The organism is Kitasatospora sp. NPDC003701 (assembly GCF_053587085.1).
Map to the genome: position 1 here is coordinate 1 of NZ_JBSFNM010000061.1, position 55,502 is coordinate 55,502.

Below are 55,502 nucleotides of genomic sequence, written 5' to 3' on the forward strand. Positions count from 1 at the left end.
CGTGTACGAGGGCCCCTGGCTGGTGGTCGGGCTGGGCAATCCGGGGGAGCAGTACGCCCGGAACCGGCACAACATCGGTTTCACCGCCGGACCGGCGGCCACGACGGCGAGAGGCCGGGCTCCCCGAAGGGAACCCGGCCTCTCGGCGTTCAAGGGGTTGCTCAGGCGCCCTTGGCGGCTTCCTTGAGCTTGGAGCCCGCGCTCACCTTGGCGCTGTAGCCGGCCGCGATCTGGATCGGCTCACCGGTCTGCGGGTTGCGGGCGGTGCGGGCAGCGCGGTGGGTGCGCTCGAAGGTCAGGAAACCGGGGATGGTGACCTTCTCGTCGCCCTTGGCGACGACCTCGCCGACGATCTCGGCGAAGGCGGCCAGAACGGCGTCGGCGTCCTTGCGGGTCACCTCGGCGCGCTCGGACAGCGCGGCCACCAGCTCACTGCGGTTCATGTGTACTCCTGTGGTCTGTTCGCTTGCGGTGTACGGGGGCCCATCGGTGCTCCCTCCGGGGGCACCCGGATAGGCCGCAGGTCCGCACACAGTGCTCATTCAGGCAATGCGTGGTCGCGGGCCGGGTCCGCACCCTGTGCCGCGGTCGGTGCCCTCGAAGGCCCGCCTGCCTGCCTGGATACGAATCCTGCCCCGACCGGCCCCGAGAAAGCCAATCGGGTCCCGGCCGTGCCACCCGAACAACGCCCGCCCGCCGGAGGTGTGACGCTCCGTCGGCTCCGGCGGACCGGGCGCGGGCGGCGGTCGGGACGACGCGCCGGAAGACCAGGGGGACGTTCCGTACTTGTCGGACACGCCTGCCCCGTGCAGGGCTACCGTACGCCCTAGGCACGACAAGCCCAAACACGCCCCTCGCCCTTGTGTCGCAAGGGTTCGGGGCGGACTTGGGTGGGTAGGGACGCTAATCGGTCATTTGACCGATCCGCGACACCTGTCGCACACCTCCGTCAGAGCTTGACGACGGGGAAGGACGAGGTGTCGAGCGTGCCCACGATGCCGGGGGTCGGCCGCGACGGCACCGGGTCCTCCTGGGCGCCGGCCAGCGCGGCGTCCCGGACGGCGGCGGCCACCGTCTTGGCGACGTCCTTGTGGAAGACGCTCGGGATGATGTAGTTCGCGTTCAGCTCGTCGTCCGCGACGGTGGTGGCCAGCGCCCGGGCCGCGGCGATCATCATCTCGGTGTTGACCGTCCGGCTCTGGGCGTCCAGCAGGCCGCGGAAGACACCCGGGAAGACCAGCACGTTGTTGATCTGGTTCGGGAAGTCGCTGCGGCCGGTGGCGACCACCGCGGCGGTCTGGCGGGCGATCGCCGGGTCGACCTCCGGGTCCGGGTTGGCCAGCGCGAAGACGATCGCGTCCTCGGCCATGGTGGCCAGGTCGTCGCCGTCCAGCACGTTCGGGGCCGAGACGCCGATGAAGACGTCGGCGCCCGCCACGGCCTCCTTGAGGCTGCCGGTGCGGCCCGAGCGGTTGGTGTGCTCGGCGATCCAGCGCAGCGAGTCGTTGAGGTCCTCACGGCCCTGGTGGACCACGCCGCGGACGTCGGCGACGGTGGCGTGCTCGACGCCGGCCGCCAGCAGCAGCTTGAGGATCGCGGTACCGGCGGCGCCGGCGCCCGACATCACCACCCGGATGTCGGCGATGTCCTTGCCGACCACCTTGAGCGCGTTGGTGAGCGCCGCCAGCACCACGATCGCGGTACCGTGCTGGTCGTCGTGGAAGACCGGGATGTCCAGGGCCTCGCGCAGCCGGGCCTCGATCTCGAAGCAGCGCGGCGCGGAGATGTCCTCCAGGTTGATGCCGGCGAAGCCGGGGGCGATCGCCTTGACGATGGCCACGATCTCGTCGGTGTCCTGGGTGTCCAGGCAGATCGGCCAGGCGTCGATGCCGGCGAAGCGCTTGAACAGGGCCGCCTTGCCCTCCATCACCGGCAGCGCGGCCGCCGGGCCGATGTTGCCCAGGCCCAGCACCGCCGAGCCGTCGGTGACCACGGCGACGCTGTTGCGCTTGATGGTGAGGCGGCGGGCGTCCTCGGGGTTCTCGGCGATCGCCAGGCAGACCCGGGCGACACCGGGGGTGTAGATCATGCTCAGGTCGTCACGGTTGCGGATCGGGAGCTTCGAGGACATCTCGATCTTGCCGCCGAGGTGCATCAGGAAGGTGCGGTCCGAGACCTTGCCGATCGACACGCCGTCGATGGCGCGGAGCTTCTCGACGATCTCCTCGCCGTGCGCGACCGAGGACGCGGCCACCGTCACGTCGATCCGCAGTGCCTCCAGGCCGGAGGCGGTGACGTCGAGGCCGGTGACCGAGCCGCCGGAGGACTCGACCGCCGTGGTGATCGCACTGACGGCGTTGCCCCTGGCCGGGACCTCCAGCCGCACCGTGATCGAGTTGGAGACACTGGGCACCGTCGCCATCGACGTTTCCTTCTTCCGTCCGGTCAGCTGCTTCAACAGAATGTTGAAGCCCTTCGCCTGCGCATGCTAGACCTCGATCGTCGCACCTACCAGGGCGAAGCCAGAAATAACGTTCATTGAGTGTGTGGACTCGACAACTTCTTGCCTCACCGGGCAGATGCGTTACATTGGACGGGACACCGGCTCGATCCAAGCCCCCGGGCCCAACCTTCGTCCCTTCGAGGGACCACTTGCCGCGAGGCGAGCATGGCGGGTCGGTGTCATCAACGTCTGAAGGCCCCTCACCGGTGGTGAGGGGCCTTCTTCGTGCGCCGGCGCGGTGACGGACGGTCAGCCGTGCAGCAGCGCGGGCACGCCGGCCGCGTCCGGCAGGTCGTCCGGACCGGAGAGCACCGTCAGCCGCTGGGTCGCCCGGGTGAGCGCCACGTAGAGCACCCGCAGACCGGCCTCCGACTCGCCGGCGATCCCGGTCGGGTCGGCCACCACGGTCGCGTCGTACTCCAGGCCCTTGGCCTCCAGGCTGCCCAGCGCCACGGCGCGGTCGCCCAGGCCCTCGATCCACCCGGCCGCCTCGGCCCGGCGGTCCATCGGCACGACGACCGCCACGGTGCCGTCCACCTCCGCCAGCAGCCGCTCCAGCTCGGCCCGGGCCGCGGCACCGAAGGCCCGGGGCGACGGGTCGGTGACGGCCGCGAAGCGCGGCTCCACGCCGACGTGGCGCACCGCGCTCGGCGAGGGCGTGCCCGGGGCGGCCAGCGCCAGCACCTTGGCCGCCACCTCGGCGATCTCGGCCGGGTTCCGGTAGTTCACGGTCAGCGTGTAGCGGCGGCGCGGCTTGCCGGCCAGCACCTCGTCCAGCGCGGCCTGCGCCTCCTGCGGGAACGGCCAGGAGGACTGGGCCGGGTCGCCGACGATCGTCCAGGTGGCCATCCGGGCGCGGCGGCCGATCATCCGCCACTGCATCGGGGTGAGGTCCTGCGCCTCGTCCACGATGATGTGCGCGTACTCGGTGCGCTCCACCGGCACCCGCTCCCGCTGTCTGGAGCTGCGGTCGGCGAAGGTGGTGACCTCGTCCAGCCCGCTCAGCAGGTCCACCGCGTCCACCTCGCGGACCTTCGGGCGGGCCGCCTCGCCGAGCAGCACCTGGAGCTCGTCCACCAGCGCCACGTCGTGCGCCGACAGCTCGCCCTCGCCGCGCTCGGACAGGTGCCGCCAGGAGCCGGCCAGCACCCTGGCCTCCTCCGGGGTGACGGCGCGGCGGGCGATCCGGTTGGTGTGCCGGCTCTGCTTCAGCGTGCCGAGCACCCGGCGCGGGCTCAGCGCGGGCCACCAGGCGTCCAGGAAGTCCAGGAACGGCGCCTCGTCCGAGACGTAGTCGTCGAACGACTCCTTCTCCTCCTGGCGCTGCTCCCGGGCGTAGTGGTCGGCCGGCCTGGGCAGGTGCCGGGTGGCCTCCTGCCAGAGCGCGTCCAGCAGCAGCCTGCGGGCGCGCGGGCGCAGCAGGTTCAGCGGGGTGCCGCCCGAGCCGATCACATGGCCCCGGACGGCCTTCAGCCGGCCGGCGTCCAGCCGCAGCACCTCGCCGCGGGCGACCACCTTGAGCTCCTGCGGGGCGCCCAGCTCCAGCGCGGCCCGGGCGGCCCGGCGCAGCAGCTGCGTCATCCGGGCCGAGCCCTTGATCCGGGCCGCCTCCGGGGTGTCGTAGGTGCCGGCCTCGATGCCGTCCACCAGCGAGCCGACCGCGCGGACGGCGACCTGCCCCTCCTCACCGAGCGAGGGCAGCACGCCCTCGGTGTAGGAGACCAGCAGCGGGGTCGGGGAGACCACCAGGATGCCCCCGGCGTAGCGGCGGCGGTCCTGGTAGAGCAGGAAGGCGGCGCGGTGCAGCGCGACGGCGGTCTTGCCGGTGCCGGGGCCGCCGGTGACCAGGGTGGCCCCGGCCGCGGCGGCGCGGATCACCTCGTCCTGCTCCTTCTGGATGGACGAGACGATGTCGCGCATCGAGTGGCTGCGGGCCCGGCCGAGCGAGGCCATCAGCGCGCCGTCGCCGACCACCGCCAGCTCGCGGCCGTCCAGGGTGGGGGTGAGGTCGGGGCGGAGCAGGTCGTCCTCGACCCCGATCACCTTGCGGCCCTTGGAGCGGATCACCCGACGGCGGACGACCCGGCCCGGCTCCAGCGGCGTGGCCCGGTAGAACGGCGCCGCGGCCGGCGCCCGCCAGTCGATCACCAGCGGGCCGTACTCGGCGTCCAGCACCCCGAGCCGGCCGATGTGCAGGGTCTCGGCGACGGCCGGGTCGGCCGGGTCGAGCGGGGTGTCGGAGGGAATGCCGTGCTCCTCCGGAGCATCGGCCTGCTGGAGGTCGATCCGGCCGAAGAGGAAGTCCTCGAACTCGTTGTTGAGCCGCTGGAGGTGCGCGCCGGCCCGGTACACCTGGGCGTCGCGCTCGGCGAGCGCGCCGGGGGTGCCGACCTGCACGCGCTTGACGGCGTCCTCCAGGATGTACTCGGCCTCGGCGAGCTTCTCCTCCAGGCGGTGGTAGACGGTGTCGAGGTGACGCTGCTCCCCGGCGATCTCGCGCTCGCGGACGGTCTCGGAATCGGTGACGGCGGTGGTGTCCGTGTTGCTCTGCATGGCCTCGGTGGTTGCGGCGGAGTACTGGGTGGAGCCGTGCTCGCCCAAGAAGCCCCCTGACGTACGTCCTGCGGTGGATGGGGTCCGGCTCGGGGAAACGAGCGGACGGAAAATCCTACGCCCCCACCCCTCCTCCGCGCCGCACCAGGGCCGGATTCGTGGTGCGGAGGAGGATCCCGGGACGCGACCCGCGGGGGCCGGGACGCACGAAGGCCGCCCCCCGCTGAGCGGGGGGCGGCCTTCGATCGTCAAACATGGGGTGGTGGAGATGCCGGGAATCGAACCCGGGTCCAGTGGAGTGGATTCAGGACTTCTCCGAGCGCAGTCCGCTGTGAGTTTCTCGGCCCTGGCAGTCACGCGGACAAGCCGCCAACAGGCCCAGCTGCTGTTTGATTTCCCCTCCACCCCCGCAGCCCGGGTGGACGGTTGAGTTCCCTAGATTATGCCAGGGTCCGGGTCGGGAACTCCCCGGTCTGACACCCAAGCACTCTTAGCTGTTATTAGGCAGCGAGAGCGAACTGCTGGGAATCGCGCTTAGAGTTGGCGATTATTTGTTTGCGACAGATGGTTAACGAGATCATTGCCGCGTTCCTCGGCTCGCTTCTCCTGTTTCGACTTCCCCTGTCGAAACCGATCATCCCCATGTTTTGTTGAGAAACAACTCGGACGGTGGCCGTCCGTGGTGCTGGCGCCATAGTACGCGAGGCGGCCTGCGAGGGTCCAGCGGATTAACTCCGGCGTGGCCGGAGGTCAGCTCTGCCGCCGCCGCGCCGCCGCCACCGCGCGTGCCGTCTCGCGGGTGTCCTGCTTCTCGCGCAGCGTCTGGCGCTTGTCGTAGAGCTTCTTGCCGACGGCGAGCGCCAGTTCGAGCTTCACCCGGCCGTCCTTGAAGTACAGCGAGAGCGGGATCAGGGTGTGGCCCGCGTCCCGGACCTTCGCCTCGATCTTGTGGATCTCCAGCCGGTGCAGCAACAGCTTGCGCTTGCGCCGCGCGGCGTGGTTGGTCCACGTCCCCTGGGTGTACTCGGGGATGAAGACGTTGTCGATCCAGGCCTCGTGGTTCTGGATGTAGGCATAGCCGTCGACCAGGTTGGCCCGCCCCTCGCGCAGTGACTTGACCTCGGTGCCGGTGAGCACGAGACCGCACTCGTAGGTGTCGAGGATGGTGTACTCGTGTCGCGCCTTCTTGTTCTGCGCGATCAGCTTGTGTCCGGTTTCCTTTGCCATAGCGCCGCCATTCTCGCACCTCGACACGGTGACGAGCAGCCCCTTTACCCGCCGCGCCTCAGGTCCGGGTGCCGAGGCCCGCGAGCACCCGCAGGGCCAGCGCACCGGCGTCCTCGGCGCCGGGGGCGGGCACGTCGGGCAGCAGGCCGACCCCCTCGGGGGAACGGCCCGCGGGGGTGAAGTAGCGCCCGACGGTCAGCTCCAGCACCGCGCCGTCGGCCAGCCGGCTGGGCTGCTGGACGGTGCCCTTGCCGAAGGTCCGGCCGCCCACCACGACGGCCCGGCTGCGGTCCTGCAGGGCGCCGGTGAGCAGTTCGGCGGCGCTCATGGTGCCGCCGTCCACCAGCACCACCAGCGGGGTGCGCTGGTCGCCGCCGGGCCGGGCGGTCAGCTCGCGGGTCCCGCCGCGCTCCTGGTAGGAGCCGACCGGGCCGCCGTCCAGGAAGACCGCGGCGGTGCCGGCGGCCTCCTCGACCAGCCCGCCGGAGTTCCCCCGCAGGTCGAGCACCACCCCGTGGGCGCCGTGCACGGCGGCGCGCACCTGCTCGGCGACCCCGCTGGTGAAGGCCCGCACGGTGATCCGCACGACCCCCTTGTCCAGGCGCTCGACCGCGACCTGCTGGCTGTCCAGCAGGGCCCGCCGCAGCCGGACCTCGCGGACCTCGCCCGCGCCGCGCCGGACGGCCAGGGTGACCTCGGAGCCGACCGTGCGCTCGCCCTCGCGCCCGCGCAGCCGGGCCACCACCTCGGTGACCGGCAGGTGGTCGGCCTGGTCCGCACCGATCTCCAGCAGCCGGTCGCCGACGGCGATCCCGGCGGCGGCGGCCGGGCCGGCCGGCTGGACCTGGGACACGGTGGTGACGCCGTCCTGACCGCGGCCGACCGACAGGCCGACCCCGAGGTAGCGGCCGTCCAGGCCCTGGCTGAACTCGGCGTACTCCTGCGCGCTGTAGTAGGCGCCCCAGCGGTCGCCGTTGGCGCCGATCAGGTGCTCGGCCTGCTGCTCGGAGAGGGCGGCGCCGGCCGGGTCCTGGCCGGCCGAGAGCGTGGCGACGGCGGCCGGGGCCGCGTCGGCGGAGGGGTGCGGGCGCGGCGCGGCCGGGTCGCCCCAGGCTCCGGTCGCGGCCCCGGCCAGCAGCACGGCGCCGAACACCAGGCTGAGGGTGGCCGCCTGACGTGCTCTGCGCGGAGTTTCTGGCATGGCATCGGAGTGTAGGCGCAGCGCGGAGCACGGCGGGCCGGATCGGCCGACGGCGGAACGCCGACGGCCCCGGACGGCGCAGTGCCGTCCGGGGCCGTCAAGGGCCGGGGTCAGACCTTGAGGTACTTGCGCAGCGTGAAGAACGCCGCGATGCCGGCCATGCCCATACCGACCACCACCAGCAGCGGTATCACCGCCAGCACCGAGCCGAGCCCGATGAAGTGGATGAACTGCACCCGGTCGGCCAGCCAGTTCTGGACGAAGAAGTGCCCGCCGAGCAGCAGTCCGGAGGCCATCACCGCGCCGAGCAGCGCGGCGAACGCGGCCTCGGCGATGAACGGCATCTGGACGTAGAAGTTCGAGGCACCGACCAGGCGCATGATGCCGGTTTCGCGCCGCCTGCTGAACGCCGACACCCGGACGGTGTTGACGATCAGCAGCAGGGCGACGAAGAGCATCAGCACCATGATCACGAAGGCCGCCGTCTGGAGGCCGTTCAGCAGGCCGAAGAGGTTCTCCAGGATCTTGCGCTGGTCCTCGACCGACTTCACGCCGGGCTTGCCGGCGAAGGCGCTCTGGATGACGTCGTACTTGGTCGGGTCCTTCAGCTTCACCCGCCAGGACTGCGGGATGGCCTCCGGGCCGAGGACGGAGATGAGCGGGTTGTCCGGGTTCATCTCCTTCCAGTGCTTGTACGCCTCGGCGGAGTCCTCGAAGGTGGAGGTCTGGACGACCGAGTCCATCTTGTCGAGCTGGGTCTTGATGTCGGCGATCTGCTGGTCGGTGGCCGCACCGTTCTGGCACTGCGGCGAGTTGCGGGCGTCCGACTTGGTACAGAAGTAGATGCTCACCTCGACCTTGTCGTACCAGTACCCCTTCATGGAGTTGACCTGGTCACGGACCAGCAGGGAGGCACCGGCGAGGGCGAGGGAGAGCGCGACGCTGACGACGACCGCGATGGTCATCGTCAGGTTGCGGCGGAGACCCACACCGATCTCCGACAGGACGAACTGGGCGCGCATGCGTGTAACAACTCCAGGGTCGGTTGCTGGTCGGGCGAGACGGGCCGGCGGCCTACGGGATCAGTGCTGGTACCCGTAGACGCCGCGGGCCTGGTCGCGGACCAGCAGCCCCTTGTCGAGCTCGATGACGCGCTTGCGCATCTGGTCGACGATGGCCTGGTCGTGCGTGGCCATCAGGACCGTGGTGCCGGTGCGGTTGATCCGGTCCAGCAGCTTCATGATGCCGACCGAGTTCTGCGGGTCGAGGTTGCCGGTGGGCTCGTCCGCGATCAGCAGCATCGGGCGGTTCACGAACGCACGGGCGATCGCGACGCGCTGCTGCTCACCGCCGGAGAGCTCGCCCGGCATGCGGTCCTCCTTGCCGCCGAGGCCGACCAGGTCCAGCACCTCGGGCACCACCTTGTTGATGGCGCCCTTGGGCTTGCCGATCACCTCCAGGGCGAACGCCACGTTCTGCGCGACCGTCTTGTTCGGCAGCAGGCGGAAGTCCTGGAAGACGGTGCCCAGCTGGCGGCGCATGTGCGGCACCTTCCAGTTGGACAGCTTGCCGAGGTCCTTGCCCAGCACGTGCACCTCGCCGGTGCTGGGGCGCTCCTCGCGCAGGCACAGGCGCAGGAAGGTGGACTTGCCCGAGCCGGACGAACCGACCAGGAAGACGAACTCACCCTTCTCGATCTCCAGCGAGACGTTGTCCAGGGCGGGACGGTTCTGCTTGGGATAGGTCTTGGAGACGTTCTCGAATCTGATCACGGCTGCATCACGGAGGCCATCCTAGGCGGCGCCAGTCCTCGGTCGATCCACCCCGGGCGCCCGGCCCAGGGGCGGGCGGCGGGAGCGGAAAGGGCCGCTCCCGGCTTGGGACCATACGCGACCCGGCGACCGGCCCGCAGGGGCAGTCCGGGACAGAAGTCGATCCTTGGGAGACAATGTCCGGTTATGCCCCGAAAATTGGGAGGCATCTCACAGCCCGGGGGCCGGAACGGCCGGAACCTGGCAGAGTGGAGGTGGTGGCCGGGGTTGGCCGCTCCCCCGCACAGGGCAAGAACAGGAACCAAAGCCCCGTCCGGTGCGTTGGCTGTAGCAGCGAGGAGGAGATCGCATGACCTGCGACCATCTGGTGTGCGCCAACTGCAACGGCCGCGTGAGCGATGGCCGCTGCCCCGTGTGCCGCGCCAACCGTGCCCGGCTGCAGGAGCAGCAGGGCCCCTTCGCCGCGCTCTCCCCCGTCCTGCTGCTTGCCCTGCTGGCCGGTCTGATCGCGGTGGCCCTGATCGCCCGGCAGGCGCTGGCCTGAGCCACGACCGACAGCCGGAAGGCCCCCGACGGATCTCCGTCGGGGGCCTTCCCGTGTTCACTGCCGCCGCGGGTCAGTTCGCGGCGGTCTCGCGCTGCTTGCGCCACCGGATGCCGGCCTCGATGAAGCCGTCGATGTCGCCGTCCAGCACGCCCTGCGGGTTGCCGACCTCGTACTCGGTGCGGACGTCCTTCACCATCTGGTACGGGTGCAGCACGTAGGAGCGCATCTGGTTGCCCCAGGAGCTGCCGCTGTCCTTGAGCGCGTCCATGGCCGCCCGCTCCTCCTGGCGGCGCCGCTCCAGCAGCTTGGCCTGGAGGACGTTCATCGCGGAGGCCTTGTTCTGGATCTGCGAGCGCTCGTTCTGGCAGGAGACCACGACGCCGGTCGGGATGTGCGTGATGCGCACCGCCGAGTCGGTGGTGTTGACGCCCTGGCCGCCGGGGCCGGAGGCGCGGTAGACGTCGATCCGCAGCTCGGACTCGTCGATGTCGACGTGGTCGGACTGCTCGACGACCGGGAGCACCTCGACACCGGCGAACGAGGTCTGCCGGCGGCCCTGGTTGTCGAAGGGCGAGATGCGGACCAGCCGGTGGGTGCCCTGCTCGACCGAGAGGGTGCCGTAGGCGTAGGGGGCCTTCACGGTGAAGGTCGCGGACTTGATGCCGGCCTCCTCCGCGTACGAGGTGTCGTACACCTCGGTGGGGTACCCGTGCCGCTCGGCCCAGCGCAGGTACATGCGCATCAGCTGCTCGGCGAAGTCGGCGGCGTCCACGCCACCGGCCTCGGCGCGGATGTTGATCAGTGCCTCGCGGGCGTCGTACTCGCCGGACAGGAGGGTGCGGACCTCCAGCTCCTCGACCGCCTTCATGACGGCGCCCAGCTCGTTCTCGGCCTCGACGCGGGTGTCCGCGTCGTCCTCGGCCTCGGCGAGCTCGAACAGGACGCCGAGGTCGTCGATGCGGCTGCGCAGGCCCTCGACCCGGCGCAGTTCGCCCTGGAGGAAGGAGAGCCGGCTGGTCACCTTCTGCGCGTTCGCAAGGTCGTCCCACAGGTCGGGGGCGGCTGCCTCCTCCTCCAGACGCGCGATGTCGGCCCGGATCTTGTCCAGGTCGAGGACTGCCTCGATCGACCCCATGGTCGTGTCGAGGTTCTTGAGCTCTTCGGAAGGATCGACGGCTGCCACGCACCCAGGGTAATGGTTCCGGGGGGGCGGTGGACGACACCGGGGTCGTCCGGCCGCCTACGGAGCCCGCGGCGGCGCGGAGTGGACGACCGGACGGGGGGCCTGGCCGGTCCCCGGAGCGGTGGCCGCGAAGGCGGTCCAGGCGGCGGCCGCGCCGGCCAGCAGCAGGACGGTGGCCAGCAGGACGGCCAGCAGCCGGCGGCGGCGCAGCAGGGCCTGGCGGTCCCGGCGGTGACCGGCGCCCGGGGCGGTGCGCTGGGCGCGGGACTCGGCCGCGTAGGAGGCCAGCTCCTGCGCGGAGGGGCGGCGCAGGCTGGTGTGGGTGTCCCGGGTGGAGTCGGGGGCGACCCCGGGCACCAGCGGGACGGCCGGGCCGCGGCGGCGCTTGTGCGTGCCGGGGCCGGCGTCCACCTCGGCGTACACCGCCTCGCCGGGGGTCAGCTGCTCCTCGGCCGGGGCCCGGCCCTGCTGCGGGACGGCCAGCACCGGCAGACCGGCCAGCGCGGGCAGCTGCTCGCGCAGGCGCGCGGCCAGCTCGGCGGCGCGCAGCCGGGAGGCCGGGGCCTTGGCCAGGCACTCGGCGATGATCCGCCAGAGGCCGTCGGGCAGGCCGGGGACGGGCGGCACCTGCTCGGTGACGTGACGGCGCAGCACCGCGCCGGTGTGGCCGCCGCCGAACGGGGTGAAGCCGGCCAGCAGCTCGTACAGCACGGTGGCGAGGGCGTAGATGTCGACGGCGGCGCGCGGCTCCAGGCCCTCGATGATCTCGGGGGCGAGGTAGTCCGGGGTGCCGATGATCCGGGTGGCGCGGGTCCGGCGCGGGGCGTCGACCAGGCGGGCCACCCCGAAGTCGGTCAGCTTGGCGCGCGGGGCCCCGCCCGGCCCGGGGGCGGCGGCGAGGTCGAGCAGGACGTTCTCCGGCTTGACGTCGCGGTGGACGATGCCGGCGGCGTGCGCGGCGGCCAGGCCGTCGGCGACGTCGGCGATGACCGAGACGGCGGTCTGCGGGGCGAGCGCGCCGTCGCGCTCCAGCCGGGACCGCAGGTCGGTGCCCTGGACCAGCTCCATCACCAGGGCGAGGTCACTGCCGTCGACCACCATGTCGCGCACGCCGACCACCCGGGGGTGGTCGAGGCTGGTCAGCGCGGCGCGTTCCTGGACGAAGCGGCCGACCAGGACCTGGTCGGCGGCGAGGTCCTCGCGCAGCAGCTTGACCGCGACCGGGCCGTCCGGGCCCTCACCGAGCCAGACCGTCCCGGCGGAACCCCGGCCGATCACCTGGTGGACGGTGTAGCGGCTGCCGATCTTGCGTGCCAATGCTGCTCCGTGGGCGGCGGGAGCGCACGGGGGAGGGTCCGGTGCGCTCGGTGGGGCGGGACAACAGCGACCAACCTACGCGCCCGGACACCCTTCGCGGGCCGCCTGAGGGCGCTCGGCGGGCACTGGAGGGCGAGAAATCTCGTGGATTGTCGACAAAGCGTCAATGTTGCCACCGGGCCCGGCCCCTGGCGCGGTGCCGGGCCCCCGCGGTCAGTTCTTGGAGCTGCCGACGATATTGCTCACCCAGTCGCTCGCGCTGCTGAACCAGTCCTGGACGTCGGCCCAGTACTGCGGCAGCGGCGTGAAGTTCCACAGCGCCACCGCGGCCACGGCCAGCACCAGCAGCACCATCAGGCAGCCCTTGAGGCAGCCGAGGCCCGGGATGTACATCCGGTTGCGGCTGCGCGGGCGCGGCTCGCGGGCGGGCGCGGCCTCCCGGCGGGCGGGCTGCGGCGGCGCCTCCCGGCGCTGCGGGGGCTCCCGGTGCTGCGGGGCGGGCGGCTCCGCCCGGCGCGGCACGGCGGGCTGCGCCGGCGGGGCCTGGTAGCCGCCGGGCGGGCCGGCCTGGGGTCGCTGCTGCTGCCCGTAGGGCTGCGGGGGCTGGTGGCCCTGCGGCGGGCGGCCGTGCTGCGGGGGCTGGTTGTAGCCGCCCGGCGGCTGCGGGCGGCCGCCGGCCGGGGCCTGGCCGCCCTGCCCCGCCCGGTAGGGCGGCGGGGCCACCGGCGGGCGCTGGGCGTAGCCGGGCGGCGGCGGGGCCTGCTGGTAGCCGCGCGGCGGCTGCTGGGGGTAGCCCTGCGGCCCCTGCGGGCGGGCCGGACCGCCGGGCCGGCCGCCCTGCCCGGCCTGGCCCCCCGGTCCGGCCTGGTAGGGCGGCGGGGCGACCGGCGGGGCCTCGAAGTCCTCCGGGTCGAAGTAGCCGATCTCGGTCTGCTGGTTGCGGTCGCGGGCGGCGCGCAGCTGGGTCTGCCAGGGGTGCGGCGCCTCCGGCTGCGGCGGTCCCGGCGGGGTCGGCGGCATCACCTGGGTGCGGTCCGCGGCGCCGTACGGGGCGGCGGGCGGCGGCTGGGTGCCCATCACCCGGGTCGCGGCCGCCGGGTCGTACTGCTGCGGGTCGTACGGCCGGGAGTCGTACTGGCCGCCCGGCTGGCCGGCCGGCAGCACCTGGGTGCGGTCCTCCGTGCCCGGCAGGCCCGCCGCGGCGGGCCCGGCCAGGCCGCCCGGCGCACTGCTCGGCACGGCGGCCGGCTGCGGGTCCGGCAGCAGCAGCGCGCCCACCGCGAGCGCCGCGTCCACCGCCGCCGGGGAGGCGTGCACGCCGACCCCGGCCGCGACCACCCGCAGCGCGTGGGCCAGCGTGACGGCGCTCGGGCGCTGGGCCGGGTCCTTGCGCAGGCAGCGTTCGATCACCGTCCAGAGCGGGTCGGGCATGGTGGAGGGGCGCTGCGGCTCCTGGGCGAGGTGCGCCTGGAGGATCTGCAGCGGGCCGTCGCCCTGGAACGGCTGGCGGCCGGTGACCAGCTCGTACAGCATGATCCCGGCGCCGTAGACGTCCACCGCGGAGGTCTGCGGGCGGCCCTCGGCGGACTCCGGCGCGACGTAGGCCGGGGTGCCGACGAACTCGTGGGTGCGGGTGATGCCCGGGGAGTCGGCGAGCCGGGCGATGCCGAAGTCGGTCAGCATCGGGTGCATCTGCTCGGTGCCGTCCACCAGGGTGGAGGCGAGCAGCACGTTGGCCGGCTTGAGGTCGCGGTGGACGATGCCGTCGGCGTGGCTGGCCGCCAGCGCGTCGGCGACCTGGGCCATCAGCAGGGCGCCGGCGATCGGGCTGAACGGGCCGTTGCCGCGCAGGTAGCGGGCCAGGTCGGGGCCCTCGATCAGGTCCATCACCAGGGCCAGCAGCTCGCCCTCGACGACCAGGTCGCGGACCTTGACGATGTTGGGGTGGGTCAGCCGCAGCAGCAGCGAGCGCTCGCGCAGGAAGCGCATCACCACGTCGGGGTCGGCCGCCAGCTCCTCGCGCAACACCTTGATCGCCACCGGCTGACCGGGCTCGCTGCCGGGCACCGCGACATCCGCGCGCACCCGTCCGCGCCAGACGGTGCCGGTGGCCCCCCGTCCGAGGGTCTCCTCAAGCAGATACTTGCTGCCGACTGGCCGCACCTGTCGCACTCCTCGCCGTGCCGCCCGCGCGGGGCGCTCCTCCGCAGGTGCGGTGAGCCTGCCGGGCCCGTGTTCCGGCCACTCTAACCGTGTCCGTTCCCGTTTTTGAGGCGACCGGCGAGGGGTTCCGGACGGGTCCGGGGGACATCCCCCCAGGGCTCCCCGGGGTCGGCGGGCCGGGCGTCCGGAGCGACGGTTGACCTGACCCTCCGTCGCCTCCACCATGGCGATGATCGCAAGATCGTCAAATCCGGTACCGTGCGCGGACTGTCGGTGACGGATGGCAGGATGACACTCGCCACTCTTGTGGCCCAGTGTCGCCGCAGCCGCCCGCACGGGCGTCGACCGCCGGCGGCCCGGGGCGGCAAGCGTCAGCACCAGGCGTCAGCACCAGCAGAAGGGACCGCGGGCGAGATGCAGATCCGGCTGACCGTCCTCCGACCGCGCAGCGGCCCGGCAGCCGCCGGCTCCGCCATCCCCTATGTGGACGTGCTGGTCACCGCACCCGTCGGCACCGCGCTCGGCTCCCTCGCGGGCGCCCTCGCGGGCGCCGTGGGCGTGCGCGGCCCACGGGCCGCCACCCATGTACACCTGTACGCCGGGGCGCATCGGGTGGACGAACACACCCTGCTCGGCCACCCCCCGCTGCTCGACGGCGCCGTCCTCAGCCTCAACGAGCCCGACCCGACCGCCGACGACCCCGACGACGGCCCGGCCACCGCCGAGCTGCGGGTGGTCGGCGGCCCCGACGCCGGCGGCGTGCACCGCCTGCACGGCCGGGAGATCCGGGTCGGCCGCTCCGGCGAGGCCGACGTCCCGCTCGACGACCCGGACGTCTCCCGCCTCCACCTCGCGCTGCACCTCGGCGAGGACGGCCGGGTCACCGTCCGCGACCTCGGCTCCACCAACGGCACCACCCTGGACGGCCGGATCGTCCCGCCCGGACCGCCCGAGGAGGCCGTCCCGCTGGAGGGCGGCCTGCTGCGGATCGGCGAGTCCACCCTGCGGGTCACCCCACCGGATCCCGGGGGCGGCTCGGGGGTGCCCGCCCGCGCGGCGCTGCCCGACGGCCACGGCCACCTCCAGCTCGCCGCGCCCGCCCCCGCCCGGCCCGCGCCGCCGGTGACCGAACCGCCCGCCGTACCCGAGCCCGCCGCCGGCCGCGCCCGGGGCCTGCTCTCGCTCCGGCTCGGCCGCGCCACCGCCGAGCCGCCCGGCCAGGAGAGCGCCGAGCGCCACCACGCCGCCGTCCGCACCCGGCAGGCCGCCGCCCAGCGCGAGCGCTGGCCCGACCTCGCCACCCTGCTGCTCAACGCCCTCGGCCCGGGCCCCCGGCTCTGGGAGCGCGCCCCCGGCCACCCCGACGCGCTCACCCTGCGCCTCGGCACCGCCGACCGGCCCGGCGGCCCCGGCACCTCCCCCGGCACCCTGCTGCCCGCCGTCCCCGTCACCCTCGACCTGCAGACCGCCGGCAGCCTCGGCCTCAGCGGCCCGCGCGAGCGGCTCGACGCCCTCACCCGCGCGGTCGTCGCCCAGCTCGCCGCCCTGCACCCGCCCACCGGCCTCAGCCTGGTGGTGGTCGACGCCGACCCGGCGCGGCCCGCGCAGGACCGCGCCGACACCTGGGCCTGGGCCCTCTGGCTGCCGCACCTGCGCCCGGCCGACGGCCAGGACTGCCGGCTGCTGATCGGCCTCGACGACGACCAGGCCACCGCCCGGCTCACCGAGCTCACCGCCCGGCTCAGCGGCCCGACCGGCCTCGGCGGCCACCCCGCCACGGTGGTCGTGGTCGACGGCCGCCCGGCCGGCGAGAGCGCCCGGCAGGCGCTCGACCTGCTGCTGCGCCAGGGCCCGGCCGTCGGCATCTTCCCGATCTGCCTCGCCGAGCAGCCCGAGCTGCTGCCGCGCGGCCTCGGCGCCACCGCCCTGATCACCGGCGAGGTCGGCACCCAGCTCTCGCTCGACCGGCCGGTCGCCCGGGGCCGCGAGACCCTGCACGAGGTCTCGCTGGACGCCGTCTCGGACGCCTGGGCCGAGCGGCTGGCCCGCGTCCTCGCGCCGCTGCGCGAGGCCGTCCCGGCCGCCCGCGGCCCGCTGCCCGACGCGCTGCGCCTGCTCGACCTGCTGCAGCTCGACACCGTCACCCCCGCCAAGCTCTCCGCCCGCTGGGCGGCGCACGCCGGTGGCATCGGCGCCGCCACCGCCCTGCTCGGCACCACCCGCGACGAGCTCTGCACCCTCGACCTCGCCGACCCCGAGCTCACCCTGCCCTCCCCCGACCCGGGCGGCCCGCACCTGCTCATCGGCGGGGCACGCGGCTCCGGCAAGACCGAGCTGCTGCGCACCCTGGTCGCCTCGCTGGCCGTGTCGGAGCGGCCCGAGCGGCTGGCCGTCACCCTCGTCGAGGGCCGCGCGACGGAGGACGGCCTGGACGGCTGCACCGAGCTGCCGCACGTCACCGGCCTGGTGAACGCCGCCACCGACCCGCGCGCCGCGCTGCTCGCCGCGGAGGCGCTGGAGGACGAGCTCGCCCTGCGCGAGCGGCTCTTCGACGGCCTGGACTTCGCCTCCTGGCACGCGGCCCGCATCCTGGACGGCGAGCGGGGCCTGGATGCCGAGCGCGGTCTGGACGGCGAGCGCGGCCAGGAGGGCGAGCGGGCCTCGGCCGCGGACCGGCCGGCCGTCCCGGTGCCCGCCGCGGTCGGGGCCGCCGGCACCACGACGCCGGTGGCCACGGCCAAGATCATCCACCCCCGCAGCGGCGACTCCCCCCGGCCCGCCCCCTCCCCAGCGGTACCCGCCCGGCTGGTCGTCGTGGTGGACGACTACGACGCCCTGCTCGCCCCGACCTCCCCGGCCGGTCGGCCGCTGGCCCGCGCCCTCGCGGCCGTCGCCCGCCGCGGCGGGCCGCTCGGCGTGCACCTCGCCGTCACCACCGGCCGCCCCGAGGAGAGCGCGGGCACCGAGGTCGACGAGGCCGCACTGCTGCGGATCGCCCTGCGCACCGACGACCCGGCCGACTCGGACCTGCTCATCCACCTCGGCGACGCCGCCGCGCTGGGCGAGGACACCCCCGGCCGCGGCTACCTGCGGCTGCCCGACGGCGGCGTCACCGCGTTCCAGAGCGCCCGGATCAGCGGCCGCATCCCCCGGACGGCGACCCTGCGGCCGACGGTGGTCGCCATAGACCCGCTCCAGCTCGGCGCCCCACCGGCCCGCCGGCCGGTGCGCGAGCTCGGCAACGGCCCGACCGACCTCGCCCTGCTGGCGAGCGCGCTCCAGCGGGCGGCCACGCACTGACGCGGCGGGGGCGGCCGGGCCGGTCGAGGGGCCGCCCCGGCCGCCCCGGCCGCGCCGCCGTCGCCGCGGGCGGCGGGGTGCTCAGGAGCAGTACATGCCGCGGTTCGCCAGGGCCAGGCCGCTGACCTTGTCGCCGTCCAGGGTGAACTCGTACTTCCAGCCCTGCCCGGCCCGGCTCCCCTCGACCGGCATCTCGTACGTGCCGTTCTTCGCCCGCTCCAGCCCCTTGTCGCCGTAGGCCCGCTTGAGCTCCTCGACCGTCGAGCCGACCCCGATGCCCTCCGCGGTCCGGGTGCCCGCCGGGGCCACCAGCTCGCGCAGACCGTCCGGGCCGAACCCGACCCGGCCGGTGGCGAGGAACGCGGCGTCGCGGGTCGCCCGCGCGGCCTTCAGCTCGTCCGTGGCCTTGGCCAGCTGGTCGTACGTCCCCTGATGGGCCTTCATCCGCTCGGCCTCGGCCAGCAGGAGCTCCGAGTGCAGCTTGAGGTCGGTCAGCGAGGGGTGGGGCGGCAGGGTCGGCACCGCGCCGGGCCTGCTCCGCCCGGCCTGCGCCTTGGCGTCCAGTTCGTCGACCTTGGCCTGGACGGCCGCCTCGGCCGCCATCCTGGCCGCGTCCGGGGCCGGACCGCCCTTGTAGGCGTAGTCGGTGCAGCCGTTGAGCAGCGACACCGGGGCCGTCTCCAGGACGCCGAGGGCCAGCGCCGCGTCCTTCGCCATCCCGGGCTTCAGCCCCCGGTAGCCGCCGGCGCCGAACGGCTCCGGGGCCGGGCCCGCGGTCGTCGCGGCCGGGGCGGCCGCGGTCGTCCCGGCGGAGTCGCAGGCCGCCGCCCCCGTGACGACCAGCGCCACGGTCAGGGCGGTTCCCGCCATGCGCCTGATGCGCGTCCCAGTCATGATGATCTTCCCCCTCGTCGCAGGACACCGTACCGAAGCGCGAGCGGTGCTCGGCATCGGGTTCCGGGAGCGGGGTCGGGGGGCGGTGGGGCCGGCCGGGAGCGCGGTGGGCCCGCGTCCGAGGACACGGGCCCACCGTCGCCGGCCCGGCCTCGCCGGCGCCCCGGTACGACGCGGGGCGGCACGGGCGCCCGGGGTGGGGCGGCCGATCAGGCGGACGGCGGGGCGGCGGGCCCGCGGCTGTAGTGGGCCGCGGCGAGGACGGAGGCCATCAGCTCGGCGTCCAGGAGGGCGGTGTCGCCCAGCCGGGTCGCCGCCGCATGGGAGTTGAGCAGGGTCTTGGTGACCCGCAGGCCGGCCTCGGGGCGGCGCGCGACCGGCTTGACCCACTCGGCCACGGCCCGGTCCAGGTCCTGTTCGGGGACGACCCGCTGCAGGATCGAGAGCTGGTACGCCTCCGCCGCGCCGACCGGGCGGCCGGTGAGGATGATCTCGCGGGCACGGGCCGCGCCGACCTCGTTGAGGAGGCGGGGCAGCAGGCCGCCCCAGGCGACGGGCAGGCCGAGGGCGAGTTCGGGCAGCCGGAAGGCGGCGGTGTCGGCACCGACCCGCAGGTCACAGGCGAGGGCCAGGGCGAAGCCGGCGCCTATCGCCCGGCCCTGGACCCTGGCGATGGTGACGGCGGGGCTGTTGGTGAGGGTCTCGCAGACCCGGCGGGCCAGGGTGCCGGAGCTGCGGATGCCGCCGCCGGTCGGGTCCGTGCCGAGCGAGTCGGCGAACTCGTCACGGTCGCCGCCGAGGCAGAAGTCCGGACCGGCGGCGGAGAGCACGACGACGCGCACGGCCGGGTCCGGTGCGGAGAGGACGGCGAAGAGTTCCTCCAGCATGGCCGCGGTGACGGCGTTCCCGGTCCCGGGGCTGTCCAACTCGACGTACAGCACCGGCCCCCGGCGCTCGGCGCGGACGCTGCGGGGCGCCGTCGGACCGTGGGCGGCGGCGGGCTCCTGGTACCTGGCCCCGTGGGCCCGGTCGTGGGCGGGCTCGGCCGCCCCGCCGGACTCGGGCGGCGCCGGAGGCTGCGAGGGGTACGGGGGGTGCTGCGCGTACGGGGGGTGCGGGACCACCTCGGAGGAAACGTTCATGCCGTCACTCTCAAGGACGTCACCCGGTGGAAGACCATCCGGGGTGCGTACTCGGGCGGGCTCGCCGCCCGCAGCGTCGGGAAGCGCCGCAGCAGTTGGCCGAGCAGGGCCCGCGCCTCCAGCCGGGCCAGGCCCGCGCCGAGGCAGTAGTGGGCGCCGCCGCCGAAGGCGATGTGGGAGCCCTTGCGGAGGATGTCGAAGGTGTGCGGGTCCGGGTTGCGGCGCGGATCGTGGTTGGCCGCCCCGTACATCACGTGGACCATGGTGTCCTTGGGGACGAGCACCCCGGCCAGCACGGTGTCCTCGCCCGCGACGCGGCTGTTGAGGCGGATCGGCGGATCGTGGCGCAGCGCCTCCTCGATCGCGTCGTCGATGTGCTCCGGCCGGGCCCGCAGCCAGTCCCACTGCCCCGGGGAGCGCAGCAGCGACCACAGCAGCGAGGAGAGCAGCGTCGCCGTGGTCTCCAGGGAGGCGATGGTGACGAACATGGTGAGCTCGTAGACGATCCGGTCGGTGGTCGCGCGGTCGGACTCCAGCGCGTCCCAGGTCCGGATCCAGCCGGACACCACGTCGTCGCCCGGGTTGGCGCGGCGCTCCTGGACGAGCCCGGTGAAGTACCGGCGCAGTTGGAGGGTCGCCGCCTCGGAGATCGCCAACTGGCTCTTGGTGGGCAGGAGTTCCTGAGCGTGCACCTGGTTGTGGGTGATGTCCAGGATGTGCGCGTAGTCGGCCGGCGAGATGTCCAGCCAGCGCCCCACGGTGTTGATCGGCAGCCGCTCGCCGACCACGGCGGCGAAGTCCGCCTGGCCGTCCGCGCGTATTCGCTCGGCCAGGCGGTCCAGCAGCGCCTCGACGTCGGCCTCGATCCGCGGCGCCATGGCCTGCAGGGTCTGCCGGTCGAAGAGGTTGCCGAGACTGTGCCGCTGCCGGGTGTGCTCGGGGGCGTTGAGCCGGGAGAGCGTGCGGCTCATCTCCTGGGTGGCGACGGCGTGCCAGCGCTCGGTGTCGGTCTGCCGGTCCTGCCAGGCGAAGTCGGGGACGAGCCAGGTCCTGCCCCGCAGGACCTGGCTGCACGCGTCGTACCCCGTGACCAGGTACCCGCCCCACGGCGCCGGAACGAGATCGCCCATGGCCCGCAGCTCGTCGTAGATCGGGAACGGACGAGCCAGCCCCTCGGCCGACCGCAGCCGCCGCAGGAGCGGCACGGCGGCGCGGCGGTCGACGGTTCCAGCACGGCACTCCGGGGTCCCGGGGCGGGTTTCCATCACGGCGGTCACGCGGGGCTCCTCGGCGCTGGCGGGCAGTACGGCGGCGACCTACCCACCGGGAGCACGCTCAAGCGTCAATTCGAGTTGCCCCCGTCACATGCCCGCGGTCGCCGGACTCCGTTCACCGCAAGGCGGTCGGCCGGGTTCCGGAGCCTCCCGGTCAGAGCCGGAAGACGTCCAGGAAGGAGCTCCACCAACCCTTCTGCTTGCCCGGGGCCCGGCCCGCGGCAGGCGCCGCGACGGGTCCGGCGGCCGGCGGGTGCGGCGTGCCGGGGGCGGCGGCCGCGACGGGCGGGCCGCTCGGTCCGGCGCCCGCGCCCGGCGCCGGGGGGCGGACGGGTGCCGGGCTGAACCGCACCGGCAGCGAGACCAGTCCGCGCTGGAACGGCCCCGGCCGCCACTCCACGCTCTGCGCGGGCACCGTGAGCGTGACGTCCGGGAGCGCGTTGAGCAGGCACTCGATCGCGGTCAGGGCGATCAGCTGGGCCGGGGACTTCGCCGGGCACGCGTGCGGGCCGGCACCCCAGGCCAGATGGGCGCCCTTGCTGAGGGTCAGCCGGGCGTCGGTCAGCGCGGGGTCGGTGTTGGCGGCGGCGAAGCTGATCACCACCGGGCTGTCCGCGGGCATCCGGACCCCGCCCACCTCGACGTCCTGCATCGGGAAGTGCGTCGCGTAGTTGGCGATCGGCGGGTTGTTCCACAGCACGTCGTCGAGGGCGTCCTCGATGCGCATCCCCGAACCGCCGTCACCGGACAGCAGCAGGAGCAGCGCGTTGCCTATCAGGTTGCGCTCGGGCTCGACGCCGGCGCCCATCAGCATGACCAGCTGGTCCTTGAGCTCCTCGTCGCGCAGCCCGGCCGGGTGCTGGACGAGCCACGAGGTGATGTCGTCGCCCGGCTGACGACGCTTCAGCGCCACCAGGTCCATCAGGCAGGCGTTCAGCTCCTCGTTGGCCTGGAGCACGTCCAGGCCGTCGAAGAGCGCGGACATGCTGCGGGTCAGCCGGTCGCCGATGTCGGCCGGGCAGCCGAAGAGCTGGTTGAACAGCAGCAGCGGCAGCAGCTTGGCGTAGTCGTTGATCAGGTCGGCCCGGCCCAGCGGGCTGAACTGGTCGATCAGGTAGCCGGCGATCCGCTCGACGTGCCGGTTGAGCCGGTTGTCGTTGAGCCGCTCCAGGCTCTCGGTGACGGCCTTGCGCAGCCGCAGGTGCTCGGTGCCGTCCGTGAAGAGGCAGTTGGGGCGGTAGAACATCATCGGCAGGACGGGGCTGTCCATCGGCACCCGCCCCTCCTTCAGCGCCGACCACCGCCGGGAGTCCCGGGCGAACAGCCCCGGGTTCTGCAGCACCCGCAGGGCGACCTCGTGCGAGGTGACCAGCGTGGCGTCCACCCCCGGGGACAGCTCCACGGGGGCGACGGGGCCGTGCGCACGCAGCGCGTCGTAGACCGCCTCGGGGTCGGACGAGAACATCTCCCCGTACAGCGGAGTCGGCCCGCCGTGCATCGGGCAGCCCGGGGGAGGCGACTGCGGGGCGGGTCGCTGCGGAGATTCCATGGGTCGTTCCTCGGAAGTGGCCCCGGGCGGGTGCGGCCGCGGGAGGCGGTGACGGGGGGAGGGTCAGGAGGCTCGTTCGAGCAGGTGCCGGACGAGGGTGAGCAGGGCGTCGGCGGACGACCGCTGGTCGCGCGCGTCGCAGAACACCACCGGCGTGTGCGGGAGCAGGTCGAGGGCCTCGCGCAGTTCGTCCTCGGTGTAGTCGCTCTGCCGGTCGAAGCTGTTGACCGCCACGGCGTACTCCAGGCCGTACTGCTCGATCAGGTCGATGACGGGGAAGGTGTCCGAGAGGCGGGTCGGGTCGGTCAGCAGCAGCGCTCCCAGCGCCCCCCGCGCCATGTCCTCCCAGAGCTGCATGAACCGCTGCTGGCCCGGCGTGCCGAACAGGTACAGCACCAGGTCGTCGCCCAGGGTCAGCCGGCCGAAGTCCAGCGCGACGGTCGTGGTCTTCTTGTCCGGTACGCCCCGGAGGTCGTCGACGCCGGTGGAGGCCTGCGTCATCTTCTCCTCGGTGCTCAGCGGGGCGATCTCCGAGAGGGCGCCGATGAGCGTGGTCTTGCCGACCGCGAAGTGCCCCACGACCAGGATCTTGACGGCGGTCGTCACCCCGCCCGGGACGTAGATGTCCTCAGGCGAACCGGCGTTGAAGTCCATGCAGTACCTTCTCTAGAAGTCTCGGATCCGGGGCCTGGGCCGGTGGCGGGGCCGCCCGGCGCAGCAGCCGTCCCTCGCGGATCAGGTCCGTCAGCAGCAGCCTCACCACCCCGACCGGCAGCGCCAGGTGGGCCGCGACCTCGGCCACCGAGAGGTAGCCGCCGGAACACAGGTCCCAGATCGCCACGGTCTCCGGGCTCGGACGGGCCGGGAGCCCCTGCTCGGGAGCGACGGTGACCAGGGTGATCAGGGACAGGTCGTCCGCACTCGGCAGCTCGCGTCCGCCGGTGATGACATAGGAGCGGATGAAGCCGCTGGCAACCCGCTGCTCCTCGCCAGGGACCGTCATGAGCCGCTGTGTGTGCTCTGGCGCGGCGCCGCTGTCATCGCCCGTCCGAGCGCGCCCACCTGCTGCTGCATCCGGAAGGACATGGCCTCCATGTCGACGTCGGAGGCGGTGGAGGCCGCGAGGTAGGCTCCGCTGCCGGCCGCGATCAGGAAGATCCAGCCGTGGTCGTACTCCAGGAGCGTCTGGCGCCACGTGCCGCCGCTGCCCCCGACGAACGGGGCGACCGCCCGGCTCAGCGACTGCATCGAGCTCATCGCGGCGGCGTTGGTCTCCGCCTCGTCACGGCCGATCTCGCTCGACCGCTCCAGCAGGAGGCCGTCGGCGGAGACGAGGATGGCATGCCGGGCACCGCGCACCTGAAGCACATCGTTGAGCACCCAGGACAGATCAGGGCTCACTGGATCTCGGTTCCTTCCGTGGTCATGGTGTTGCGCCCGGACAGCGTCCCGCGCTGGAACGCGCCGAGGCGGGACGCCGTCTCCTGGCCGGTGCTCCGCACCGGCTCGTCGACGCGGCCGGAGTCCTGCGGTTGCGGGACCACCGAGACAGTGCGCTGGCGCCGGCGCCGGGGCAGCCGTCCGTCCGCCGTCATCTCCGGTTCCGCCTGCGCGGCGGCCGGGGCGACCGGGGCGAGGGCGGCCGGGGCCGGCTCGGGCAGCGACGCGAGCCGCTGTCCGAGGGCCTGCGCACGGACCGGTACGGGCTGTTCCACCGGCTCCCCCTGGTACTCGCCGTGCTGGGCGCCCTGGTACTCGCCCTGGTAGGCGCCCTGGTACTCGCCGTGCTGGGCGCCGTTGTACTCACCCTGGTACGCGCCGTTGTGGTACTCGTTGTGCTCGACGACCGCCGGGGGCGCGACCTCGCTGCTGAGCAGTTCGGCCGGCAGCAGCACCACGGCCCGCACACCGCCGTACGGGGAGACCGAGTCGACGGAGACCCGGAAGCCGTAGCGGGCGGCCAGCATGCCGGAGACGGCGAAGCCGAACTTCGGGGGGTTGCCCAGACCGGTGAGGCTGATCGGCGCACCGGGGTTCAGGAACGCGGCGGCGCGGTCCTTCTCCTCCTGGCCCATCCCGAGACCGGCGTCGTCGATGATCAGACAGACCCCGGTCGGGACGGCCTGGACGCTGATCTCCACCGGGGTGTCCGGGGCGGAGTAGTTGGTGGCGTTGGCGAGCAGCTCGGCCAGTACGACGGCGACCGGCTCGACGACCTTGCTGGCGAGCGAGACGCTGACCCGGGAGTGGATCTGCACCCGGTCGAAGTGCCGGATCCGGCCCTGGGCACTGCGGGCCACGTCGTAGATCGAGGCGACGCTCTCCCGGCGGCCCAGCCAGCCGCCGCAGAGCACCGCGATGCCCTGGGCGCGCCGGCCGAACTGGCTGTTCGAGTGGTCGATCAGCATCAGGTCGGCGAGGATCTGCGGGCTGTCGCCGTACTTGCGCTGCACCTTGTCGATGACGACCTGCTGCTCGTCGGCCAGGCCCTGGAGGGTCCGCATCGCCGCCTTGAGGACCGCCTTGGTGTCCTCCTCGGCGTCCCTGCGGACCTCCGCGAGCACGGCCGCGTGCTGGCTCTGCAGTCGCGCGTTCAGCACGCCGAGATCGTCGCGCTGCCGCTGCGCCAGGGCGGTCGCCTCCTCCAGGGAAACGTTTCGCCTGCGCAGGGAGAGGTTCGTCCTGCGGGCCTGGAGGGCGACTGCGACTACGACGAGCATCACCACGATGGAGACCCAGAAAAAGGGTTCCTGCACAAATGACGTCATGAAACTCTCTTCAGGTGGCATCGCGTCAGGAACTGGTCCGGACCGCCCTGCGCGAATGGGACTGGCGGCCTGCGCCCGGCCGAAAGACACCTGTTGTTCCAGCACGTCGGTGGAGCTCTTCCGGCACGAGACCTGCGGCAACGCCTATCGCGGAGTTAGCTTACTGCAACTCTTGGCATGTCAGAACAGCTGCCAATCAGGGCAGTTGGGGAGAAACTCCGCCACTGGGCGACAACGCACCGGTGGCGTACCGGAGTTTGTGACCCGGCGTTCACCCGCGCCTCACATCGGCGCCACAAACGGCTTCGCACACAGAGTGGCCGCACCACTACACTCCGGGGCCGGGCTGCCGTGCGAGGGGGTTTCGACCGCCCCGACCACGCGGAACGGCGGCGGGGCCGCGTCCGAAGACGCGGCCCCGCCGCCGCTGGGCTTCCGGGCTTGCGACCGTCAGCGCATCGACCCCGTGCGGAGCAGGGTGCGGATGACGCGCATCGCGACCGACAGGCTGGACAGCTCGTAGTTGTCCGAACCCCTTATGTCGTCGAGCGTGCTCTTGGCGCGGTTCAGCAGGGTGGAGTTGAGCTCCGCCCAGGCGGTGTACCGCTCCTCGGGGGTCGCGCCCTCGGGGCCGCAGGCCAGGATGTCGGCGGTCAGCGCCGCGTGGGCCGCGAAGAGGTCCTCGCGGATGGCGGCGCGGGCCATCGACGACCAGCGGTCGATCCGCGGCAGCTCGATGATGCGGTCGAGCAGGTGGGTGATCTGGAGGCGGTCGGCGAGGTCGTAGTAGAGCTCGGCGACCTCGGCGACGTCCTTGCCGGACCGGTCCGCGACCTCGGTGATGTCCAGGGTCGGGAAGGTCGAGGACAGACCGGCGATCCGGCCCGCCAGGTCCTCCGGCACACCGGCCGCGGCCAGCTCGTTGTAGACCGACTCGAACCAGGCCAGGTCCTCGCCGCGCAGCGGCTTGGGCAGCGAGCCCCAGACCTGGTTGACCCGGTCGTGGAAGAACTCGATGGTGCCCGCGATGTCGAGCGGCTGGCGGCGGTTGTTGAGCATCCACCGGGTGGCGCGCTCGACGAGCCGGCGCGAGTGCAGCCGCATCCTGGTCTGGGCCCCGGCCGGGACCTCGTTGTCCAGGGCCTCGATCTCGGACCAGATCTGCTCCAGGCCGAAGACGGCCCGCGCGGCGGTGTGCGTCCGGGCGATCTCCTCGTACGTGGCGCCGGTCTCCTCCTTCAGCCGGAAGGCGAAGGTGCAGCCACCGCGGTTGATCGTGTCGTTGACGATCAGCGTGGTGATGATCTCGCGGCGCAGCGCGTGGTTGTCGATCGCCTCGGCGAACCGCGCCCGCAGCGCGCTCGGGAAGTACTCATGCAGCGCGGTGCGGAAGAACGGGTCGTCGGGCAGCTCGGTGGCGAGCAGCTCGTCGGCCAGGGTGATCTTGGTGTAGGCGAGCAGCACCGACAGCTCGGGCTGCGACAGGCCGCGGCCGTTCTGCTGGCGGTCGCGGATCTGCCGCTCGGTGGGCAGGAACTCCAGCCCCCGGTCGAGCCGGCCGTCGCGCTCCAGGCGGTTGATCATGCGGGAGTGGACGTTGACCATGCTGGTCGCCTGGGCGACGGCGTTGGCCAGCACCACGTTCTGCGCGTAGTTGTTGCGCAGCACCAGGTGGCCGACCTCGTCGGTCATCTCGGCGAGCAGCTGGTTGCGCTGCTTGACCGTCATGTCGCCGTCGGCGACCACCTGGTTGAGCAGGATCTTGATGTTGACCTCGTGGTCCGAGGTGTCCACGCCGGCCGAGTTGTCGATGGCGTCGGTGTTGATCCAGCCGCCGGCGCCCTGGGGGCCGCCGGACGCCGCGTACTCGATGCGGCCGAGCTGGGTGCAGCCGAGGTTGCCGCCCTCGCCGACGACCCGGACCCGGAGCTGCTCGCCGTTGACCCGGATGGCGTCGTTGGCCTTGTCGCCGACCTCGGCGTTGGTCTCGGTCGAGGCCTTGACGTAGGTGCCGATGCCGCCGTTCCAGAACAGGTCGACCGGCGCCTGGAGGATCCGCTTCATCAGCTCGGCCGGGGTGAGCCGGCTCTCCTCGATGCCGAGCGCGGCCCGCACCTGCGAGGTCAGCTGGATCGACTTGGCACTGCGCGGGAAGACGCCGCCGCCCGCCGAGATCAGCGACTTCTCGTAGTCGTCCCAGGAGCTGCGCGGCAGCTCGAAGAGGCGGCGGCGCTCGGCGTACGAGGTGGCCGCGTCCGGGTTGGGGTCGAGGAAGATGTGCCGGTGGTCGAAGGCGGCGACCAGGCGGATGTGCTCGCTGAGCAGCATGCCGTTGCCGAAGACGTCACCGGACATGTCGCCGATGCCGACGACGGTGAAGTCCTCGGACTGGGTGTCGTGGCCGAGCTCGCGGAAGTTGCGCTTGACCGACTCCCAGGCACCGCGGGCGGTGATGCCCATGCCCTTGTGGTCGTAGCCGGCCGAGCCGCCGGAGGCGAACGCGTCGCCCAGCCAGAAGCCGTAGGACTCGGCGACGCCGTTGGCGATGTCGGAGAAGGTCGCGGTGCCCTTGTCCGCGGCGACGACCAGGTAGGTGTCGTCCTCGTCGTGGCGGACCACGTCGGCCGGGTGGACGACCTCGCCGCCCTTGAGGTTGTCGGTGATGTCCAGCAGCGCCGAGATGAACGTCTTGTAGGACGAGATGCCTTCGGCCAGCCAGGCGTCCCGGTCCACCGACGGGTCCGGCAGCTGCTTGGCGACGAAGCCGCCCTTGGCGCCGACCGGCACGATGACGGTGTTCTTCACCATCTGCGCCTTGACCAGGCCGAGGATCTCGGTGCGGAAGTCCTCACGCCGGTCGGACCAGCGCAGACCACCGCGGGCGACCTTGCCGAAGCGCAGGTGCACGCCCTCGACCTGCGGCGAGTACACCCAGATCTCGAACGCGGGGCGCGGGGCCGGCAGATCCGGGATGGCCTTCGGGTCGAACTTCATCGACACGTAGGAGTGCCACGCGCCCGCTTCGCCGGTGTGCTGGAAGAAGTTGGTGCGCAGGGTGGCCTTGATGAGGTGCAGGAAGGAGCGCAGGATGCGGTCCTCGTCCAGCGAGACGACCTCGTCCAGCGCGCCGGACAGCTCCTCGACGATGCCCTCGGTCAGCTCGACCGCGCCCAGCTGGTGGCTGGGGCTCAGCCGGGCCTCGAAGAGGTTGACCAGCAGCCGGGTGGTGTGGGTGTTGTTGCGGAGCGCGTCCTCCATGTAGTCCTGGGAGAACGTGGAGCCCGCCTGGCGCAGGTACTTGGCGTACGCGCGCAGCATCATCGCCTGGCGCCAGGTCAGCCCGGCGGTCAGCACCAGCTCGTTGAAGCCGTCGTTCTCGGCCTTGCCCGTCCAGGTGGCGGCGAAGGTCTCCTGGAAGCGGTCGCGCGCCTCGTCGGTCAGCTCGACGGCCTCGCGCAGCCGCAGGCCGAAGTCGTAGACCCAGGCGGTGGTGTGGTCCGAGCGGGTCAGCGCGTACGGGTGCTCGTCGAGCACCTCGACGCCCAGCCGCTGCAGGACCGGCAGGACCTCGGTGAGCGAGATCGGGCCGCCGACCCGGTAGATCTTGAAGCGGCGCTCGTCGTCGCCCGCGCCGACCGGCTGGTACAGGTTCAGGCGGAAGTCGCCGTCGCCGTGCAGCGACTCGATCTGCTTGAGGTCGGCGACGGCGGTGCGCGCGGTGAAGTCGGCGCGGTAGCCGTCGGGGAAGGCGTTGCCGTACTTGCGGGACAGCTCGGCGGCCCGCTCCTCGCCCAGCTCCAGGTGCAGCTGGTCGTTGAAGCCGTCCATCCAGAACCGGGCGGCCTCGGCGAGCTTGCCCTCGATCCGCTCGATCTCGGCGTCGGTGAGGTGCGGCAGCTCGCTGCCGGGGGTGACCCGGACGACGAAGTGCAGACGGGTCAGCACGGACTCCGTCGACCAGACCGTGTAGTCGATCGAGGCGCCGTTGAGCTCCTGCATCAGGATGTCCATCAGGCGCAGCCGGATGCGGGTGGTGTAGCGGTCGCGCGGCAGGTAGACCAGCGCGGAGAAGTAGCGCCCGTACTCGTCCTGGCGCAGGAACAGCCGCAGCCGGCGGCGCTCCTGGAGGTAGAGCACGCTGGTGGCGATCTGCAGCAGTTCCTCGGCCGGGGTCTGGAAGATCTCGTCCCGGGGGAAGGTCTCCAGGATCTGCAGCAGGTCGCGGCCGTCGTGGCTCTCGGTGGAGAAGCCGGAGCTCAGGATGACGTCCTGGACCTTGCGGCGGACCACCGGGATGCGGCTGACCGACTCGGTGTAGGCGGCGGCCGAGAACAGGCCGAGGAAGCGACGCTCGCCGATGACCTCGCCGTTGGCGTCGAACTTCTTCACGCCGACGTAGTCGAGGTAGGCCGGGCGGTGCACGGTCGAGCGGCTGTTCGCCTTGGTGAGGACGAGCAGCTTCTTCTCGTGGGCCTTGGCGCGCACCGGCGCGGAGAGCCGGCCGAAGGCCTCGCTCACCGGGTGGTGGTCGTCGTCGTGGCTGAGCGGGTCGGAGCGCAGGATGCCGAGGCCGGTGCCCGCGACGGCCCTGAGGACCTCCTCGCCCTCGTGCTCCACCAGGTCGTACTCGCGGTAACCGAGGAAGGTGAACTTGTCGTCGGCGAGCCAGCGCATCAGCTCCCAGGCCTCGCCGACCTCCTGCTCGGGCAGGTGGGCCGGGGGCTCCTCGGCCAGCTCGTCGGCCAGACGCAGCGCGGACTCGCGCATCTTCGTCCAGTCCTCGACGACCTCGCGGACGTCGCCCAGGACGCGGCGCAGATCGGTCTCGATCGCGCGGAGGTCCTCGCGGTCGGTCTCGCGGTCGACCTCGATGTGCATCCACGACTCGACGACGGCGTCGGCGGGCCACTCGGCGCCGGCGGCCTGGCTGCGGGCGCAGGCGTCGATGTCCAGGATCTCCAGCAGCTTGCCGGTGATGTCACGGCGGACGACCAGCTGGGGGTGGATCACGATGTGGATCGCGCGGTCCTGGCGGGACAGCTCGTTGGTGACCGAGTCGACCAGGAACGGCATGTCGTCCGTGACGACCTCGACCACGGTGTGGCCGCAGGACCAGCCGTTCTCCTCCACCGACGGGGTGTGCACGCGGACCTCGGCGGTGCCCTGCGGGCGCTTGAGGCCGAGGCGGTAGTGGGAGGCGGCCGCGCCGTACACGTCGACCGGGTCGCGGTCGACCAGGTCCTCGGGCGCGGTGTGGAGGTAGTAGTGGTGCAGGTACGCGGTCAGAGCGCCGTTGCTCAGACCCTCCCCCGGCGCCGCTCCCCCCACCTGGCTGTTCTCAGCGGCTGCTGCTGCCTTCGTGAGCAGTTCGGCCTTGGCTGCGTCCAGCTTGGTCTGCATGACTTCTTGGCTCCTGTCGCGCGCCGTTGCGTGACTCGGTGGTGTGTGGTCTCACCGCCGGGTCCACCGCAATCCTGCCGCACCAACCGGCTGAAAGGTCTCCATGGCGCGCATGAAATACCTCCGCAGCGGGTAGGACGAGACGTTCGGCCTGCAGCCACCCGACGACGCCAGCCAGCCTAACGGGAGGATTCGAAGGTGTCAGGGGACAGGGAGGCGCAATCCTGTAGGAAGATCCCTCCGTCCTGGACACCATGTCCAATCCGACCCTCCGTGTTCGCCATCAGCCCATATGCGGGTGAACATACGTGGTCGGCGGGACGAAGGTCTCCTTGATCGACCGGGCCGAGGTCCAGCGCAGCAGGTTCTGCGCGGCACCGGCCTTGTCGTTGGTGCCCGAGGCCCGGCCGCCGCCGAACGGCTGCTGGCCCACCACCGCGCCGGTCGGCTTGTCGTTGATGTAGAAATTGCCCGCCGCGAAGCGCAGCTCCTCCACCGCGCGCGCGATCGCGTAGCGGTCCTGGGCGATCACCGCACCGGTCAGGCCGTACGGCGCGCCCGAGTCGACCCGGCCGAGCACGTCCTCCCAGCGGGAGTCCTCGTAGACGTGGACGGCCAGGATCGGGCCGAAGTACTCGGTGCGGAAGATCTCGTTGCGGTGGTCGGAGGAGACCAGCACGGTCGGGCGGACGAACCAGCCGATCGCGTCGTCGTACTGGCCGCCGGCCGCCAGCTCCACGGTCGGGTCGCTCTTGGCCCGCTCGATCGCGTCGCGGTTCTTGGCGAAGGCCCGCCGGTCGATCAGCGCACCCATGAAGTTGGAGAGGTCGGTGACGTCGCCGACGGCCAGCGCGTCCACCTCGGCCAGGAAGTCGTCCTTGATCGCCTGCCAGAGGCTGCGCGGCAGGTAGGCCCGGGAGAGCGCCGAGCACTTCTGGCCCTGGTACTCGAAGGCGCCGCGGATCAGCGCGGTCCGCAGGATCTCCGGGTCGGCCGAGCGGTGAGCCAGCAGGAAGTCCTTGCCGCCGGTCTCGCCGACGATCCGCGGGTACGTCCGGTAGCCGCCGATGTGGGCGCCGACGGTCTGCCAGAGCGACTGGAAGGTGGCCGTGGAGCCCGTGAAGTGCAGCCCGGCGAGGGCGGGGTCGGTGAGCGCCACCTCGGAGAGCTGCCGGCCGTCGCCGGTCATCATGTTGATCACCCCGGGCGGCAGGCCGGCGGCCTCCAGCAGGCGCATCAGGTAGTGCGCGGCGAGGGTCTGGGTCGGCGCCGGCTTCCAGACCACGGTGTTGCCCATCAGGGCGGGGGCGGTCGGCAGGTTGCCGGCGATGGCGGTGAAGTTGAACGGGGTGACCGCGTAGACGAACCCCTCCAGCGGGCGGTGGTCGGTGCGGTTCCACACCCCGGGCGAGGAGATCGGCTGGTCGGCCAGGATCTCGCGGGCGAACCGCACGTTGAACCGCCAGAAGTCGATCAGCTCGCAGGCGGAGTCGATCTCGGCCTGCTGGGCCGTCTTGGACTGGCCCAGCATGGTGGCCGCGTTGAGCGTCTCCCGCCAGGGCCCGGCCAGCAGGTCGGCGGCGCGCAGGAAGACCGCCGCCCGGTCGTCGAAGGACAGCCCGCGCCATTCGCGCCCGGCCGCCAGCGCCGCGTCCACCGCGGCCCGGGCGTCCTCCCGGGTGGCGTTGCCGAGCACACCGAGCTTGGCCGCGTGGTGGTGCGGCTGGACGACGTCGATCCGCTCGCCGCCGCCGAACCGCTGCTCGCCGGCGATGGTCATCGGCAGCGGGATCTGCTCGGCGGCCATCTCGTCCAGCCGGCGCACCAGCCGGGCCCGCTCCGGGCTGCCGGGCGCGTAGCCGTGCACCGGCTCGTTGCCCGGGGTCGGGACCTGGGTGACTGCGTCGATGGGCATGGCGGCTCCGCTCGTCGTGGTGGCCTGGCGTCAATCCAGACTGACGAGCGGCGGGCCGGTTCGCCCGCTCAGACACGCCACCGGTGGACGTGGTTCGCGCCACGCCCGCACGGCCCGGCCCAGCGGCCGCCCCGGTGCCGGGCGGTACCCCGGCCCCGGCTCAGCCCGCTATTCGCCCGGCCAGCTCGACGGCCTCGGCCAGGCTGTCCACCACCGGGACGCCGACCGGCTCCAGCTTCTCCCGGGTGTGCGAGCCGCCGGTGTACAGCACCGCGTGCGCGCCCGCGCTCAGCGCCGCCAGCGCGTCGTCCGCGGCGTCGCCGATCAGCACCGTGCGGGCCGGGTCGACGTGCTCGCCGAGCGCGGCCAGGTGCCTGGTCAGGTGCTCCGCCTTCTGGCCGCCGGACGGGCCGCTGCGGCCGTCCACCCGGAGGAAGTGGCCGGTCAGCCCGAACCCGTCGACCACCGGGAGCAGCTTCCGGTGCTCGTACATCGACAGCAGCGACTGGCTGTGCCCGGCCTCCCGCCAGCCGCTCAGCAGCTCCAGCACGCCCTCGGTCAGCCCGCACGCCGTGCTCAGCTCCAGGTAGCGGTCGTGGAAGGCGTCGTCGAGCAGCAGCCACTCGGCCTCGGAGGGCATCCGGCCGAGCAGCCGCTGGTAGAAGCGGGGAATCGGGATCTCGTACTGCTCGCGGTACTCCTGCATGGTCATCGGCTCGATGCCGACGGTCGCGAACGCGGCGTTGCTCGCGCCGAGCACCGCCTCCATGTCGTGGAAGAGCGTGCCGTTCCAGTCCCAGACGATATGAGTGCGCACGCAGGGAACGGTAACCCCGGTCACCGACAACCCGGTAGGACAGAGGCCACGCCGGGGGCCCGGCGGCCCGCTCCGGCCCCGGTCGGGCGGCGCCGGCCGCACCGGTCCGGCGCCGGACCGGTCAGGCCAGCAGGACGGGGATCTCCTGGGTGGCGAACCAGAGCAGGTCGTGGTCCTCGGCGCCGTCCACGGTGAACTGGGCGTCCTGGTCGCCCTCGTCGGCCGCCACCACCGCCGCGACCGCCGCCTCGACGTCCGCGACCACGTCCTGGTCGGCCACGTCCGCGTGCACCGCGGCCGCCTTCGCCAGCCGCACCGGCCCGGCCAGCACCACCCGGCCCAGCGAGGCCTGGTCCTGGTACTCGTCGCCGGGGAACGGCTGCACCGCCGAGTCGGCGACGTCCAGCGCCACCACCACCCGGCGGCGCGGCGCGTCCGGGTCGGCGGCCAGCAGCCGCAGCGAGGACTGCGCGGCCCGGTTCAGCGCCGCGTACTCCAGCTCCTCGAGGTCGTCACTGACGTACCACTCGCGCAGCGCGGGGGTCACGGCGTACGCCGCGGACTGCTCCAGGGCGCCGCCCGGGTGCGCCGCCGCCAGGCCGGTCAGGGTGGTGGGCACGTACACGCGCATCGGTGGCACTCTCCGGTTCGTCCAGCGGCACAGCTTCCAGCGCCCCAAGAATAAGCGCCGGGGCGGCATCCGTGATCACGCGCTCACCGCCGCCCGCGCCGCCTGCGCCCCCTGCGCCGCGTGCCCGGACCGCGTCGCGGCTCGACGGCGCCGCGGCTCGGACCGCGTCGCGCCGCGGACGGCGGGGAACCGGCCCGACCCGGCCGGCCCGCGGACCGGCCCGCGCGCCGGCCGGGTCACCGCACGCCGTCCAGGGCGGCCCGGCTGGTCCGCAGCGCGCTCTCCAGCACGGCACCGCGGCGGGCCGGGTCCATCATGTTCGGGCCCATCACCGCGAGGTCCGCCAGGGTCGGCGCGAGCAGGTGCACCCGGACGCCGCTCGCCCGCAGCAGCCGGGTCTCGCGCATCAGCTGCCGGGTCACCGCGCGGCGGTAGCGGCCGACCAACTGGGCGAGCACCCCGCGCGGACGGTCCCGGTCGCGCCACTCGCGCAGCGCCGCCACGGTGCCGCGGCCGGGCTCGGCGCGCCCGCGCGGGTGCAACCGCAGGGCCATCGGCGCGAGCACGTAGACCTCGTCCAGGCCGCGGCCGAGCATCAGGTCGGCGTTGGTGGCCGACCAGCAGCCGCCGTCCACGTACGCCGAGCCGTTCACCCGGACCGGGGCGAACCAGCCGGGGATCGCGCAGGAGGCCATCACCGCCTCGGCGACGGCGGCGGGCGGCGCGCCCGGATCGCCGAAGACCACCCGGTGGCCGCCGCGGTAGTCCACCGCGGCCACCCGCAGGGCCGAACCGTCCGGCCAGCCGCCCGGGCCCAGCAGACCGCGCACCAGCTCGCCGACCGGCTCCAGCGAACCGCGGCCGTGCGGCGCCATCGCCGACACCATGGTCAGCAGCGGGTACTCGCGCGGGTGGCGGACGGCGTCCCGCAGCAGGCCCGGCGAGCCGATGCCGGCCCGCGGGCGCGGGGGCAGCGCCCCGCCGACCGCCGTCTCGTAGTCGAAGGCCACCCCGGCCAGCGGGCCGGCCGTGATCGGCAGACCGCGCTGGTGGTCGCGGAGCTGGTCGGTGCGGGCCCCGCCGGCCAGCATCGCGGCCAGGATCGCGCCCGCCGACGTCCCCAGCAGCACCTCGGCGCCGCCCGGCCGCCAGCCGGCCGCCTCCTCGACGGCGCAGAGCGCGCCGACCGTCCACGCCGCGCCGAGCATGCCGCCGCCGCCCAGCACCAGGCCGCGCCGGGGCCGGGCGTCGGCGGGCGACTCCGCCGACGCCGCCGACGCCCCCGTCTGCGCTACCCGTGTCGTCATGCCGGCCGCCTGTCCTCGTCGGGGCGCTGTCGTCGTCCGTCCTCCGCGGTTCCCGGTCCGGATCCGATCGTGCGCGCCGGGAGCCCGGCCTCGCAACGTCGCGCCCGCCCGCAGCGGTGACCGGGACCGTCCCCTTTCGGGCCTTCCCACCGGTCCCCGCACGTCAACCGGGCGCCCTCCGGGCCCGCCGACCGGCCCTTGCCGCACTGGGCGGTTCACCCGGATAGGTGAGACCTCGGGCAGGCCGCCCGGACCGGCCGATCCCGCTTGCCGCCCCGCTCGGCGCCGGGCTACCAAGGACCGTCCGCACCCGTACCAGCCGCCCCGGGAGGGCCCCGTGACCGCCTGCCCGACCCCCGCCGCCCCGCCGCCCGCCCCGCAGCCCGCCGTGTCGCCCGGCGGCCACCCGGGCCGGCCCACCGTGGCGTCGGCCCACCCCCGCCGTCCGCACGCCACCGCCCGCGCCGGCCACCACCCGCCCGGCGGCCGGCGGCCGCGCCACCCCCGGACGGCCTGTGCCGCCCCCGCCGGTCCGGGTCTCCACGCCGGGCTGAGCACGCGCTTCGCCCACCAGCTGGTCGAGGTGCTGACCGGCGCCCGGCCGTCCGGCCAGCTGATGCGCCACACCAGCCTGGACGGCTACGGCCAGCTCGCCTCCCTCGTCCGGATCGGCATCCTGCGGCGCGGCGGCGCCGCCGACCGGCCCCGGCTCGGGCCGGTGCACGACAGATCGCCCTCGCCCGACGTGATCGAGGCCTGCGTCCGGGTCGACCTCGGCAGCCGGCACCACATGGTGGCGTTCCGGCTGGAGCTGCGCGGGCAGGCCGGGCAGTGGCAGTGCACCGCCGTGGAGGCCCGGTGAACCGGCCCGGCGCGCTCCTCGCGCCGCGCCCGCCCGACGCGCCGCCGGCCACCGCGGCGGGTGCCGGGAGGCTCCGGACGGGCGCCGTGACGGGCTCCGCCGGCGGCCCCGCTCCAGGTGCCCCCACCGGCACCCGCCGGGGCGTCACAGGGGCCGCAGGGGCCTCCGGAGCCACCCGGGCGGCGGTGCCCCCAACGGCGCAGGGCGCCACCCCCGTACGGGAGCGGCGCCCTGCGTGGCGGCGGACCGGGCGGGCCGGCCCCGCCTCAGCTCTTGCGACGGCGGCCCTTGGCCGACTTCGCGGCCTTGCGGCGCTCGGCGCGGGTCAGCCCGTCGCCCTCGTCCTCCGGCGCGAGGTCCTCGAAGTCGCCCTCGACGACTCCGCCACCGACCTCGTCCGAGGGGGCCGTGTAGTGCAGCCGCTGCGGCTTGGGAGCCTCCAGGCCCTTGGCCTTGATCTCCGGACGGGCGGCGTCCTTCTCCAGCTTGTCGAGCAGCACCTCGGCGTCCTCGACCGGCACCTCCTCGACCTGCTGCTCGACCTGGACCTCCAGGTTGAACAGGTAGCCGACGGACTCCTCCTTGATGCCCTCCATCATCGCGGTGAACATGTCGAAGCCCTCGCGCTGGTACTCGACCAGCGGGTCGCGCTGCGCCATGGCCCGCAGGCCGATGCCCTCCTGGAGGTAGTCCATCTCGTAGAGGTGCTCGCGCCAGCGGCGGTCCAGCACCGAGAGGACGACCCGGCGCTCCAGCTCGCGCATGATCTCCGCGCCGAGCTGGTCCTCACGGGCGCCGTACTGCCCCTGGATGTCCTCCTGGATGACCTTGGTGAGCAGCTCCGGGGTGAGCCCGGCGGTGCCGCCGGCCTCCTCCTCCAGCTCCTCCAGGTCCAGGGTGACGGGGTAGAGCTGCTTCAGCGCGGTCCAGAGCTTGTCGAGGTCCCAGTCGTCCTCGAAGCCCTCGCCGGTGGCGGCCTTGACGTACGCCTCGACGGTGTCGTCCATGAAGTGGCCGACCTGCTCCTGCAGGTCCTCGCCCTCCAGCACGCGACGGCGCTCGCCGTAGATGACCTCGCGCTGGCGGTTCAGCACCTCGTCGTACTTGAGGACGTTCTTGCGGATCTCGAAGTTCTGCTGCTCGACCTGGGTCTGCGCCGAGGCGATGGCGCGGGTGACCATCTTGGACTCGATCGGCACGTCCTCGGGCACGTTGGCCATCGAGAGCACGCGCTCGACCATGCCGGCCTTGAACAGGCGCATCAGGTCGTCGCCGAGCGACAGGTAGAAGCGGGACTCGCCCGGGTCGCCCTGACGGCCGGAACGGCCGCGCAGCTGGTTGTCGATCCGGCGGGACTCGTGCCGCTCGGTGCCGAGGACGTAGAGGCCACCGGCCTCCTTGACCTCGTCCTGCTCCGCCTTCACGGACGCCTTGGCCTTCTCCAGCGCGGCCGGGAACGCCTCCTCGTACTCCTCCGGGGTGTCCACCGGGGTGATGCCGCGCTGGGCCAGCTCGGCCGCCGCGAGGTGGTCGGAGTTGCCGCCGAGCATGATGTCGGTACCACGGCCGGCCATGTTGGTGGCGACGGTCACGGCGCCCTTGCGGCCCGCCTGCGCGACGATCTGCGCCTCGCGCTCGTGGTGCTTGGCGTTCAGCACCTCGTGCGGGATGCCGCGCTTGCGCAGCTCCTGCGACAGGTACTCGGACTTCTCCACCGACACGGTGCCGACCAGCACCGGCTGGCCCTTCTCGTGCTTCTCGGCGATGTCCTCGACCACGGCGGCGAACTTGGCCGGCTCCGACTTGTAGATCAGGTCGGGCTGGTCGATGCGCAGCGGCGACCTGTTGGTCGGGATCGGCACCACGCCGAGCTTGTAGATCTGGTGGAACTCGGCCGCCTCGGTGGTGCCGGTACCGGTCATGCCGGACAGCTTGTCGTACAGGCGGAAGAAGTTCTGCAGGGTGATGGTGGCCAGCGTCTGGTTCTCGTTCTGGACCTCCACCCCCTCCTTGGCCTCGATCGCCTGGTGCATGCCCTCGTTGTAGCGGCGGCCGGCCAGGATGCGGCCGGTGTGCTCGTCGACGATCATGACCTCGCCGTTCATCACGACGTAGTCCTTGTCCCGCTTGTACAGCTCCTTGGCCTTGATGGCGTTGTTCAGGAAGCCGACCAGCGGGGTGTTCACCGACTCGTAGAGGTTGTCGATGCCGAGGTAGTCCTCGACCCGGGTGACACCCTCCTCCAGCACGCCGACGGTGCGCTTCTTCTCGTCGACCTCGTAGTCGCGCTCGATCTTCAGGCGCTGCACCAGCTTGGCGAAGTCGGCGTACCACTTGGTCGCCTGGTCCGCCGGGCCGGAGATGATCAGGGGGGTACGGGCCTCGTCGATGAGGATCGAGTCGACCTCGTCGACCACCGCGAAGTTGTGTCCGCGCTGGACGAGTTCGTCCTTCGACCAGGCCATGTTGTCGCGCAGGTAGTCGAAGCCGAACTCGTTGTTGGTGCCGTACGTGATGTCCATCGCGTACTGGCGCTTGCGCTCGGCGGGCGTCATGTTGCCCAGGATCACGCCGACTTCGAGGCCGAGGAAGCGGTGCACCCGGCCCATCCACTCCGAGTCGCGCTCGGCGAGGTAGTCGTTGACGGTGATCAGGTGCACGCCCTTGCCGGTCAACGCGTTGAGGTACGTGGGCAGGGTGCCGACCAGGGTCTTGCCCTCACCGGTGCGCATCTCGGCGACGTAGCCGAGGTGCAGCGCGGCGCCGCCCATGATCTGGACGTCGTAGTGCCGCTGGCCGAGCACCCGCCGGGCGGCCTCGCGAACGGTCGCGAACGCCTCCGGGAGGATGTCGTCGAGGGACTCACCGTCGGCGATCCGCTGCTTGTACTCGTCGGTCAGCGCGCGCAGCTCGGCGTCGGTGAGGTTGACGAAGTCCTCTTCGATGGAGTTGACCTGGGCAGCAATCCGCTGCAGCTTGCGAAGGATCTTGCCTTCGCCGGCGCGCAGGATCTTGTCGAAGACGGACACTTGGGCGGGCTCCTTGCCTGTATTGGCACTGGACGACTGCACGACGGGTTTACCCCACCGCACGGGCCATCGTATGCGAGGAGTCCAACGCCCCGGGAGGTGCGTCAGCACGCTATTCCCGTGTCACCCCTGCGGGCACATGCCCGATAGCACCGTTCACCGGGGCAAAACGGTCAGCCCCCCGGCCAGTTGGGCAGCCCTGCGGGTTATTCGGATGCCCGATTTCCTTTCTGCACGGAATAATCCGCTCATGGCAGAGCATCCCGAGCCCCCCGCCCCCGGCACCCTCGTCACCGAGCGCCTGCTCCTGCGGCCACCGCAGGAGTCCGACCTGGACGCGATCTTCGAGGCCTGCCAGGACGAGGAGATCCAGCGCTGGACGGTCGTCCCCAGCCCGTACCTGCGCAAGGACGCGGAGTACTTCGTCAACGACCTCGCCGTCAACGGCCGGCGCACCGGCGACGCCCTCATCTGGTGCGTGGTCGAGCGCGGGAGCGGGGCCCTGGTCGGCACCCAGGGGCTCATCCGCACCCCCGGCCGGCCGGGTTGCGCCGAGATCGGCTGGTGGGCCACCCGGGAGCACCGCGGCCGCGGGTTCACCGTCGAGGCCGCCCGCGCGGTCGCCCGCCACGGGCTCACCGAGCTGGGCCTGCGCCGGCTGGAGTGGGTCGCGTACGTGGGCAACGAGGGCTCCCGCGCGGTCGCCGAGAAGGTCGGTTTCCGCTTCGAGGGCACCCTGCGCTCGTACGCCGAGCAGCGCGGCGAGTTCCGCGACTCCTGGGTCGCCGGGCTGCTCGCCACCGACCTCGCGGACTGACCGCCCCGCCGCCCGGCCACGGCCACGGTCGTCGTCACAGCCACAGCCACAGCCACGGCCGCGCGAACGTCCCCGCCGCAGGTCCCCGCCCCCGGCCCGGAGCCTCCGCCCCGGGCAGGGGGCGTTGTCGGTGCCGCGGTCTACGCTCGCCGACATGACCGTCACGACTCCCGCCACGACCCTCGGCGCCGACGAGGCCCGCCGCATCGCCCTGCGCGCACAGGGCCTGCTCGGCGCACCGGACCGCCGGGGCGGCGTGCGCGGGGTGCTGCGCCACCTCGGCGCCGTTCAGCTCGACACCATCTCGGTACTGGCCCGCTCGCACGAGCTGGTCCCGTACGCGCGGCTCGGCGCCGTCGGCCGGCCCGCCGTCGAGGCGGCCTACTGGGGCGCGGGAGCGAGCTTCGAGTACTGGTCGCACGCGGCCTGCATCCTGCCGATCGAGGAGTGGCCGCTCTTCGCGTTCCGCCGCCGCCGCTACCGCGAGCGCGCCCACGTCTGGGGCATGCAGGTGGACGCGGCCACCTACCGGTCGGTGCTGGCCAAGCTGCGCGACGAGGGGCCGCTCACCTCGACCGGGCTGGGCGGTGCCAAGAAGACGGCCGACTGGTGGGACTGGTCCGACACCAAGATCGCGGTGGAGCGCGCCCTGGCCTTCGGCGATGTGGTCTGCACCGAGCGCCGGAGCTGGAAGCGGGTCTACGCGCTGGCCGAACAGGCCGTCCCCGCCGAGCTGTTCGAGGCGGAGCCGAGCGACGAGGTCTGCCTGCGCACCCTGGTCGCGCAGGCCGGCGCCGCGCTCGGCGTGGCCACCCGGGCCGACCTGCTGGACTACCACCGGCTGAAGGCCGAGCAGTTGGACTCGGTGCTCGCCGACTCCGGCCTGGTCCCGGTGGAGGTCGCGGGCTGGGGCCAGGACGGCGCCCCCGCCGCGGCCTGGGCCGATCCGGCCGCGCTCGCCGGCGCGCCGCGCGGCCGGCACCGCACCGCACTGCTCTCCCCGTTCGACTCGCTGATCTGGGACCGCGCGCGCACCGAGCGGATCTTCGGCATGACGCACCGGCTGGAGGCGTACACCCCGAAGCACAAGCGGGTGCACGGCTACTTCGCGATGCCGCTGCTGGCCGGCGGGCGGCTGGTCGGCCGGGTCGATCCGGCCCGTGAGGGGAGGACGCTGGTGGCCCGTCAGGTCTCGCTGGACTCCGCGCGGCACGTCGAGGCGCTGGCCACCGCCCTGCGCGAGGCGGCCGCGTGGGTGGGCTGCGACGGCGTCCGGGTGGAGGCCCTGCACGACGAGGCGCTGCGCCCGGCACTGGAGCGACTGCTGGCCGGCTGAGCCTGCGGGCCGGCCACGGGCTCCGTCACCCTATTTCGAGGATCTTCTCCCGCATCGCGTAGACCACGGCCTCCATCCGGGAGTGCAGCTGAAGCTTCTCCAGGATGTTGCGCACGTGGTTCTTCACGGTGTTCTCGCTGATGAACAGCTCCTTGGCGATCTCCCGGTTGTTCATCCCGGTGGCCACCAGCTTCAGCACCTCCAACTCCCGGTCGGTCAACCGGGGTGCGGGCACCAGGTCCCGGTCGTCGGAGCGGCGCTGGATCATCGACTTGAACTCGGTGAGCAGCTTGGAGGCCATCGACGGGCTGATCTGCGACTGCCCGTCGGCGACCGCCCGGATCGCGGTGGCGACCTCGTCGGTGGAGATCTCCTTGAGCAGGTAGCCGGTGGCACCCGCCTTGATCGCCTCGTAGAGGTCGGCTTCCTCGTCGCTTATCGTCAGCATGATGATCTTGGTGCTGGGCGCCACGTCCTTGATCGCCGTGCAGGCCTCGATCCCGCTGCGGCGGGGCATCCGAACATCCATCAGAATGATGTCGGGCAACAGGTCGGCGGCCTTCAGCACGGCCTCCGCGCCGTCCCCCGCCTCGCCGACGACCGTGATGTCCTCCTCCTCGGCGAGCACGATCTCCAGGCCGCGCCGGAACAGCGCGTGGTCGTCCACCACCAGGACGCGGATCGGCTCCCTCCGGTGCGGGGCGTAGTCGAGGTCCTCCCCCGAGCCCCGCACCACCCCCCCGACCGGCCCCGCACCGGGCCCCAGCCCGAAGTGATCCCCCATCCGCTCCTCCCCCGTCGCCGGTCGTCGTCCGCCAATCATTCCACGCCCCGGACGTCCTCCGGTCACGCTCCGATGCCGATTCCCTCGCACCGGGTGACCTCCCGCCACCCCGACCGGCCCGGACCTGGCCGGACCGGCCCACCGCGGCCCCGCGGCCGCCCCGGAACGCCGGTGACCCCGGCGGCAAGGGCCACCGGGGTCACCACTCCCACACCGCTCGGACGATCAGTCCTCGTCGTCGGCTCCACCGATCGCGCCGCCGGCACCGCCACCCGGCCCGGCCGATCCGTCGGCCTTCAGGTGGATGACGCCGTAGTTGTAACCGTGCCGGCGGTAGACGACGCTCGGCAGGCCGCTGTCCTTCTCCACGAACAGGTAGAAGTCGTGGCCGACCAGTTCCATCTCGTAGAGCGCCTGGTCCAGCGCCATGGGGGCGGCCGGGTGGGTCTTCTCCCGGACCACCAGCGGGCCTTCGCCCTCCACTTCCAGGGATCCCATCATGGTCTTGCGGACGGCCCCGTTGGTCTCGCCCTCCGGCTGCGTCGTGTCGGGCAGCGCGGCCAGGGCCGCGGTCGCCTCGGCGACGCTGATGGGAGTGCGGCCGTTGCCGCCCTTGTGCACCCGACGCCGGTCCGCGGACTTGCGCAGCTGCGCGTCGAGCTTCGCCGAAGCCAGGTCGAGCGCCGCGTACGGGTCACCGGCGGCGGCCTCGGCCCGGATCACCGGACCGCGGGTACGGAGAGTGATCTCCACCCGCTCGGACCGGTCGGCCTGACGCGGGTTGTGCTCCTTGGACACCTCGACGTCGAGGCTGATCACCTTGCCGTCGAACTTCTGGACCTTCTCCAGCTTCTCGGCCACGTGCTCGCGGAACCTCTTGGGCACCTCGGTCTTGCGGCCCTTGACGACGATGTCCACGCAGAACTCCGATCCCTCGTGCTGACGCCGATCCGGGTGCTACCGGATCGGGCTGAGACCCAGCCGGACCAGCCAATCCACTGCTAGCCCTCCGCCTGCGCCGCGAGCGACGAAGACGACTGGCCCTCACCTCACTTCCTCCCCACCAGGGACGGTTGAAACCCCCTGGAGCCTCATCGAACACCTCACACGGGGTTTTCGCCTCCCCAAGCGGGAATACGGGTGTGACCCGATGCCGTGGGCTTGGCAGTCAAGCTGTTGCACCCTGTCTACCCTCCTGCGAGTGAAGCATGGGTAAATACCTGGACAACACCCCCCGTACGGCGCATCCTGTGCTCACTCTCCGTGCCTGCCGCCGCCAGGAGCACCGTGCCGCCCACTCCCCTCCCCACTCGCCCGCAGACCGCCCAAGGGCCGTTCGGCCACGCACTGGCCGGGCTGCTGGAGGTGCTGCTGCCGGCCCGCTGCGCGGGCTGCGGCGCCGACCGCACCCAGCTCTGCCCGGCCTGCCGGTTCGCCCTGACCACCGCCCGGCCCGGCCCCACCGCACTGCCCTGGGTGCACGCCGCCGCCCCGTACGCCGACCCGGTCCGGCAGCTGCTGCTCGCCCACAAGGAGCGCGGCGCGCTGCGCCTGGCCGGGCCGCTCGGCGAAGCACTCGCCCGGGCCGTGCGCTCCTCGCTCGGGCCGCGCGCCGGGCTGGCACCGCTGCTGCTGGTGCCGATGCCCTCCGCCCGCTCGGCCGTCCGGGCCCGCGGCCACGATCCGACGCTGCGGCTGGCCGGTGCCGCCGCCCGGTCACTGCGCCGGGCCGGGGTGGACGCCCGGGCCGCGTCGCTGCTGCGGCACACCCGGCCGGTCGCGGACCAGGCCGGCCTCAGCGCCGCCGAGCGCCGGCGCAACCTGCACGGCGCGCTCACCGTCCTGCCGCGCGCGGACTGCCGGCTGACCGGCCGCCAGCCGGTCCTGGTGGACGACCTGGTGACCACCGGTGCCAGCCTCGCCGAGGCCGCCCGGGCGCTGGCCAGCGCCGGGCTCCCGCCGAAGGCGGCCGCCACCGTCGCGGCCGCCGTCCCGCACCGGCCCGCCGGCCCGGCCGGCCACCGCGCGAGCGGACCCCGCCCCTGGTAGCCCGGCCCCGACCAACCCGGCCCCGACAGCACGGCCCCAACCAACCCGGGGCCGGGCTCAGCCCGGCCCCGGCTCAGCCCGGATAGATGAAGGAGGACGCCCGGAAGTTCAGGACGAGCTCCCGCCACTGGCTGTTGACCAGCCGGTAGATCTTGCCGTCGGCGGCCTGCCGGGCGAGCACCGGCGGCGCCTGGTCCATGGTGTCCGCACGCGACTCCGCCGCCTGGGCCGAGGCCATCCCCTCGCCCCCCTGGGGCGGGGCGTCACTGCTCAGCGAGCCGTCCGTGCTGATGTAGTGCAGTTGCTGCAGGCGGCCCTTCTCCTTGCCCAGCACCAGCAGTTGGTCGGCCTCCGCCCAGGAGACCGAGGAGACCTCGGCGATCGCCGGGGCGACGCGGCGCAGTCCGGTGATCCGCGCGGCGGGCGCGTCCTTGGTGCCGGCGTGCTCCACCCGGCCGAGCCAGAGCGACTGCGCCCCGCGCTGGTCCTTGAACACCAGGGCGATCCGGACGGCGTCCGAGGAGATCTTGAGGTCCTGCAGGACCTGTCCGTCGGGGCTGTCGACCGGCACGGTGAGCGGGGGCCGGTTGCCGCGCACCATCACCACCCGCCGGTTCTGCGGATCGCGGTCCACCACCCAGAGGTCGCCGCGGCCGTCCCAACTGGGCGAGGTCAGGCCGTCCTCGTCCTTCTGGCCCGGCCGGGTCTGGGTGGTGAGCACCGGCTCGGGCATGGCCTGTCCGGTGTCGGCCAGCGGCACCATGTAGAGCTGGTGGCCCTTGCCGCCGATCGCCGCGGCGCGCTCGCCGTCCCGCGACACCGCGATGGTGCCGAGCGGCTCCTTGCCGTTCGGCTGCGGCCGTCCGAGCGGGCCGCGCACCGCGGTGCCGTCGCCCGTCTCCTGGGCCTCGACCAGGACGCCGTTGTCGGCCCGCTGGAAGAACTGCTTCTGGGCGGCCGCGCCGGTCAGCGCGCCGGGGCCGGTCTTGGACAGGTCGGCGCGGGTCGCCTGGCAGCCGCCGGTGTTGTGCGGGCCCTTCAGGTCCAGCTTCTCCACCTGCCCCTTGCCCTGGTCGGCGAGGGTGTAGAAGAGCTGGGCGGCCATCCGCCTGCAGAGCATCGTGCCGCCGAGGTCGGCGCCGTCGAGCACCACGTGGGCGGTGCTCGACGGCGCGTCGACGCTCACCCGCTCGACGACGGTACCGGTCGGGAAGGCGGTCCGGGCCACCGGCGCCAGCCAGTCGGACGGACCGGCGACCACGGCCTTGGCGGCCGAGGTCAGCGGGTCTATTCGGCGCCGCAGGTAGATCGGGTCGGCGATCAGCACCTCCGGGCTGCCGATCGCCGAGGTGCCGGGCGCGGACGGGTCCTCGGCCGCGTAGAAGAAGCGGTCCACCTGGCGGTAGCTGATGCGGAAGTTGGTCTCGTTGATGAGCACGCCGTCGGGCAGCGCGTCGATCCGCCACTCGCCGCTCTTCTTCTCCCGGACGAACGCGAACTGGAAGTCCACGTCCTTCTGCCCGTCCAGGAAGGTGTACGAGTGCTTGGCGTCCACCTCGGCGACGACCATGCCGGACACCGGGGCGGTGAACGAGGTGTCGGCCTCGGCCACGGCCTGGGTGGACAGCGAGGGGGTGGCCGAGAGCACCTGGATGCGGGCGTCCGGCTTCCACTTCGCCGCCGCCTCGTCCGTGAGGTACATCCGGGCGGTGTCGTAGCTCTCGTCGGCGGTGACGGCGTCCAGGAAGCCGGCCAGCAGATCGCGCGGCTTGGCGCCCTTGGGGGGCGCCATCGGAAAGACCCTGACCTGCAGGTTCTTGTCCACCGCGTCCTGCGCCAGCTCGACCTTGCTGACGCCGCCGGAGTCCGGCATGGCCGCGCAGCCGCCGGCCAGCAGGGTGCCCAGCACCACGCCGGCCACCGCGACCAGCCGCGGCTCAGTCCTGCTGGTCCTTCGCACGCTGCGACCCCTCCGTGTCCGTCCCGGCCGTGCCGTGCAGGGCCTCCGCCGTACCCGCCGCGCCCGGCTCCGCCGTCCGCTGGGCCACCGAAGGCCACCCGGGCGTCGGGTCCACCATGACCTGGGCTCCGGTGGCACCGTACCCGGCACCCACCGTCCGCACGTCCGAGGGGTCGGCCCGCGGCCCCTCGGGCAGCCGGCGGGCGCCCAGCCCCGGGCCGATGCTCAGCACGCCGCCGAGGCCGCTGCCGAACCCGTTGTCGCCGGAGCCCTCCGGGGTCTCCGGGACGGCCGGCTCCTCGGTGGCGGTCAGCGCGGTGGCACCGCCCGGACGGATCGCCCGCCGGTACGGCACCCCGTACGAGCCGAGGCCCCGGTTGTTGCGCGAGTCCTCCGGCTCCAGCCGGAAGGGTGCCCGGCTGATCTCGCCGCCGCGGGTGCGCGGCAGGGTCAGCCGGAAGTGCGAGCCGCCGCCGGGCTCGCCCCAGGCCTGCAGCCAGCCGCCGTGCAGGTGCGCGTCCTCGACCGCGATGGACAGGCCCAGGCCGGTGCCGCCGGTGGTCCGCACCCGGGACGGGTCGGCCCGCCAGAAGCGGTGGAAGACCCGGGAGGCCTCGCCGGGCTTGAGCCCGATGCCGTAGTCGCGCACGCCGACCGCGACGGCGCCGTCCGCCGAGCCCAGCCGGACCACGACGTCCCGGCCCTCGCCGTGCTCCAGCGCGTTGACCACGAGGTTGCGCAGGATGCGCTCGATCCGGCGGGAGTCGACCTCCGCCAGCACCGGCTCGCCGTCGCCGCGGATCACCACGGCGCTGCCCTTGGCCTGGGCCAGCGGGTCGGCGGCCTCGACCACCCGGGTGACGATCTCCCGCAGGTCGACCGGTTCGGCGTCCAGGATCGCGGCACCGGCGTCGAACCGGCTGATCTCCAGCAGGTCGGCGAGCAGCGACTCGAAGCGGTCCAGCTGGCCCTGGAGCAGCTCGGCCGAGCGGGCCGCCATCGGGTCCAGGTCCTCGCGGCTGTCGTAGATCAGGTCGGCGGCCATCCGGACGGTGGTCAGCGGAGTGCGCAGCTCGTGCGAGACGTCCGAGACGAACCGCCGCTGCACCCGGGAGAGCTCCTCCAGCTGGCGGATCTGCGCCTGCAGCGCGTTGGCCATCCGGTTGAAGGACTCGCCGAGACGGGCGATGTCGTCCGTCCCGGTGACCTTCATCCGCTCCTCCAGGTGCCCGGCGGCCAGCCGCTCCGAGATCCCGGCGGCCATCCGGACCGGGGTGACCACCTGGCGCACGACCAGCCAGGCGATCCCGCCCATCAGGATCACCACGAAGACCCCGGCCGTGGCGAGGGTCCCGGTGACCAGGCCGAGGGTGTCGGTCTCCTGGCCGAAGGAGAAGACGTAGTACAGCTCGTAGGAGATGCCGGTGGGGCCGCCGAACTGCATGCCGATGGCCAGGCCGGGCTCGGTGTGCCCGCCGCTGTCGACGGAGCGGTGGATCAGCGTCGGCTGGTCGAAGATCTGGCCGGGCTCGGCCGAGACCTTGGCCCGCAGGGTGTCAGGGATGCTGATCGGCGAGATGTCACCCGTGTAGCGCGGCCCGAGACCGGCGGTCTCCGGCAGGACGGTCTTGCCGTCGCGCACCATGGCGATCACCGAGTAGACGTTCTGCCCGCTGGCCGCGAGGTCGCCGACCTGCCTGAGCAGCCAGGTGCCGGTGTCCTCGACGGTCTGGTCGGCGGCCGCGCCGACCTTGAGCCGCAGGTCCTTCGCCTCGTCGATCTTCTTCAGCTCGGTCTGGAAGCCGGCCCGGGCCTGGCTGCGCGCCGAGTCCTGCTTGGTCTCCAGCAGCCCGTTGCGCACCTGGGCCACCACGACCACGCCCAGCACCAGCACCACCACGACGGAGAGCATCAGGGTGGCCGCGACCACCCGCAGCTGGATGGAGCGGCGGTACAGCGCCGAAACCCGGTTCAGGGGCCTGCGCAGCTGACGGATCACCGGCGTGAGCAGGGCGGCGGGCCCGCGTCGGCGGCGGCTCCGCGTGGTGGAGCTCAGCACGTCCCCGCGCACGGCGGAGCCCCCGTCGGTCGCGGACTCCGACGGGGTGTCGTCAGCCTGGTACGTCACGTCAGCTGGGCCCGGCCTTGTAGCCGACGCCACGAACGGTCACCACGATCTCGGGACGCTCCGGGTCCTTCTCGATCTTGGACCGGAGCCGCTGGACGTGGACGTTCACCAACCGGGTGTCCGCCGCGTGGCGGTAACCCCAGACCTGCTCCAGCAACACCTCCCGGGTGAACACCTGCCAGGGCTTGCGGGCCAGCGCGACGAGCAGGTCGAACTCCAGCGGGGTCAGCGGGATGCCCCGGCCGTCCCGCTTCACGGAGTGGCCGGCCACGTCGATCACCAGATCGCCGATGGTCAGCTGCTCGGGCGTCGGCTCCTCGGCACGGCGCAGTCGGGCTCGTACCCGGGCCACCAGCTCCTTGGGCTTGAACGGCTTGGTGACATAGTCATCGGCCCCCGACTCCAGGCCCACCACGACGTCGACCGTGTCGGTCTTCGCGGTCAGCATGACGATCGGGATGCCGGACTCCGCCCGGATCTGCCGGCAGACGTCGATACCGTCCCGTCCGGGCAGCATCAGGTCCAGCAGGACCAGATCGGGCTTGGTCTCCCGGAACGCGGCTAGCGCCTTGTCCCCATCCGCGACGAAAAACGGCTCAAAACCCTCACCACGCAGCACAATGCCGAGCATCTCGGCCAGTGCGGAGTCGTCATCAACGACGAGGACGCGTCCCTTCATGCGTCCATCTTCTCATTACCGGATTGTGACCTGCCGCACAGCAGTCCCTTTGCTCCAGAACGGCCAACTGGCGACCCGGCAAATTCCGGCCATACCGGACGAATGACCTGGACCGCACCGCCCCGGGCACCCCCCGGGCCACCTGCGGGCCACGTCCGGGCCACGTGGCGACCGCCCCGCGGGCCCCCGTTGCCGTTCAGCAACCGGATACCCCTGGGGACCGTCCGACCACCATGGCACGATGGGCGCTGCGCGCGGGTGAAGATCCACCCGGCCCCGCGAACCCTGACGCCCCTCCGAGGAGCAGTGATGACCGACACTCCGGGCTGGGCCTCGCCCAGCTCGTCCGAGCCGCCCCGCGACGACACCCGGCCCCCGGCCGACACGTCCGCCGCCGTGCCCGGGCAGTCGGTACCACCCCAGGCCGCGCCCGCCGCGCCCCCCGCCTGGGGCGCCGGCTACGGCGGCCCCCAGCAGCCCACCGGCCCCCAGCACGGCGGCCAGGGCCCGCACGGACCGCACGGCCAGTACGGCTGGGGCGCCCCGGTCAGCCCCAAGCCCGGCGTCATCCCGCTGCGCCCGCTGGGCCTCGGCGAGATCCTCGACGGAGCCGTCTCCACCATCCGCAAGCACTGGCGCACCACGCTCGGCCTCTCGCTCGGGGTCGCCGTCGTCGAGCAGGCCGCCGTCACCGGCACCCAGCTGGCCGTGAACGGTGACACCGGCGACCTCACCCCGGTGCTCTCGGCCCTGGCGAGCCTGCCGGTGACCATGCTGCTCAGCGTCGTCGCCGCCGCCCTGCTGACCATGGTGGTCAGCCGCGCCATCCTCGGGCAGTCCGCCACCGTCCGGGACGCCTGGCGGGACGCGCGCCCCCGCATGCTCCAGCTGACCGGCCTCACCCTGCTGACCGGTCTGATCGGCGCCGGCATCGTGCTGCTCGGCTTCGCCCCGATGATCGGCTACCTGCTGGCCGGCGCCGGCGAGCCCGCCATCGCGGCGCTGCTCTTCGTGGTGGGCCTGCTCAGCATCCCGGTCGCGATCTGGATCTGGATCCAGCTCAGCCTGGCCGCCCCCGCCCTGATGCTGGAGAAGCAGGGCGTCATGACGGCGCTCTCCCGCTCGCGCCGGCTGGTCCGCGGCTCCTGGTGGCGGCTGTTCGGCATCAACCTCCTCAGCCAGGTGCTGGCCGGCATCGTCGCCGGGATCATCAGCGTGCCGTTCACCGTCGCCGGCCTGGTCCTCGGCTTCGACGACCTCGTCGGCCAGGTCGACGCCGGCGACACGGCCACCCTGCCCACCGCCGTACTGATCACCACGGCGATCGCCGGCGTGATCGCCTCCACCCTCACCATCCCGTTCACCGCCACCATCGGCGTGCTGCTCTACGTCGACCAGCGGATCCGCCGCGAGGCCCTGGACATCGAGCTCGCCCGCGCCGCGGGCCTGCCCGAGTACGGCGGCACCGGCTGGGGCGACCAGACCGGCCCGAACCCGGCGAGGCTCTGAACCGCATGCCGAACTGGGGGGAGAAAGCGCTGGCGGCGAGCGGCGCTCCGGTCACCGTGCCACGTGACCCGGCCCGCGACGCCGCCCGCGACGAGCTGCTCAACGCGGACTACCACCGGCACGACCCGAGCCTCCAGCAGCGGGTCTACGACTGGGTCATGGAGCGGATCGACGACGCGCTCAGCGCCATCGCCGGCGACGGCACCAGCGGCACCACCGGGCTGATCCTCTTCCTGGTGGTCGCCGTGGTGATCGCCGCCGCCCTCTGGTGGCGGTTCGGCGCCCCGAAGCGGGAAGCCCGCACCGTGCTCGACGTCTTCGGCAGCGCCGGACCGCGCAGCGCCGACCAGTACCGCGCCGACGCCGAGCGGCACGCCGCGGCCGGCCAGTGGTCCGAGGCCGTCCGCGAGCAGATGCGCGCCGTCGTCCGGGCCCTGGAGGAGCGCACCCTGCTCGACACCCGCCCCGGCCGCACCGCCGACGAGGCCGCCGCCGAAGCCGGCCGGGCCCTCCCCGCGCACGCGGCCGCCCTGGCCGCGGCGGCCCGCACCTTCGACGACATCGCCTACGGCGACCGCACCGCCGACCGGGCCGCGTACCAGCTGCTGCACGACCTCGACCAGACCCTGGAACGCGCCCGCCCGGCGTTCGCCCCGGCCGCGGGAGGAGCGGCATGACCAGCACCACCCCCGGCCCGGCCGCACCGCCGGCACCCGGCGGGCCCCCGCCCGAGGTGCCGCTCACGCCCGCCGCACCGCCGCCGGGCGCCGCCGGCACCAGCAGCCTCGCGCCCACCGGCCGCAGCGTCTGGCACCGCTCGCGCTGGTACCTGCTGACCGCCGCGCTGCTGCTGCTCGCCGCCGCCGTCCTGGCCGGCCTCAACCAGGAGCGCCGCTACCCCCCGCTCGACCCGCGCTCCTACGACGCCTCCGGCTCGCACGCCGTCGTCGCCCTGCTCCAGCGCCAAGGCCTCCAGGTCGACGTCACCGCCGACCTGCCCACCCGCTCCGCCGGGAACGACACCCTCGTCGTCCCCGAACCCGACCTGCTCGGTGCCGACCAGCTGCGCGCCCTCGCCGCCGCCCGGCACGGCCGGCTGGTCCTGATCTCCCCCGGCCCCGCGGCGCTCAGCGCCCTCGCCCCCGGGGTCCGTCCCTCCGAGGAGGGCGGCGGCGCCCCCTACGCCGCCGTCCGCAGCACCCCCGCCCAGTGCGCCCTCACCGAGGCCGTCCGGGCCGGCACCGCCCACCTCGGCGGCCTGCTCTACACCACCGGCAGCCGCGGCGAGGGCTGCTACCCGCGCGGCCACGGCTACCCGCTGGTCGTCGTGCAGAACGGCAAGGGCAGCGAGGTCGTCGTCCTCGGCAGCGGCGACTTCCTCAGCAACGAGCTGATGAAGAAGGACGGCAACGCCTCCCTGGCGCTCGGCCTGCTCGGCTCGCAGCCCCGCCTCGCCTGGCACCTGCCCGACTACGCCACCCCGGTCGTCCACGGCGGCGACAAGCAGTTCACCGACTACATCCCCGACGGCTGGCGCTGGGCCGCGTACCAGCTCGGCATCGCCGTCCTGCTCGCCGCGCTCTGGCGCGCCCGCCGGCTCGGCCCGGTCATCAGCGAGAACCTGCCCGTCGTGGTCCGCGCCGCCGAGACCACCGAGGGCCGGGCCCGCCTCTACCGCCGGGCCAAGGCCCGGGGCCGCGCCGCCGACGCCCTGCGCCGCGCCGCCGCCCACCGCCTCGCACCCGCCCTGGGCGTCCCGCCCACCGCCGGCGCACCCGACCCCACCGCGCTCTGCGCGGCGGTCGCAGACCGCCTCCCCGACCGACCCGCCGGGGACGTACGGGCCCTCCTGTACGGGCCGCCCCCGACCGACGACGCCGCGCTGCTGCGGCTCGCCGACGACCTCGACACCCTTGAAAGGCAGGTGCGGAAGCCGTGACCGAGCAGGCCACCGCCACCCCCGTCCCCACCCCCGGCACGGCGACCGCCACGCACGGTGCCCCCGGCACCCCCGGGAGCACCGACGACCCGCGCCAGGCGCTCACCGCCCTGCGCGCCGAGATCGCCAAGGCCGTGGTCGGCCAGGACGCCGCCGTCACCGGCCTGGTCGTCGCCCTGCTCTGCGGCGGCCACGTGCTGCTGGAGGGCGTCCCCGGCGTCGCCAAGACGCTGCTGATCCGCACCCTCTCCACCGCGCTCAGCCTGGACACCAAGCGGATCCAGTTCACCCCGGACCTGATGCCCGGCGACGTCACCGGCTCCCTCGTCTACGACGCCCGCACCGCCGAGTTCTCCTTCCAGCCCGGCCCGGTCTTCACCAACCTGCTGCTCGCCGACGAGATCAACCGCACGCCGCCGAAGACCCAGGCCGCCCTGCTGGAGGCCATGGAGGAGCACCAGGTCACCGTCGACGGCGAGCCCCGCGCGCTGCCGGCCCCGTTCCTGGTCGCCGCCACCCAGAACCCGGTCGAGTACGAGGGCACCTACCCGCTGCCCGAGGCCCAGCTCGACCGCTTCCTGCTGAAGCTGATCCTGCCGCTGCCCGACCGCGACCAGGAGTTCCAGGTCCTCGCCCGGCACGCCTCCGGCTTCGACCCCCGCAACCTCGCCGCGGCCGGCGTCCGCCCGGTCGCCGGCCCCGAGCACATCGCCGCCGCCCGTGAGCAGATCGCCAAGCTCACCGTCGCCCCCGAGGTGCTCGCCTACATCGTCGACCTCTGCCGGGCCACCCGGCAGTCCCCCTCGCTCTCCATCGGCGTCTCCCCGCGTGGCGCCACCGCCCTGCTCGGCGCCTCCCGCGCCTGGGCCTGGCTGGCCGGCCGCGACTACGTCACCCCCGACGACGTCAAGGCCCTCGCCCTGCCGACCCTGCGGCACCGCGTCGCGCTGCGCGCCGAGGCCGAGATGGAGGGCGTCACCGCCGACTCCGTCATCCAGGCCGTCCTGGCCCAGACGCCCGCCCCCCGCTGACCGCCCGCCCCGCCCCGCTCACGAAGGAGCGCACCGCATGGCCCTCACCGGGCGAACCGCCCTGCTCGCCGCACTCGGCGCGCTCGTCGTGGGCCTGCTCCTGCCGTCCTGGAGCGGGATCGCCGCCGTCACCGGCACGGTCCTGCTCGCGGTCGTCGTCGACCTGGTGCTCGCCGCCCCCGTCCGCAGCCTGCGGATCACCCGGGGCGGCGACACCACCGTCCGGCTCGGCGAGCCCGCCGCCGTCGAACTGACCGTCACCAACCCGTCCGGCCGCCCGCTCAGAGGCCGCGTCCGCGACGCCTGGGCGCCGTCCGCCTGGCGACGCGGCACCGAGATCGCCGCGTCCCGGCACGCCCTGCGCATCCCCGGCGGCGAGCGGCGCCGGGCCACCACCGTGCTCACCCCGGTCCGGCGCGGCGACCACCACGCCCACAAGGTGACGATCCGTTCCCTCGGCCCGCTCGGCCTGGCCGGGCGCCAGGGCTCGCACCTCGTCCCGTGGACGGTCCGCGCCCTGCCCCCGTTCAACAGCCGCAAGCACCTGCCGTCCCGGCTGGCCCGGCTGCGCGAACTCGACGGCCGCACCTCCGTCCTGACCCGGGGCCAGGGCACCGAGTTCGACTCCCTGCGCGAGTACCTGCCCGGCGACGACATCCGCTCCATCGACTGGCGCGCCAGCGCCCGCCGGCACACCGTCGCCGTCCGCACCTGGCGGCCCGAGCGCGACCGGCACATCCTGATCGTCCTCGACACCGGCCGCACCTCCGCCGGCCGCGTCGGCGACGCCCCCCGTCTGGACGCCTCGCTCGACGCAGCGCTGCTGCTCACCGCGCTCGCCACCAAGGCGGGCGACCGGGTCGACCTGCTCGCCCACGACCTGCGCAAGCGCGTCTCGGTGGCCGGCCGCTCCCCCAGCGAGATCCTGCCGGCCTTCACCAACGCGATGGCCGTCCTGGAGCCCGCCCTCTACGAGACCGACATGCGCTCGCTGGTCGCCACCGCACTCAAGATGGCGCCGCACCGCTCCCTGATCGTCCTGCTCACGGGGCTCGACGCGGCTCCCGTCGAGGACGGCCTGCTGCCGCTGCTCCCGCTCCTGACCAAGCGCCACGAAGTCGTCCTGGCCTCCGTCTCCGACCCGCACCTGGACGAACTGGCCACCGCCCGCGGCACCGTCGAGGCCGTGTACGGCGCGGCCGCCGCCGAGCAGACCCGCGCCGACCGCCGGCTCACCGCGGACCGCCTCACCCGCCACGGCGTGACCGTGCTCGACGCCCCGCCGACCGCGGTGGCCCCGGCCCTCGCCGACGCCTACCTCGCGCTCAAGGCCGCCGGCCGCCTCTGACTGAGTCCCACCGGACGCCGCTGGGCCCAGTGGGAGCCTTGACTCCTGCTCTGCTCACTGTTCGGCCTGCATGACTGAGCCCCCGCCACGGACGTCCGTGGTGGGGGCTCAGTCATGGGGTCACGCGCTCCCGGGGCGTCCTGGCGGGGTCGTGGCGGGGCGCCGGCCGGCCGTCAGCAGCCCCGCCCTGGGCCGTCCGGTGACCTTCTGAGCCTCCAGGCCTGGGCTGCTGACGGTGGGCCCTCCCCCGGGCCGCTCCTCTCCCGCGGGCCCCGGGGAGCGCTGCCGGCCCGGGCTGTCCGGGTACCCGGAGCGGGCTGAGCCGGCTCACCGGCGGCGGTGCCCTGTGGCCCTCCGGCGGGGCCGGGCCCCTACGGGAGGGCCGACAGCCCTCCGGGAGTGGGACAGCAGCATCGGGACCTTCTTTCGCGTTTCCGCATTGCCCCGGAAACGCAAAGAACCCCCCGATCCGGATGGATCAGGGGGTTCTTCACAATGATTGTTCGGCGGCGTCCTACTCTCCCACAGGGTCCCCCCTGCAGTACCATCGGCGCTGTGAGGCTTAGCT

41 protein-coding genes, 1 rRNA gene and 1 other RNA gene are annotated in these 55,502 nt (G+C 73.4%); 12 read left to right on the forward strand and 31 right to left on the reverse strand.

Features of this window, described 5'->3' with window-relative positions; all coding sequences use genetic code 11:
• The first annotated feature begins 22 nt into the window (after positions 1-22).
• The gene (locus tag ACWDRR_RS36215) at positions 23-187 is read left to right on the forward strand and encodes a hypothetical protein (protein WP_449776554.1); all 165 of its coding nucleotides are present in this window, start codon (positions 23-25) and stop codon (positions 185-187) included.
• Here ACWDRR_RS36215 and ACWDRR_RS36220 read toward each other — a convergent pair.
• The 8 genes from ACWDRR_RS36220 to ftsE form a co-directional block, all read right to left on the reverse strand.
• Positions 162-443: an HU family DNA-binding protein gene (locus ACWDRR_RS36220; RefSeq protein ID WP_030059737.1), complete on the reverse strand. Its 282-nt coding sequence runs from the start codon at positions 441-443 to the stop codon at positions 162-164. The genes ACWDRR_RS36215 and ACWDRR_RS36220 overlap by 26 nt on opposite strands.
• 506 nt (positions 444-949) lie before the next feature.
• Complete coding sequence (locus ACWDRR_RS36225; protein ID WP_449776524.1) at positions 950-2,422, reverse strand: malic enzyme-like NAD(P)-binding protein; 1,473 nt, start codon at positions 2,420-2,422, stop codon at positions 950-952.
• Positions 2,423-2,752: 330 nt separating this feature from the next.
• Positions 2,753-5,056 carry a HelD family protein gene (locus tag ACWDRR_RS36230; protein ID WP_449776555.1) on the reverse strand — a complete coding sequence of 768 codons (2,304 nt, stop codon included), beginning with the start codon at positions 5,054-5,056 and terminating at the stop codon, positions 2,753-2,755.
• A gap of 260 nt (positions 5,057-5,316) precedes the next feature.
• Positions 5,317-5,698, reverse strand: a transfer-messenger RNA (tmRNA) gene (gene ssrA, locus ACWDRR_RS36235).
• Positions 5,699-5,806: 108 nt separating this feature from the next.
• On the reverse strand, positions 5,807-6,283 hold the full coding sequence (gene smpB, locus ACWDRR_RS36240) for an SsrA-binding protein SmpB (protein WP_360627779.1): 477 nt from the start codon (positions 6,281-6,283) through the stop codon (positions 5,807-5,809).
• A gap of 58 nt (positions 6,284-6,341) precedes the next feature.
• Positions 6,342-7,484, reverse strand: coding sequence for a S41 family peptidase (locus ACWDRR_RS36245; RefSeq protein ID WP_449776525.1), 1,143 nt, complete (start codon positions 7,482-7,484; stop codon positions 6,342-6,344).
• 110 nt (positions 7,485-7,594) lie between these two features.
• The gene (ftsX, locus tag ACWDRR_RS36250; protein WP_449776526.1) at positions 7,595-8,506 is read right to left on the reverse strand and encodes a permease-like cell division protein FtsX; all 912 of its coding nucleotides are present in this window, start codon (positions 8,504-8,506) and stop codon (positions 7,595-7,597) included.
• Between the two features lie 60 nt (positions 8,507-8,566).
• The gene (ftsE, locus tag ACWDRR_RS36255; RefSeq protein WP_449776527.1) at positions 8,567-9,256 is read right to left on the reverse strand and encodes a cell division ATP-binding protein FtsE; all 690 of its coding nucleotides are present in this window, start codon (positions 9,254-9,256) and stop codon (positions 8,567-8,569) included.
• A 349-nt stretch (positions 9,257-9,605) separates the two neighbouring features.
• Here ftsE and ACWDRR_RS36260 point away from each other — a divergent pair, with 349 nt between their 5' ends.
• Positions 9,606-9,800, forward strand: a complete 195-nt coding sequence (locus ACWDRR_RS36260) for a hypothetical protein (protein WP_449776528.1) — start codon at positions 9,606-9,608, stop codon at positions 9,798-9,800.
• 73 nt (positions 9,801-9,873) lie between these two features.
• Here the strand turns inward: ACWDRR_RS36260 and prfB are convergent, their stop codons facing one another.
• The 3 genes from prfB to ACWDRR_RS36275 all read right to left on the reverse strand — a co-directional run bounded on the left by prfB (position 9,874) and on the right by ACWDRR_RS36275 (position 14,466).
• Positions 9,874-10,986 (reverse strand): peptide chain release factor 2, encoded by a 1,113-nt coding sequence (prfB, locus tag ACWDRR_RS36265; protein ID WP_449776529.1) that lies wholly within the window; start codon positions 10,984-10,986, stop codon positions 9,874-9,876.
• Between the two features lie 57 nt (positions 10,987-11,043).
• Entirely contained in the window at positions 11,044-12,303 is a 1,260-nt protein-coding gene (locus ACWDRR_RS36270; RefSeq protein ID WP_449776530.1) for a serine/threonine-protein kinase, read from the reverse strand.
• A 213-nt stretch (positions 12,304-12,516) separates the two neighbouring features.
• Positions 12,517-14,466, reverse strand: coding sequence for a protein kinase domain-containing protein (locus tag ACWDRR_RS36275; protein WP_449776531.1), 1,950 nt, complete (start codon positions 14,464-14,466; stop codon positions 12,517-12,519).
• A 414-nt stretch (positions 14,467-14,880) separates the two neighbouring features.
• On the opposite strand from ACWDRR_RS36275, the gene ACWDRR_RS36280 reads away from it, so the two are divergent.
• Complete coding sequence (locus tag ACWDRR_RS36280; RefSeq protein WP_449776532.1) at positions 14,881-17,766, forward strand: FtsK/SpoIIIE domain-containing protein; 2,886 nt, start codon at positions 14,881-14,883, stop codon at positions 17,764-17,766.
• 81 nt (positions 17,767-17,847) lie between these two features.
• Here ACWDRR_RS36280 and ACWDRR_RS36285 read toward each other — a convergent pair whose 3' ends face one another.
• The 13 genes from ACWDRR_RS36285 to ACWDRR_RS36345 all read right to left on the reverse strand — a co-directional run bounded on the left by ACWDRR_RS36285 (position 17,848) and on the right by ACWDRR_RS36345 (position 35,463).
• On the reverse strand, positions 17,848-18,636 hold the full coding sequence (locus ACWDRR_RS36285; protein ID WP_449776533.1) for a hypothetical protein: 789 nt from the start codon (positions 18,634-18,636) through the stop codon (positions 17,848-17,850).
• 233 nt (positions 18,637-18,869) lie between these two features.
• Entirely contained in the window at positions 18,870-19,802 is a 933-nt protein-coding gene (locus ACWDRR_RS36290) for an enoyl-CoA hydratase/isomerase family protein (RefSeq protein ID WP_449776534.1), read from the reverse strand.
• Positions 19,799-20,932: a cytochrome P450 gene (locus ACWDRR_RS36295; RefSeq protein ID WP_449776556.1), complete on the reverse strand. Its 1,134-nt coding sequence runs from the start codon at positions 20,930-20,932 to the stop codon at positions 19,799-19,801. The genes ACWDRR_RS36290 and ACWDRR_RS36295 overlap by 4 nt, the downstream gene beginning before the upstream one ends.
• A 298-nt stretch (positions 20,933-21,230) precedes the next feature.
• Complete coding sequence (locus ACWDRR_RS36300) at positions 21,231-22,625, reverse strand: cytochrome P450 (protein ID WP_449776535.1); 1,395 nt, start codon at positions 22,623-22,625, stop codon at positions 21,231-21,233.
• 63 nt (positions 22,626-22,688) lie between these two features.
• On the reverse strand, positions 22,689-23,279 hold the full coding sequence (locus tag ACWDRR_RS36305; RefSeq protein ID WP_449776536.1) for a GTP-binding protein: 591 nt from the start codon (positions 23,277-23,279) through the stop codon (positions 22,689-22,691).
• Positions 23,254-23,628, reverse strand: coding sequence for a DUF742 domain-containing protein (locus ACWDRR_RS36310; RefSeq protein WP_449776537.1), 375 nt, complete (start codon positions 23,626-23,628; stop codon positions 23,254-23,256). The genes ACWDRR_RS36305 and ACWDRR_RS36310 overlap by 26 nt, the downstream gene beginning before the upstream one ends.
• The gene (locus tag ACWDRR_RS36315; RefSeq protein ID WP_360641370.1) at positions 23,625-24,026 is read right to left on the reverse strand and encodes a roadblock/LC7 domain-containing protein; all 402 of its coding nucleotides are present in this window, start codon (positions 24,024-24,026) and stop codon (positions 23,625-23,627) included. Before ACWDRR_RS36315 ends, ACWDRR_RS36310 begins: the two co-directional genes overlap by 4 nt.
• Positions 24,023-25,393: an ATP-binding protein gene (locus tag ACWDRR_RS36320; RefSeq protein WP_449776538.1), complete on the reverse strand. Its 1,371-nt coding sequence runs from the start codon at positions 25,391-25,393 to the stop codon at positions 24,023-24,025. The genes ACWDRR_RS36315 and ACWDRR_RS36320 overlap by 4 nt, the downstream gene beginning before the upstream one ends.
• A 450-nt stretch (positions 25,394-25,843) precedes the next feature.
• Positions 25,844-30,793, reverse strand: coding sequence for an NAD-glutamate dehydrogenase (locus ACWDRR_RS36325; protein WP_449776539.1), 4,950 nt, complete (start codon positions 30,791-30,793; stop codon positions 25,844-25,846).
• 283 nt (positions 30,794-31,076) lie between these two features.
• Positions 31,077-32,702, reverse strand: a complete 1,626-nt coding sequence (gene pruA / locus ACWDRR_RS36330) for an L-glutamate gamma-semialdehyde dehydrogenase (protein ID WP_449776557.1) — start codon at positions 32,700-32,702, stop codon at positions 31,077-31,079.
• A 166-nt stretch (positions 32,703-32,868) separates the two neighbouring features.
• A complete protein-coding gene (locus ACWDRR_RS36335; protein ID WP_449776540.1) occupies positions 32,869-33,525 on the reverse strand; it encodes an HAD family hydrolase in 657 nt (218 codons plus the stop codon).
• Between the two features lie 121 nt (positions 33,526-33,646).
• Positions 33,647-34,156 (reverse strand): DUF6912 family protein, encoded by a 510-nt coding sequence (locus ACWDRR_RS36340; protein WP_449776541.1) that lies wholly within the window; start codon positions 34,154-34,156, stop codon positions 33,647-33,649.
• 236 nt (positions 34,157-34,392) lie between these two features.
• Positions 34,393-35,463, reverse strand: a complete 1,071-nt coding sequence (locus ACWDRR_RS36345; RefSeq protein ID WP_449776542.1) for a patatin-like phospholipase family protein — start codon at positions 35,461-35,463, stop codon at positions 34,393-34,395.
• Between the two features lie 337 nt (positions 35,464-35,800).
• Between ACWDRR_RS36345 and ACWDRR_RS36350 the strand changes: the two genes are divergently transcribed.
• Positions 35,801-36,325, forward strand: coding sequence for an Rv3235 family protein (locus tag ACWDRR_RS36350; protein WP_449776543.1), 525 nt, complete (start codon positions 35,801-35,803; stop codon positions 36,323-36,325).
• A 266-nt stretch (positions 36,326-36,591) separates the two neighbouring features.
• On the opposite strand, the gene secA is transcribed toward ACWDRR_RS36350, so the two are convergent.
• Positions 36,592-39,354: a preprotein translocase subunit SecA gene (secA, locus tag ACWDRR_RS36355; protein ID WP_449776544.1), complete on the reverse strand. Its 2,763-nt coding sequence runs from the start codon at positions 39,352-39,354 to the stop codon at positions 36,592-36,594.
• Positions 39,355-39,604: 250 nt separating this feature from the next.
• On the opposite strand from secA, the gene ACWDRR_RS36360 reads away from it, so the two are divergent.
• Together ACWDRR_RS36360 and ACWDRR_RS36365 are read left to right on the forward strand one after the other, a co-directional pair.
• The gene (locus tag ACWDRR_RS36360) at positions 39,605-40,171 is read left to right on the forward strand and encodes a GNAT family N-acetyltransferase (RefSeq protein WP_449776545.1); all 567 of its coding nucleotides are present in this window, start codon (positions 39,605-39,607) and stop codon (positions 40,169-40,171) included.
• Between the two features lie 154 nt (positions 40,172-40,325).
• The gene (locus ACWDRR_RS36365; protein WP_449776546.1) at positions 40,326-41,507 is read left to right on the forward strand and encodes a winged helix-turn-helix domain-containing protein; all 1,182 of its coding nucleotides are present in this window, start codon (positions 40,326-40,328) and stop codon (positions 41,505-41,507) included.
• Between the two features lie 25 nt (positions 41,508-41,532).
• Here the strand turns inward: ACWDRR_RS36365 and ACWDRR_RS36370 are convergent, their stop codons facing one another.
• Both ACWDRR_RS36370 and hpf read right to left on the reverse strand, forming a co-directional pair.
• Positions 41,533-42,291, reverse strand: a complete 759-nt coding sequence (locus tag ACWDRR_RS36370; protein ID WP_449776547.1) for a response regulator — start codon at positions 42,289-42,291, stop codon at positions 41,533-41,535.
• 225 nt (positions 42,292-42,516) lie between these two features.
• Positions 42,517-43,209 (reverse strand): ribosome hibernation-promoting factor, HPF/YfiA family, encoded by a 693-nt coding sequence (gene hpf / locus ACWDRR_RS36375; RefSeq protein WP_387893778.1) that lies wholly within the window; start codon positions 43,207-43,209, stop codon positions 42,517-42,519.
• A gap of 429 nt (positions 43,210-43,638) precedes the next feature.
• Here hpf and ACWDRR_RS36380 point away from each other — a divergent pair, with 429 nt between their 5' ends.
• Positions 43,639-44,340 (forward strand): ComF family protein, encoded by a 702-nt coding sequence (locus ACWDRR_RS36380; RefSeq protein WP_449776558.1) that lies wholly within the window; start codon positions 43,639-43,641, stop codon positions 44,338-44,340.
• A gap of 73 nt (positions 44,341-44,413) precedes the next feature.
• Here the strand turns inward: ACWDRR_RS36380 and ACWDRR_RS36385 are convergent, their stop codons facing one another.
• The 3 genes from ACWDRR_RS36385 to mtrA are packed head-to-tail and all read right to left on the reverse strand — an operon-like array spanning position 44,414 to position 49,107.
• Positions 44,414-46,300 (reverse strand): LpqB family beta-propeller domain-containing protein, encoded by a 1,887-nt coding sequence (locus tag ACWDRR_RS36385; protein WP_449776548.1) that lies wholly within the window; start codon positions 46,298-46,300, stop codon positions 44,414-44,416.
• The gene (gene mtrB, locus ACWDRR_RS36390) at positions 46,278-48,428 is read right to left on the reverse strand and encodes an MtrAB system histidine kinase MtrB (protein ID WP_449776549.1); all 2,151 of its coding nucleotides are present in this window, start codon (positions 48,426-48,428) and stop codon (positions 46,278-46,280) included. The genes ACWDRR_RS36385 and mtrB overlap by 23 nt, the downstream gene beginning before the upstream one ends.
• A gap of 1 nt (position 48,429) precedes the next feature.
• A complete protein-coding gene (gene mtrA / locus ACWDRR_RS36395; protein WP_030061806.1) occupies positions 48,430-49,107 on the reverse strand; it encodes an MtrAB system response regulator MtrA in 678 nt (225 codons plus the stop codon).
• Between the two features lie 309 nt (positions 49,108-49,416).
• Here mtrA and ACWDRR_RS36400 point away from each other — a divergent pair, with 309 nt between their 5' ends.
• From ACWDRR_RS36400 to ACWDRR_RS36420, 5 genes are all read left to right on the forward strand, one after another.
• The gene (locus ACWDRR_RS36400; RefSeq protein ID WP_449776550.1) at positions 49,417-50,616 is read left to right on the forward strand and encodes a DUF7544 domain-containing protein; all 1,200 of its coding nucleotides are present in this window, start codon (positions 49,417-49,419) and stop codon (positions 50,614-50,616) included.
• Between the two features lie 5 nt (positions 50,617-50,621).
• Positions 50,622-51,293: a DUF4129 domain-containing protein gene (locus ACWDRR_RS36405; protein WP_449776551.1), complete on the forward strand. Its 672-nt coding sequence runs from the start codon at positions 50,622-50,624 to the stop codon at positions 51,291-51,293.
• The gene (locus ACWDRR_RS36410; protein ID WP_449776552.1) at positions 51,290-52,555 is read left to right on the forward strand and encodes a DUF4350 domain-containing protein; all 1,266 of its coding nucleotides are present in this window, start codon (positions 51,290-51,292) and stop codon (positions 52,553-52,555) included. The genes ACWDRR_RS36405 and ACWDRR_RS36410 overlap by 4 nt, the downstream gene beginning before the upstream one ends.
• 110 nt (positions 52,556-52,665) lie before the next feature.
• Complete coding sequence (locus tag ACWDRR_RS36415; protein WP_449776559.1) at positions 52,666-53,586, forward strand: AAA family ATPase; 921 nt, start codon at positions 52,666-52,668, stop codon at positions 53,584-53,586.
• Between the two features lie 37 nt (positions 53,587-53,623).
• Positions 53,624-54,934 carry a DUF58 domain-containing protein gene (locus ACWDRR_RS36420; protein ID WP_449776553.1) on the forward strand — a complete coding sequence of 437 codons (1,311 nt, stop codon included), beginning with the start codon at positions 53,624-53,626 and terminating at the stop codon, positions 54,932-54,934.
• Between the two features lie 501 nt (positions 54,935-55,435).
• Here ACWDRR_RS36420 and rrf read toward each other — a convergent pair.
• Positions 55,436-55,502: ribosomal RNA gene (rrf, locus tag ACWDRR_RS36425) — 5S ribosomal RNA — on the reverse strand; the annotation flags it as partial.

Coding starts and splice junctions, on each gene's coding strand:
- mtrA (WP_030061806.1), bottom strand. CDS start 49,107: ATGAAGGGACGCGTCCTCGTCGTTGATGACGACTCCGCACTGGCCGAG.
- ACWDRR_RS36345 (WP_449776542.1), bottom strand. CDS start 35,463: ATGACGACACGGGTAGCGCAGACGGGGGCGTCGGCGGCGTCGGCGGAG.
- ACWDRR_RS36365 (WP_449776546.1), top strand. CDS start 40,326: ATGACCGTCACGACTCCCGCCACGACCCTCGGCGCCGACGAGGCCCGC.
- ACWDRR_RS36285 (WP_449776533.1), bottom strand. CDS start 18,636: ATGGCGGGAACCGCCCTGACCGTGGCGCTGGTCGTCACGGGGGCGGCG.
- ACWDRR_RS36225 (WP_449776524.1), bottom strand. CDS start 2,422: ATGGCGACGGTGCCCAGTGTCTCCAACTCGATCACGGTGCGGCTGGAG.
- ACWDRR_RS36405 (WP_449776551.1), top strand. CDS start 50,622: ATGCCGAACTGGGGGGAGAAAGCGCTGGCGGCGAGCGGCGCTCCGGTC.
- ACWDRR_RS36325 (WP_449776539.1), bottom strand. CDS start 30,793: ATGCAGACCAAGCTGGACGCAGCCAAGGCCGAACTGCTCACGAAGGCA.
- ACWDRR_RS36230 (WP_449776555.1), bottom strand. CDS start 5,056: ATGCAGAGCAACACGGACACCACCGCCGTCACCGATTCCGAGACCGTC.
- ACWDRR_RS36305 (WP_449776536.1), bottom strand. CDS start 23,279: ATGGACTTCAACGCCGGTTCGCCTGAGGACATCTACGTCCCGGGCGGG.
- ACWDRR_RS36260 (WP_449776528.1), top strand. CDS start 9,606: ATGACCTGCGACCATCTGGTGTGCGCCAACTGCAACGGCCGCGTGAGC.
- ACWDRR_RS36300 (WP_449776535.1), bottom strand. CDS start 22,625: ATGGAATCTCCGCAGCGACCCGCCCCGCAGTCGCCTCCCCCGGGCTGC.
- ACWDRR_RS36290 (WP_449776534.1), bottom strand. CDS start 19,802: ATGAACGTTTCCTCCGAGGTGGTCCCGCACCCCCCGTACGCGCAGCAC.
- ACWDRR_RS36360 (WP_449776545.1), top strand. CDS start 39,605: ATGGCAGAGCATCCCGAGCCCCCCGCCCCCGGCACCCTCGTCACCGAG.
- smpB (WP_360627779.1), bottom strand. CDS start 6,283: ATGGCAAAGGAAACCGGACACAAGCTGATCGCGCAGAACAAGAAGGCG.
- ACWDRR_RS36310 (WP_449776537.1), bottom strand. CDS start 23,628: ATGACGGTCCCTGGCGAGGAGCAGCGGGTTGCCAGCGGCTTCATCCGC.
- ACWDRR_RS36220 (WP_030059737.1), bottom strand. CDS start 443: ATGAACCGCAGTGAGCTGGTGGCCGCGCTGTCCGAGCGCGCCGAGGTG.
- ACWDRR_RS36400 (WP_449776550.1), top strand. CDS start 49,417: ATGACCGACACTCCGGGCTGGGCCTCGCCCAGCTCGTCCGAGCCGCCC.
- ACWDRR_RS36410 (WP_449776552.1), top strand. CDS start 51,290: ATGACCAGCACCACCCCCGGCCCGGCCGCACCGCCGGCACCCGGCGGG.
- ACWDRR_RS36340 (WP_449776541.1), bottom strand. CDS start 34,156: ATGCGCGTGTACGTGCCCACCACCCTGACCGGCCTGGCGGCGGCGCAC.
- ACWDRR_RS36320 (WP_449776538.1), bottom strand. CDS start 25,393: ATGACGTCATTTGTGCAGGAACCCTTTTTCTGGGTCTCCATCGTGGTG.
- ACWDRR_RS36280 (WP_449776532.1), top strand. CDS start 14,881: ATGCAGATCCGGCTGACCGTCCTCCGACCGCGCAGCGGCCCGGCAGCC.
- ACWDRR_RS36245 (WP_449776525.1), bottom strand. CDS start 7,484: ATGCCAGAAACTCCGCGCAGAGCACGTCAGGCGGCCACCCTCAGCCTG.
- ACWDRR_RS36295 (WP_449776556.1), bottom strand. CDS start 20,932: ATGGGCGATCTCGTTCCGGCGCCGTGGGGCGGGTACCTGGTCACGGGG.
- ACWDRR_RS36420 (WP_449776553.1), top strand. CDS start 53,624: ATGGCCCTCACCGGGCGAACCGCCCTGCTCGCCGCACTCGGCGCGCTC.
- ACWDRR_RS36370 (WP_449776547.1), bottom strand. CDS start 42,291: ATGGGGGATCACTTCGGGCTGGGGCCCGGTGCGGGGCCGGTCGGGGGG.
- ftsX (WP_449776526.1), bottom strand. CDS start 8,506: ATGCGCGCCCAGTTCGTCCTGTCGGAGATCGGTGTGGGTCTCCGCCGC.